General features: G+C 33.8%; 53 protein-coding genes (2 of these 53 running past the window's edge). 33 read left to right on the top strand and 20 right to left on the bottom strand.

From position 1 onward, the window contains the following. Nucleotides 1–3,748, bottom strand: part of the annotated coding region (locus tag ED556_RS13650; RefSeq protein WP_296325057.1) for a PKD-like domain-containing protein (this coding region is incomplete at its 3' end). The annotated region extends 1,173 nt beyond the left edge of the window; 3,748 of its 4,921 annotated nt are in view. A 13-nt stretch (nt 3,749–3,761) separates the two neighbouring features. Further along, the gene (locus tag ED556_RS13645; protein WP_296325054.1) at nt 3,762–4,226 is read right to left on the bottom strand and encodes a hypothetical protein; all 465 of its coding nucleotides are present in this window, start codon (nt 4,224–4,226) and stop codon (nt 3,762–3,764) included. Nucleotides 4,227–4,409: 183 nt separating this feature from the next. On the opposite strand from ED556_RS13645, the gene folE reads away from it, so the two are divergent. The 6 genes from folE to ED556_RS13615 all read left to right on the top strand — a co-directional run bounded on the left by folE (nt 4,410) and on the right by ED556_RS13615 (nt 8,526). Next, nucleotides 4,410–5,084 carry a GTP cyclohydrolase I FolE gene (gene folE / locus ED556_RS13640; RefSeq protein WP_296325051.1) on the top strand — a complete coding sequence of 225 codons (675 nt, stop codon included), beginning with the start codon at nt 4,410–4,412 and terminating at the stop codon, nt 5,082–5,084. Nucleotides 5,085–5,146: 62 nt separating this feature from the next. Continuing rightward, nucleotides 5,147–6,628, top strand: a complete 1,482-nt coding sequence (cysS, locus tag ED556_RS13635; protein ID WP_296325048.1) for a cysteine--tRNA ligase — start codon at nt 5,147–5,149, stop codon at nt 6,626–6,628. Between the two features lie 4 nt (nt 6,629–6,632). Beyond that, on the top strand, nt 6,633–6,866 hold the full coding sequence (gene yidD / locus ED556_RS13630; protein WP_296325062.1) for a membrane protein insertion efficiency factor YidD: 234 nt from the start codon (nt 6,633–6,635) through the stop codon (nt 6,864–6,866). Nucleotides 6,867–6,932: 66 nt separating this feature from the next. Further along, nucleotides 6,933–7,772 carry a prolipoprotein diacylglyceryl transferase gene (gene lgt, locus ED556_RS13625; RefSeq protein WP_296325046.1) on the top strand — a complete coding sequence of 280 codons (840 nt, stop codon included), beginning with the start codon at nt 6,933–6,935 and terminating at the stop codon, nt 7,770–7,772. 12 nt (nt 7,773–7,784) lie between these two features. Then, nucleotides 7,785–8,030: a hypothetical protein gene (locus ED556_RS13620; protein ID WP_296325043.1), complete on the top strand. Its 246-nt coding sequence runs from the start codon at nt 7,785–7,787 to the stop codon at nt 8,028–8,030. Nucleotides 8,031–8,061: 31 nt separating this feature from the next. Then, a complete protein-coding gene (locus tag ED556_RS13615; RefSeq protein ID WP_296325041.1) occupies nt 8,062–8,526 on the top strand; it encodes a DUF192 domain-containing protein in 465 nt (154 codons plus the stop codon). Between the two features lie 49 nt (nt 8,527–8,575). Here the strand turns inward: ED556_RS13615 and secDF are convergent, their stop codons facing one another. The 8 genes from secDF to asnB all read right to left on the bottom strand — a co-directional run bounded on the left by secDF (nt 8,576) and on the right by asnB (nt 21,221). Continuing rightward, nucleotides 8,576–11,593, bottom strand: coding sequence for a protein translocase subunit SecDF (gene secDF / locus ED556_RS13610; protein ID WP_296325038.1), 3,018 nt, complete (start codon nt 11,591–11,593; stop codon nt 8,576–8,578). Between the two features lie 159 nt (nt 11,594–11,752). Beyond that, entirely contained in the window at nt 11,753–12,298 is a 546-nt protein-coding gene (locus ED556_RS13605) for a hypothetical protein (RefSeq protein WP_296325035.1), read from the bottom strand. Nucleotides 12,299–12,407: 109 nt separating this feature from the next. Then, nucleotides 12,408–13,334, bottom strand: a complete 927-nt coding sequence (locus ED556_RS13600; protein WP_296325030.1) for a malate dehydrogenase — start codon at nt 13,332–13,334, stop codon at nt 12,408–12,410. Nucleotides 13,335–13,479: 145 nt separating this feature from the next. Continuing rightward, nucleotides 13,480–15,417 (bottom strand): DNA topoisomerase (ATP-hydrolyzing) subunit B, encoded by a 1,938-nt coding sequence (gyrB, locus tag ED556_RS13595; RefSeq protein ID WP_296325028.1) that lies wholly within the window; start codon nt 15,415–15,417, stop codon nt 13,480–13,482. Nucleotides 15,418–15,712: 295 nt separating this feature from the next. Beyond that, the gene (locus ED556_RS13590; protein WP_296325026.1) at nt 15,713–15,904 is read right to left on the bottom strand and encodes a hypothetical protein; all 192 of its coding nucleotides are present in this window, start codon (nt 15,902–15,904) and stop codon (nt 15,713–15,715) included. A gap of 62 nt (nt 15,905–15,966) precedes the next feature. Further along, the gene (locus ED556_RS13585) at nt 15,967–17,148 is read right to left on the bottom strand and encodes a heparan-alpha-glucosaminide N-acetyltransferase domain-containing protein (protein ID WP_296325023.1); all 1,182 of its coding nucleotides are present in this window, start codon (nt 17,146–17,148) and stop codon (nt 15,967–15,969) included. Nucleotides 17,149–17,157: 9 nt separating this feature from the next. Continuing rightward, nucleotides 17,158–19,446 carry a beta-glucosidase BglX gene (bglX, locus tag ED556_RS13580; protein ID WP_296325020.1) on the bottom strand — a complete coding sequence of 763 codons (2,289 nt, stop codon included), beginning with the start codon at nt 19,444–19,446 and terminating at the stop codon, nt 17,158–17,160. Between the two features lie 113 nt (nt 19,447–19,559). Continuing rightward, nucleotides 19,560–21,221, bottom strand: a complete 1,662-nt coding sequence (gene asnB, locus ED556_RS13575; protein WP_296325015.1) for an asparagine synthase B — start codon at nt 21,219–21,221, stop codon at nt 19,560–19,562. 235 nt (nt 21,222–21,456) lie between these two features. Here asnB and ED556_RS13570 point away from each other — a divergent pair, with 235 nt between their 5' ends. Continuing rightward, the gene (locus tag ED556_RS13570; RefSeq protein WP_296325012.1) at nt 21,457–21,987 is read left to right on the top strand and encodes a DUF2911 domain-containing protein; all 531 of its coding nucleotides are present in this window, start codon (nt 21,457–21,459) and stop codon (nt 21,985–21,987) included. A 49-nt stretch (nt 21,988–22,036) separates the two neighbouring features. Here the strand turns inward: ED556_RS13570 and ED556_RS13565 are convergent, their stop codons facing one another. Both ED556_RS13565 and ED556_RS13560 read right to left on the bottom strand, forming a co-directional pair. Beyond that, nucleotides 22,037–22,669, bottom strand: a complete 633-nt coding sequence (locus ED556_RS13565; protein ID WP_296325010.1) for a 7-carboxy-7-deazaguanine synthase QueE — start codon at nt 22,667–22,669, stop codon at nt 22,037–22,039. 22 nt (nt 22,670–22,691) lie between these two features. Continuing rightward, nucleotides 22,692–23,147, bottom strand: a complete 456-nt coding sequence (locus ED556_RS13560) for a Rid family detoxifying hydrolase (RefSeq protein WP_296325006.1) — start codon at nt 23,145–23,147, stop codon at nt 22,692–22,694. A gap of 137 nt (nt 23,148–23,284) precedes the next feature. On the opposite strand from ED556_RS13560, the gene ED556_RS13555 reads away from it, so the two are divergent. The 10 genes from ED556_RS13555 to ED556_RS13510 all read left to right on the top strand — a co-directional run bounded on the left by ED556_RS13555 (nt 23,285) and on the right by ED556_RS13510 (nt 32,134). Next, nucleotides 23,285–24,823, top strand: coding sequence for a helicase HerA-like domain-containing protein (locus ED556_RS13555; RefSeq protein ID WP_296325003.1), 1,539 nt, complete (start codon nt 23,285–23,287; stop codon nt 24,821–24,823). A 28-nt stretch (nt 24,824–24,851) separates the two neighbouring features. After that, nucleotides 24,852–25,406 (top strand): hypothetical protein, encoded by a 555-nt coding sequence (locus ED556_RS13550; protein ID WP_296324999.1) that lies wholly within the window; start codon nt 24,852–24,854, stop codon nt 25,404–25,406. Nucleotides 25,407–25,409: 3 nt separating this feature from the next. Next, entirely contained in the window at nt 25,410–25,778 is a 369-nt protein-coding gene (locus ED556_RS13545; RefSeq protein WP_296324996.1) for a cupin domain-containing protein, read from the top strand. Nucleotides 25,779–25,780: 2 nt separating this feature from the next. Next, a complete protein-coding gene (locus ED556_RS13540) occupies nt 25,781–26,608 on the top strand; it encodes an alpha/beta hydrolase (protein ID WP_296324994.1) in 828 nt (275 codons plus the stop codon). A 21-nt stretch (nt 26,609–26,629) separates the two neighbouring features. Further along, nucleotides 26,630–27,397, top strand: coding sequence for a pseudouridine synthase (locus ED556_RS13535; RefSeq protein WP_296324992.1), 768 nt, complete (start codon nt 26,630–26,632; stop codon nt 27,395–27,397). A 3-nt stretch (nt 27,398–27,400) separates the two neighbouring features. Then, nucleotides 27,401–28,282, top strand: a complete 882-nt coding sequence (locus ED556_RS13530) for a LytTR family DNA-binding domain-containing protein (protein ID WP_296324990.1) — start codon at nt 27,401–27,403, stop codon at nt 28,280–28,282. 104 nt (nt 28,283–28,386) lie between these two features. Continuing rightward, a complete protein-coding gene (locus ED556_RS13525; RefSeq protein WP_296324987.1) occupies nt 28,387–28,959 on the top strand; it encodes a hypothetical protein in 573 nt (190 codons plus the stop codon). 59 nt (nt 28,960–29,018) lie between these two features. Beyond that, nucleotides 29,019–29,441 (top strand): VOC family protein, encoded by a 423-nt coding sequence (locus tag ED556_RS13520; RefSeq protein ID WP_296324985.1) that lies wholly within the window; start codon nt 29,019–29,021, stop codon nt 29,439–29,441. Nucleotides 29,442–29,498: 57 nt separating this feature from the next. After that, the gene (locus ED556_RS13515) at nt 29,499–30,683 is read left to right on the top strand and encodes a hypothetical protein (protein ID WP_296324982.1); all 1,185 of its coding nucleotides are present in this window, start codon (nt 29,499–29,501) and stop codon (nt 30,681–30,683) included. Beyond that, on the top strand, nt 30,683–32,134 hold the full coding sequence (locus tag ED556_RS13510; protein ID WP_296324979.1) for a hypothetical protein: 1,452 nt from the start codon (nt 30,683–30,685) through the stop codon (nt 32,132–32,134). The genes ED556_RS13515 and ED556_RS13510 overlap by 1 nt, the downstream gene beginning before the upstream one ends. An 82-nt stretch (nt 32,135–32,216) precedes the next feature. On the opposite strand, the gene ED556_RS13505 is transcribed toward ED556_RS13510, so the two are convergent. The 3 genes from ED556_RS13505 to ED556_RS13495 form a co-directional block, all read right to left on the bottom strand. After that, a complete protein-coding gene (locus tag ED556_RS13505) occupies nt 32,217–33,098 on the bottom strand; it encodes a bifunctional 5,10-methylenetetrahydrofolate dehydrogenase/5,10-methenyltetrahydrofolate cyclohydrolase (protein WP_296324976.1) in 882 nt (293 codons plus the stop codon). 22 nt (nt 33,099–33,120) lie between these two features. Next, nucleotides 33,121–34,452 (bottom strand): signal recognition particle protein, encoded by a 1,332-nt coding sequence (ffh, locus tag ED556_RS13500; RefSeq protein ID WP_296324973.1) that lies wholly within the window; start codon nt 34,450–34,452, stop codon nt 33,121–33,123. A gap of 173 nt (nt 34,453–34,625) precedes the next feature. After that, a complete protein-coding gene (locus tag ED556_RS13495) occupies nt 34,626–36,596 on the bottom strand; it encodes a hypothetical protein (protein ID WP_296324970.1) in 1,971 nt (656 codons plus the stop codon). Between the two features lie 99 nt (nt 36,597–36,695). Here ED556_RS13495 and ED556_RS13490 point away from each other — a divergent pair, with 99 nt between their 5' ends. From ED556_RS13490 to ED556_RS13480, 3 genes are read left to right on the top strand one after another with little or no spacing between them, the layout of a single operon-like run. Next, nucleotides 36,696–37,211, top strand: coding sequence for a sigma-70 family RNA polymerase sigma factor (locus tag ED556_RS13490; RefSeq protein WP_296324968.1), 516 nt, complete (start codon nt 36,696–36,698; stop codon nt 37,209–37,211). 46 nt (nt 37,212–37,257) lie between these two features. Then, nucleotides 37,258–38,145: a FecR domain-containing protein gene (locus tag ED556_RS13485; protein ID WP_296324965.1), complete on the top strand. Its 888-nt coding sequence runs from the start codon at nt 37,258–37,260 to the stop codon at nt 38,143–38,145. Continuing rightward, on the top strand, nt 38,138–40,441 hold the full coding sequence (locus ED556_RS13480) for a TonB-dependent receptor plug domain-containing protein (protein ID WP_296324962.1): 2,304 nt from the start codon (nt 38,138–38,140) through the stop codon (nt 40,439–40,441). The genes ED556_RS13485 and ED556_RS13480 overlap by 8 nt, the downstream gene beginning before the upstream one ends. Here ED556_RS13480 and ED556_RS13475 read toward each other — a convergent pair. Continuing rightward, on the bottom strand, nt 40,438–41,241 hold the full coding sequence (locus tag ED556_RS13475) for a Brp/Blh family beta-carotene 15,15'-dioxygenase (RefSeq protein WP_296324959.1): 804 nt from the start codon (nt 41,239–41,241) through the stop codon (nt 40,438–40,440). The genes ED556_RS13480 and ED556_RS13475 overlap by 4 nt on opposite strands. Nucleotides 41,242–41,414: 173 nt before the next feature. On the opposite strand from ED556_RS13475, the gene ED556_RS13470 reads away from it, so the two are divergent. Next, complete coding sequence (locus tag ED556_RS13470; protein WP_296324956.1) at nt 41,415–42,149, top strand: bacteriorhodopsin-like; 735 nt, start codon at nt 41,415–41,417, stop codon at nt 42,147–42,149. A 105-nt stretch (nt 42,150–42,254) separates the two neighbouring features. After that, nucleotides 42,255–42,797, top strand: a complete 543-nt coding sequence (locus ED556_RS13465; RefSeq protein WP_296324953.1) for a YfiT family bacillithiol transferase — start codon at nt 42,255–42,257, stop codon at nt 42,795–42,797. Here the strand turns inward: ED556_RS13465 and argS are convergent, their stop codons facing one another. Further along, nucleotides 42,798–44,570, bottom strand: a complete 1,773-nt coding sequence (argS, locus tag ED556_RS13460; RefSeq protein WP_296324949.1) for an arginine--tRNA ligase — start codon at nt 44,568–44,570, stop codon at nt 42,798–42,800. A gap of 119 nt (nt 44,571–44,689) precedes the next feature. On the opposite strand from argS, the gene ED556_RS13455 reads away from it, so the two are divergent. The 3 genes from ED556_RS13455 (at nt 44,690) to ED556_RS13445 (ending at nt 48,096) form a co-directional block, all read left to right on the top strand. After that, entirely contained in the window at nt 44,690–45,058 is a 369-nt protein-coding gene (locus tag ED556_RS13455; RefSeq protein ID WP_296324946.1) for a VOC family protein, read from the top strand. Nucleotides 45,059–45,370: 312 nt separating this feature from the next. Continuing rightward, complete coding sequence (locus ED556_RS13450) at nt 45,371–47,413, top strand: tetratricopeptide repeat-containing sensor histidine kinase (RefSeq protein WP_296324942.1); 2,043 nt, start codon at nt 45,371–45,373, stop codon at nt 47,411–47,413. Between the two features lie 38 nt (nt 47,414–47,451). Then, nucleotides 47,452–48,096, top strand: coding sequence for a chromophore lyase CpcT/CpeT (locus ED556_RS13445; protein ID WP_296324939.1), 645 nt, complete (start codon nt 47,452–47,454; stop codon nt 48,094–48,096). On the opposite strand, the gene ctlX is transcribed toward ED556_RS13445, so the two are convergent. Then, on the bottom strand, nt 48,093–49,025 hold the full coding sequence (gene ctlX, locus ED556_RS13440; protein ID WP_296324936.1) for a citrulline utilization hydrolase CtlX: 933 nt from the start codon (nt 49,023–49,025) through the stop codon (nt 48,093–48,095). The two genes, ED556_RS13445 and ctlX, sit on opposite strands and share 4 nt — an antisense overlap. Nucleotides 49,026–49,139: 114 nt before the next feature. Between ctlX and ED556_RS13435 the strand changes: the two genes are divergently transcribed. Then, nucleotides 49,140–50,879 (top strand): M14 family metallopeptidase, encoded by a 1,740-nt coding sequence (locus ED556_RS13435; RefSeq protein ID WP_296324933.1) that lies wholly within the window; start codon nt 49,140–49,142, stop codon nt 50,877–50,879. A 3-nt stretch (nt 50,880–50,882) separates the two neighbouring features. Here ED556_RS13435 and ED556_RS13430 read toward each other — a convergent pair whose 3' ends face one another. Next, a complete protein-coding gene (locus ED556_RS13430) occupies nt 50,883–51,464 on the bottom strand; it encodes an NUDIX domain-containing protein (protein ID WP_296324929.1) in 582 nt (193 codons plus the stop codon). Between the two features lie 121 nt (nt 51,465–51,585). Here ED556_RS13430 and pyrE point away from each other — a divergent pair, with 121 nt between their 5' ends. Then, nucleotides 51,586–52,230: an orotate phosphoribosyltransferase gene (pyrE, locus tag ED556_RS13425; RefSeq protein WP_296324926.1), complete on the top strand. Its 645-nt coding sequence runs from the start codon at nt 51,586–51,588 to the stop codon at nt 52,228–52,230. Nucleotides 52,231–52,291: 61 nt separating this feature from the next. Beyond that, on the top strand, nt 52,292–52,687 hold the full coding sequence (locus ED556_RS13420) for an SRPBCC family protein (RefSeq protein WP_296324923.1): 396 nt from the start codon (nt 52,292–52,294) through the stop codon (nt 52,685–52,687). On the opposite strand, the gene ED556_RS13415 is transcribed toward ED556_RS13420, so the two are convergent. Further along, on the bottom strand, nt 52,684–53,418 hold the full coding sequence (locus tag ED556_RS13415; RefSeq protein WP_296324921.1) for a biotin--[acetyl-CoA-carboxylase] ligase: 735 nt from the start codon (nt 53,416–53,418) through the stop codon (nt 52,684–52,686). The genes ED556_RS13420 and ED556_RS13415 overlap by 4 nt on opposite strands. Before the next feature lie 95 nt (nt 53,419–53,513). Here ED556_RS13415 and rsfS point away from each other — a divergent pair, with 95 nt between their 5' ends. The 5 genes from rsfS to ED556_RS13390 form a co-directional block, all read left to right on the top strand. Next, the gene (rsfS, locus tag ED556_RS13410) at nt 53,514–53,885 is read left to right on the top strand and encodes a ribosome silencing factor (protein WP_296324918.1); all 372 of its coding nucleotides are present in this window, start codon (nt 53,514–53,516) and stop codon (nt 53,883–53,885) included. 35 nt (nt 53,886–53,920) lie between these two features. Continuing rightward, a complete protein-coding gene (gene ftsH / locus ED556_RS13405) occupies nt 53,921–55,861 on the top strand; it encodes an ATP-dependent zinc metalloprotease FtsH (RefSeq protein WP_296324915.1) in 1,941 nt (646 codons plus the stop codon). 117 nt (nt 55,862–55,978) lie between these two features. After that, nucleotides 55,979–56,587, top strand: a complete 609-nt coding sequence (locus ED556_RS13400; protein WP_296324910.1) for an LUD domain-containing protein — start codon at nt 55,979–55,981, stop codon at nt 56,585–56,587. After that, a complete protein-coding gene (locus ED556_RS13395; protein WP_296324907.1) occupies nt 56,588–57,412 on the top strand; it encodes a phosphatidate cytidylyltransferase in 825 nt (274 codons plus the stop codon). Beyond that, nucleotides 57,402–57,671 carry the 5' end (the start) of a phosphatidylserine decarboxylase family protein gene (locus tag ED556_RS13390; protein WP_296324904.1) on the top strand. 384 nt of this gene lie beyond the right edge of the window, so the window shows 270 of its 654 coding nt (coding positions 1–270); it begins with the start codon at nt 57,402–57,404; its stop codon lies off the right edge, out of view. The genes ED556_RS13395 and ED556_RS13390 overlap by 11 nt, the downstream gene beginning before the upstream one ends.

The following is a 57,671-nucleotide window of genomic DNA, read 5'->3' as shown; positions in this document are numbered from 1 at the left end:
CGGTAGCATCTAAAGTTGTAGATAATATTGGTTCTGGACTAATAGTGAGATTGACATCAAAAGCATCGCCTTCACAATTATCTGCACTTACTGGCACTATAGTATACGTGACTGGTACTGGAAGATTTGTTGTATTCGTATAAGCATCATCTGCAATTTCGTTGACACCAAATCCATTACCTACTACTGGTGCACCTGCACTAGCTACTAAGCCATTATCATTAATTGCTATAATATTGTAGGTCGCAGCGGCTATGCTTCCTGGCGCTACATCTAAAACAATACCGCTAGCTGTATCAGTACATACTGTAGTATCTAAAGTTGTGGATAAGACTGGTTCTGGATTAATAGTAACATTAACATCAAATGCATCACCTTCACAATTATCTGCACTTACTGGCACTATAGTATATATTACAGGTACTGGAAGATTTGTTGTGTTTGTATAAGCATCATCTGAAATTTCATTAGCTCCAAATCCATTACCTACTGCTGGTGCACCTGCACTGGCTACTAAGCCATTATCATTAATTGCTATAATATTGTAGGTCACAGCGGCTATACTTCCTGGCTCTACATCTAAAACAATACCACTAGCTGTATCACTACATGTAATACCATCTAAAGTTGTAGATAAGACTGGTTCTGGATTAATAGTAAGGTTAACATCTAACGCATTACCAGAACAATTATCCGCATTAACAGGGACTATTGTATATGTCACTACTACAGGTGCATTAGTCATATTGGTATAGGCATCATCTGCGATTTCATTGGCTCCAAATCCATTACCTACTGCTGGTGCACCTGCACTGGCTACTAAGCCATTATCATTAATTGCTATAATATTATAGGTGGCTGCCGCTATACTTCCTGGCCCTACATCTAAGACAATACCACTAACATTATCACTACATACAGTAACATCTAAAGATGCAGATAATATTGGTTCTGGACTAATAGTGACATTGACATCAAATGCATCGCCTTCACAATTATCTGCACTTACTGGTACTATAGTATACGTTACTGGTACTGCAAGATTTGTTGTGTTTGTATAAGCATCATCTGCAATTTCGTTGACACCAAATCCATTACCTACTGCCGGTGCACCTGCACTGGCTACTAAGCCATTATCATTAATTGCTATAATATTGTAGGTGGCTGCTGCTACACTTCCTGGTGCTACATCTAATACAACTCCGATGAGATCATCGCTACAAACTGTAGTATCTAAATTTGCTGAAAGAACAGGTTCGGGATTAACCATCAAGTTAACATCTAAAGCTAATCCTTCGCAATTATCTGCACTTACTGGCACTATAGTATATATTACAGGTACTGGAAGATTTGTTGTGTTTGTATAAGCATCATCTGAAATTTCATTAGCTCCAAATCCATTACCTACTGCTGGTGCGCCTGCACTGGCTACTAAGCCATTGGTATTAATAGCAGTAATATTATAGGTTGAGGCTGCAATACTACCTGCTTCAATATCTAATATAATGCCACTAGCAACATCACTACAGACTGTCGTATCTAAACCAATTGATAACACAGGTACGGGATTGACCATTACAGTAACATCCACAGCATTCCCAAGGCAATTAGCCGCACCACTTACTGGCACTATAGTATATATTACAGGTACTGGAAGAATTGTTGTATTGGTATAGGCATCATCTGCAATTTCATTGGCTCCAAATCCATTACCTACTACTGGTGCTCCTGCACTGGCTACTAAGCCATTAGTATTAATTCCAGTAATGTTAAAAGTTGTAGATGCTAAATCTCCAATATCTAAATCTAGAATTATGCCAATTGCATCGTCACTACAAGCCGATGTGTCTAGTGTAGAAGATAAAACAGGTGTTTCGAAAAAGGTAATAGCAACATCGTCAACGCTAATGCAATTGGTAACATCTTCAGTTACTGTAACTGAATAAACTCCAGAATCTGGCGAACTTACAGTAAGTGTTGGATTTGTTTCGCCTGGTAGGTCTACACCATCTAAAGCCCATTGGTAGGTCACTGACCCAGCGACAGTAGCATCTAATAGAACATCAGGGTCACCAATACATAATTCTTGATCAGGCCCGAGGTCTACAATAAAAGGTATATTCGTTGTAACTGTGACATCATCGGTCACAACAGTAACATCTCCATTACAATTGGTATAGGTTACTTGTGCTGTATAAGTTGTAGACGGATCTGTTGGGCACACTTCGAAACTGGCGTCATTACTAATGACATTTCCCATTGCATCCAACCAGGCAAACTCAACAATTGATGGTCCCGCTGGTGTAAAACGCCATGCTTCATCAGATGTAGTCCATCCGGGCATAGTTAGCGTACCACCTTCATTCGTATTACGGCCAGGTGGTACAAATGCTTGTGTTCCAGCATCATTTTGTATACCAACGGCCTTATTGTTATTAAATTCATCACAAAAAGGTGCATCTTGAATGTATATATCAATAACATTAGTTGTTTCATAAAATACTGCCATGTGGGTTGCAATTGCAGTAGGGCAGTTCCACATTTCTACGTTAAAAAAACTAACTACGAGAACACGATTTGGTGCCACTCCTATAAATTCCCAAGCTATTTCTTCACCTGTAGAAGCTGCAGGATTAATGTCATGAACTGGCGTAAATACATTTCCTTCTCCTAATGCAGGGTTTGTATTGTTAGGAAGCGTGTTGTTTTGTAAATTCCAAGCATTGGTAGCATCTGATGGATCAACATCAAAACGGATTAAACCATTAGAACCCACTTGAAATTGAGTTTCTATTTGGTCAAAAAAGCAAAAATCAAAGGGTAAGCTTTCTACACCTGCCCATGCGTCATCTATATTATTGTTTATTGTGTTAGCTAAACCATCAAACGGGAATGGTGGAACATATGGTATACTGTTTACAGTATAGGTAGACGTATCTCCAATATCTAAAAAACTTGCATTTAGTGTGGTGCAAGTTTCGTCACAGGGTATATCTACATCATCTCCAGCGTTAACCGATGGATTACCAGGACTGGTAACACCAATTTGAGCAGAAAGATTAATATTATTAGTACTTGTGCATCCAGATGTATCTGTAATTGTCAAGGTTACATTATAAATTCCTGCTACCGTATACGCATGTGTTACAGATTGGCCCATTGCGGTATTACCATCACCAAAATCCCACAAATACGTAGCACCGGTACCATCATTAGAAAAGGTACCACTGCCATTAAAACTTATTGTATCATTAACATCCGCACTTATAGCATTTCCGGATCCAACAGCAGGAGTTGTACTATCAACGTTAGCTGTAATTGTCTGACAAGGTGTAAAACAACTAATCTCTGCTACCCAACCTAGGGTATTGCCATTGCCATTAGAAGAAAATGTAATCGTTAAACAGCCCGAAGTATTAGCACTTGTAGCTTCAATTAGACCTGGACTCGAGCTCCCAGAAAACTGACCTAATTGAGACGCACTAGTATCATCTCCATCAAAAATTGTTAAAATGTCTGCACCTGTCTCTGTATTAAAAGATGTAAAATTAAGACTCACGGAGTCTCCCGGTGTATCAGGACAAATCGTTAATGTAAAATTTTCGTTGCTCGAATATATTCCTGATGGTCCTCCCGAATCATAAAACATATCTGTACATTGATTAAATGTACCATTTTGCATATTTATATCTTGTGCCGAAACAAAAACTACACAAAAAAAGACAACCGTTGTAATTATATTTTTCATGAGTAATGGGGATTTACTGGTATTGAGATTTTATAACTATACCATAATTTGTTCCATCAACTTGATAGGTATATGATTTTTTTGAATAAAAACTAAATGTATATTTCAAAGGATTAAAGTTATTTGGATTAAAAACAACGTCCCTTTTTAAAGTTTTATTAAAAGATTTGAATACTGGCACTTCAGATAACTTTGGATAGTTTAAGCTTAAATGTTTTTGAGTCAATTTAACTATCTGAACCCTATTTCTTAAAATCTGTTTTATAAATTTTAACCTGTGTGGTCTAGAATATATTTCCTTGTACGCAGCATCTCCATAGGCTTCATTTATAAATGTTTTTTCTAAAGTCGACAAAGGTAAATTAACGTTATCGTCAAATTTAACTATTATAGATGATGGCATGGATTGCGCTCCTATACTTAAAGAGGTTAGGGATATTAATAACACAATCAACACTTTTGATATTGTTTTTATCATAATTTTTTAGGTAATTTCAGAAGCGGAAATTAATAAAATTTTAAGAAACCGAGCTCCAATTAACATCAGTTCTCGATGAAATTAGTTAATTCATGTATATAACAAGTATAATTAGGAATTTCCTAACAGATGAATGCTATTTTATTTAATTATCTTTGCAGTCTCATTTTACATACCATTTAAATGAAGATAGATAACGATTTTAATATAGATACCATTGGAGATGACCACATAGGCACCTCTAGTGATACGCCTTTAAGAGAAGATGCCTTTGAGCTAAGTGATGCTGAAAAAATAGAAAGCATACGTGAAGATGTTGAACATATTTTAGAAACACTTGGGCTAGATTTAACGGACGACAGTTTAAGTGGCACACCAAAACGTGTTGCTAAAATGTTTGTAAATGAAATATTTAGTGGGCTTCACCCTAATAATAAGCCTAAAGCATCCACATTTGAAAATAAATATAAATACGGTGAAATGCTTGTTGAGAAAAACATAACTGTATACTCTACTTGTGAGCATCATTTATTACCTATAGTTGGGAAGGCTCACGTCGCTTATATTTCTAATGGTAGTGTTGTAGGTTTATCTAAAATGAACCGTATTGTAGATTATTATGCTAAGCGCCCTCAAGTACAGGAGCGACTTACCATCCAAATTGTCAGAGAATTGCAAGATGTATTAGGTACTGATGATGTTGCTTGTGTTATCGATGCTAAGCATCTGTGTGTTAACTCTCGTGGCATTAAAGATGTTGCAAGTAGCACAGTTACTTCTGAGTTTGGAGGCAAATTCAAAACCAAAGAAACACGTCGTGAATTTTTGGATTATATAAAACTAGATACTGAGTTTTAATATACCTTTACAAAAGACATTCTAACTTATTTACTAATTACATACGATTAAGTACTAAACACATGCTTTTCGAAAACCAAGAGATTAAAATCTACAATTCACTTTCTGGTGAAAAAGAAATTTTTCAACCTATTACTAAAGGTTATGTTGGTATGTATGTGTGTGGTCCTACAGTTTATAGCAATGTGCATTTAGGAAATGTTAGAACCTTTATGTCTTTTGACATGATTTTTAGATATTTCAAACATTTGGGTTATAAAGTACGCTATGTCAGGAATATTACGGATGCTGGTCACTTGGAGAATGATGCGGATTTAGGTGAAGATAAAATCACTAAAAAAGCACGCGTTGAGGAGATTGAACCTATGGAAGTTGTACAACGCTATACTGTAGACTTTCATAATGTACTTAATACCTTAAACTTTTTACCACCAAGCATAGAGCCAACAGCTACTGGTCACATCATTGAACAAATCGAATTAATACAAACCATCATCGATAAGGGATTAGCCTATGTGGTTAATGGTTCTGTATATTTTGATGTACATAAATACAATGAAACTAATGAATATGGTATTCTAAGTAAACGTAAACTTGAAGATCTAATTCATAATACGCGCAGTCTAGATGGGCAAAGCGATAAGAGAAATCCACAGGACTTTGCACTTTGGAAAAAAGCTGAACCAACTCACATCATGCGTTGGTCATCACCTTGGAGTGATGGTTTTCCTGGCTGGCATTTAGAGTGTACTGCAATGAGCACCAAATACTTGGGTGACAGATTTGATATTCATGGTGGCGGTATGGATCTAAAATTCCCACATCACGAATGTGAAATTGCACAATGCAAAGCTGCTAAAGGTAATGACCCGGTAAAATATTGGATGCACGCCAATATGCTAGAAATGAATGGTGCTCGTATGAGTAAATCTAGTGGAAATTATGTGAATCCTGCCGAATTATTCTCTGGTGATAACAAGATTATGTCCAAAGGGTTTTCGCCCGGAGTTATTCGTTTTTTTATGATGCAAGCTTCATATAGAAGTATTCTAGATTTAACCAACGATGGATTGCTTGCCGCTGAGAAAGGATTTAATCGTTTAATGGAAGCGATTAATAATTTGGATAAGCTGGTTCCTCAAGCTTCATCATCATTTAATGTTTCTGAATGGAAACAAAAATGCTATGATGCAATGAATGATGATTTTAATACACCAATATTAATTGCGCATTTATTTGAAGCTGTAAAGTTTATAAATCTTGCCACAGATAATAAAGCTACAATTACAGAAGCAGATTTAAGTCTACTTATAAGCACTATCAATTCATTTGTATTCGATATTCTTGGTCTTAAGAAAAATAATAATCAGGATGATTCAGGCGCTAATAAACTAAGTGCCACAATAGAACTTTTAATTAAGCTTAGAAAAGAAGCTAGAATTAATAAAGACTTTGCACTATCTGACCAGATCCGAGATGAGTTGGCAGAGGTTGGTATTACGCTAAAAGATCACCGTGAAGGCACTACTTATTCTATAAAATAATCCTATCAAAAAACTACTGACATACCCATTTTTATTTTTGATTAAGGTCTACCAGACTTTGATTTCTCCATTAACACCAGCAACGTGCAGATACCAACCAACATGTTCGCATTATGCTAAAGAAGCATTGGAAGTGCATGGGTTGTTTAAAGGAAGTCGTTTGGCAATTAAGCGCATTTTTAGTTGCCATCCTTTAGGAGGAAAAGGTTACGACCCAGTGCCGCCAAAGGAGGATTAATATTAGCTCCTATATTAATTAAGAAACCATCAAAAATCTTATATTTACGGCTTTAATACGGTATATATGTATAGCTTACAAGTTGTTTGGGAAACAAAAAAATTTATCGATTTAGGCTTTTTTAAATTGCACTATTATAGTTTAATGTGGATTGTTGCTTTTGTCATAGGGTTTTATATCACTAAACGTATTTATAAAAATGAAAACCAGTCTAATGAATCGCTAGATTCATTATTTATCTATTCGGTTTTAGGGATTATGCTTGGAGCACGTTTAGGTCATGTTTTGTTCTACCAAACCGAGCTAATTACAGAAGATTTTTTTAGTATATTTTTACCTTTCAAATTCAAAGGTGGTTTTGAGTTCACAGGTTTTCAAGGTTTGGCCAGTCATGGCGCAGCGATAGCTATGATAATCTCAATGTACCTCTATAATAAAAAAGTTCTCAAGAAAACAGTTTTGTGGATTTTAGATCGTGTAGTAGTAGCTGTTGCCCTTGGTGCTGCTTTTGTACGTATTGGTAATTTCATTAATTCAGAAATTATAGGAAAACCTACAAATTCAGATTTTGGAGTAATATTCGCGGAGCTTGGCGAATCTTTTCCTAGACATGCTACACAACTTTACGAAGCTGGTTGTTACGTAATCATATTTATCATACTTTATGTATTGTATTGGAAAACTAAAAAAGCTAATAAAGAAGGTTACTTATTTGGCTTGTTTTTAGTTTTATTATGGTCTGTACGCTTTATTATTGAATTCTTTAAAGAGCCTCAAAGTGGTGAGTATCTATCTGATGCCATAGGTAATGTTATTAATAATGGTCAAATATTAAGTATCCCTTTGATACTAGTGGGACTTTATTTTATGTTCTTCTACAAACCTAAAGCTAACTTAGAATCCTAATTATAGTTTAGAATGAAAAAAGTTTATGGTTATCTATGTATTGCAATAGGTGCTTTGCTAATGATGGCTTTTATATATTACTTAAGCCCGGCTTTAATTTCGGTATCAAAGATTACAACTATCTTCAATTCTGGGTTATCTGCCTCTGAAAGACTAATGATTTTTGGCGGCTGTATCTATTGGATAATTCATATAATGACTATTATTATTTCTTTCAAGCTTGGTTTTAAAATAATGAGGCATTATTCAAATCAATAAGTCTTTGAAGCAACTCGGTATTAAATATCTCATGATTCTCATTGTCGTCTTACATGTTTTTTCTTGTAGTGATAAGAAAAAACAACAAAAAGGCTTAGATATAAAATTTAAAAAAGAAGGTTCGCTTCAACTCAAGAAGGCATTTAATGATTCGCTCATTAAGTTATTAGACATTGAAATTGCTGATGATGATTTCCAAATACAAACTGGTTTGATGTATCGCAATAGTATGAAAGACAATCAAGCAATGCTATTTCTTTTCCCTGATGAAAGACAACGGAGCTTCTATATGAAGAATACACGTATACCTCTGGATATCATCTTTATTGCTTCGGATAGTAGTATTGTAAGTTTTCAGAAGAACGCAAAGCCTTTTGATGAGACTTCACTTCCATCTGATGCAGCGGCTAAATATGTTTTAGAAATTAATGCTGGACTTTCGGACTCATGGAATCTTCAGTTGGGAGATAAAATAGAATTCAAGATTTTAAATTAAAAAAGGCTGCAAATTGCAGCCTTTTTTAGTTATATGATTTGAGGTTTTGTTACGCCTCTTCTTCATCTTCTTCTTTAACTTTCTTCTTTAAAGATTCAGCTGCATCACCTTTCTTAGCGGTATCGTACATTATTGGTGTCGCAATAAATAACGACGAATATGTACCAACTAGCACACCAACTATTAAGGCAAATAAGAATCCTTTAAGCGAATCGGCACCTAGGAAGAACATCGCTAATAATACCACCAATGTTGTTAAAGATGTATTTAATGTTCTACTTAATGTACTATTTAAAGATGCATTAATTGTTCTACCAAACTCCCAACTTGTATGTTCGTTTAAGAACTCTCTAATTCTATCGAAAACAACCACAGTATCGTTAAGTGAGTAACCAATTACCGTTAAGATTGCTGCGATAAAGGCTTGGTCTATTTCCATACTAAATGGCATAAACTTCCAAGCTATTGAGAAAATACCTAATACAATTAATACATCGTGGAATACTGCAGCTACAGCTCCAAGTGAGAATTGCCAACGCTTAAATCGTATTAAGATGTATAAGAATACTACAACTAAAGACCCTAAAATTGCCCAGAAAGATGACTTCTTAATATCATCCGCAATTGTAGGACTTACTTTACTTGATAAACGTTTCCCAATGTTAGCATCTCCAGAACCATCTAAGAATTCTTCATAAGTCATTCCATCAGGTAAATATGGAACTAATGCTTCAAATAACGTAGACTGTACTTTCTCGTCAGCTTCGGTAGAATTATCTTCTACTAAATATTTAGTTGATATTTTTAATTCATTATCATTCCCAATCGTTTTTACTTCTGCACTACCAAAAACTGCTGGATCATTTAATGTTTTAGCTACCTCTTCAGTACTTACAGTCTGTGCAAAACGCACTTGGTACGTTCTACCTCCAACAAAATCAATACCTTGATCTAAATTATTTGTGAATAAAGATGCAATACCAGCTGTAATTAATAGTCCTGAAATCACATAAGCAATCTTACGTTTTCCTAAGAAATTGATATTTACATTCTGCAAGAAGCCTTTAGTTAGAGCTGTAGAGAAGTCTAATCTACCACCACGATTTGCATACCAGTCAATCAATAATCTAGTAATAAATATCGCTGTAAATAATGAGGTTAAAATACCAATGATTAATGTTGTTGCAAAACCTTTAATTGGTCCTGTACCAAATACAAATAGTATTAATGCCGTTAAACCTGTAGTGATGTTTGCATCAAGGATAGAAGACAATGCATTAGCAAAACCATCTTTAATCGCCTCTTTTTGACCTTTGCCTTTGGCCAGCTCTTCTCGTATGCGCTCAAAGATAAGTACGTTAGCATCTACCGAAATACCAATAGTTAATACAATACCCGCTATACCTGGTAATGTTAATACTGCACCTAAACCTGAGAGTACACCAAATATTAAAAGAATATTTAATAGTAATGCTACGTCTGCAAATCCACCAGCTTTGCCATAATAGAATATCATCCATAATAATACGAACGCAAGCGCTAAAGCAAAAGATATCATACCAGAGTCTATAGCTTCTTGACCTAATGATGGCCCAACCTCATCTGCTTGAACTATCTCAGCTGAAGCTGGTAATTTACCTGCTCTTAATACATTTGCTAAGTCGGTTGCTTCTTGAAGCGTAAATGAACCTGAAATCTGAGAATTACCACCTGCTATTGGCCCTGTAGTCACGCCTGGTGCAGAGTATACGATGTTGTCTAATACTATGGCTATATTACCTCTTTCATTATATGCCACAGTAGTCATATCTTCCCATATCTTAGCACCTTTGGAATTCATTTGCATGCTTACTGCAGGACGATTACGTGGGTCATAATCTTGGCGTGCATCAGTTATAACTGCACCACTTAATTCTGGCACATTGTCTCTGTTACTTTTAAGTGCATAAAGTTCTACAAACTCAGACTCTTTATCAGCAGGCTTTCCCCATGCAAATCTTACATAACGTTGCTCTGCCGGTAATAAATCTCTATTAGCTTCCAACTTTTTCATTACCTCAGCAGAATCTTTAGCTAGGAACGTACCTATTACTGGACCACCTTGACCAATTCCTTGTATCCCTAATGGATTTACATCTTCTTGAACATTAGTTGAATCTTGTTCAATTTGCCCCGTTATTTCGTCAATAACACTAGATGTAGAATCTTGTTCTTCAGCTGCTTCACCTTCTTCAGTAGTCTCAGTTGAAGTTTCTGTTTTTGCTTGTTGAGCCTCCAATAAACGTTGGTTAACCTGAATTAAATAACTGGCTAAATCCTGAACTTGGTAGGTTTCCCAGAATTGTAGTTGCGCTGTTTTAGTAATGATATCTACAACACGGTCTCTATCTCTAGCGCCAGGTAGTTCTAATAATATACGACCAGAATTTCCTAAACGTTGAATGTTTGGAGATGTTACTCCAAATCCATCAATACGATTACGTAATACTTCAAAAGCCGATACAATAGATTCATCTACTTTACGAGTAATAATACTTTTTACCTCATCATCAGACATGTTAAATGTAACATCATCACTTAAGGTACGGTTAGCAAATATATCTGGAGACGCTAACTTAGTATCTCCTTTTAATTCATCAAAAGCTGTATAAAAAGACTCTAAGTAAGATTCTTGTGCATCTTTTTGAATCTCAGTAGCTCTCTCTAAAGCTTGATTAAAAACTGGATCTTTACTATTATTAGCTAATCCTTTTAAGATGTCCTTTACTGAAATTTCAATAATAGCGTTAATACCACCTTTAAGGTCAAGACCTAAGTTCATAGCATTATCCTTAACGTCACTATACGTAAACTTACTTACACCTAAATTATATACCTCAAGGGTATTTAATGAGTCTAGATAACGTAATTCGGCAGCATTAACGTCTGCGCTTTCTGTGTAATTAGACTGCGCAAATTGTTTTGCTTCTTTTTCAATCTGATTTGCTTTAAACGTAAATGATAATTGATAGATACTTACCAATCCAAATAGTAAAGCAAATAGCTTGACTAATCCTTTATTTTGCATTGTTTTTTGTTTTATACCGAATCAACTCTTCGACTGCGCCCAGTTTGACAATTCGGTAATTGTTATAAAATTTAAAATTGAATGTGAGTTCAAATCGCAATACTTCAAATACTTTTATTTGAATAGTATCTGAACTCTATTAATAGTTTTGAAAGATAATTAAGATGATGGCCCTGCTCTTACTTCAGGAATATTGTGAGATGTATTGTCTGAAACAAATGCTATATGTTTGTTACAATTATAAGCAACCGAAATATCAAAGAATGATACCTGATCATCTTCTATGATTTGAAATTTATATACATCAGGATAGAAAGAGCGATCGCTCTTTAGGTTTAAAGATTGTACTTGTAAACCTTCAAAGTCCCATGTCTTAGAATTGTTTACTCCTAATTTAAAAACGTCGAGATTAAAATCTCCAGAGTTTTCATTAGATGGCTCAGAAGACGTATTAAAATTAATCTCTGCGTTTTCAGAAAGTATTTGCTTTATCTTAGAAACAGATTCATTACTATGATATGCAATTCGATAAAACTGATTGTCATGAGATGAGATTGAAATATCATCAACACCAATAGATCTGAGCGTTTTAGATATGACTTCTAATGAGGTATCTGTTTCTGAATCGGAGAAACTTTCGGAAGTAAATTGAAGTACAATTTCTTGATTAGCTACAGGTTGTTGGAAGTGTTGTATAACACCCAAAACTGTTAAGCTTAAGACAAGGCTAAATATGTACCTTTTTATTTTCACGCGCCAAATATAAAAAAAAGACCGTGTTTAACGGTCCTTTTTAGTTATTTATAAGCTAAAATTACAATTGTAATAATCCATTTGTTTTCTTAACACCTTCTGCACTTTCTGCCATATGTACTTTTTCGGCATCACTTAATGGTACATCAACGATTTTTTCAATACCATTACGCCCTAGCACAACTGGTACACCTATACATAAATCACTTAGTCCATACTCACCATTTAACAATGTTGAACAAGGGAAAATTTTCTTTTGGTCACACGCAATAGCCTGAACCAAACCAGATACAGCAGCACCTGGAGCATACCAAGCTGATGTACCTAATAATTTAGTCAATGTTGCACCACCAACTTTAGTATCTGAAGCTACTTGAGCTAAACGCTCTTCTGATAAAAATTCTGACACTTTAATTGAGTTTCTTGTTGCATGAGACGTTAATGGTACCATACCTTTATCACTATGGCCACCGATAACCATACCATCGACATCGCTAATAGGTGCTTCTAAAGCTTCAGCTAGTCTGTACTTAAAACGTGCAGAATCTAATGCGCCGCCCATACCAATAATTTTATGCTTTGGTAAATCTGTAGTTTTATGAACCAAATACGTCATTGTATCCATTGGGTTACTAACAACAATTAAAATTGTATTTGGAGAATGCTCAACCAAACTCGCCGAAACGGTTTTTACGATACCTGCATTAATGCCTATAAGTTCTTCGCGAGTCATACCCGGTTTTCTAGGAATACCAGAAGTAATCACACAAATATCACTATTTGCAGTTTTAGAGTAATCGCTTGTGCTTCCTGTGATTTTTGTATCAAAACCATTTAAAGAGGCTGTTTGCATAAGATCCATTGCTTTTCCTTCAGCATAACCTTCTTTGATATCTAACAATACAACTTCTGAAGCGAAATTTTTAATAGCAATATATTCTGCACAACTTGCTCCAACGGCACCAGCGCCTACAACTGTAACTTTCATTTTTATGTGATTTTTTGAGTTATTAAATTTTGAAGCACAAATTTAAGGCTTTAGAGGCAGAATTCAATAATAAATATTTAGGTAATCTAAAATAAAAAAGGCAACTGTTTATCGCAGTTGCCTTTCGTTATTTTTTTAGAAAAATTTACGCATCAATATTAGCATAGATAGCATTTTTCTCAATAAATTCTCTACGTGGTGGTACTTCATCACCCATTAGCATAGAAAATATTCTGTCTGCTTCTGTGCCATTATCTATTTGCACTTGACGCATGGTTCTAAATTCAGGATTCATTGTTGTGTCCCAAAGTTGCTCGGCATTCATTTCACCAAGACCTTTATAACGTTGAATTTTTGAACCATCACCAAAGTTTGAAATAATCTCATCACGTTCTTTGTCACTCCATGCATATTGTTTTTTCGCTCCTTTCTTAACCAAATATAAAGGTGGTGTTGCGATGTAAACATGACCTTGCTCAATTAGCTCTTTCATATACCTAAAAAAGAAGGTTAATATTAAAGTAGAAATATGGCTACCATCAATATCGGCATCACACATAATCACTATTTTATGATAGCGTAACTTTGAAAGGTTTAGTGCTCTTGGATCTTCTTCTGTACCAATAGTTACGCCTAGAGCGGTAAAAATGTTTTTGATTTCTTCATTTTCGAACACCTTATGTTGCATTGCTTTTTCAACATTAAGAATCTTACCTCGTAATGGTAATATGGCTTGAAATGCTCTATCTCGCCCTTGTTTAGCAGTACCACCTGCAGAATCACCCTCAACTAAGAACACTTCACATTTTGCTGGATCTTGCTCTGAGCAATCGCTTAATTTACCAGGTAAACCACCTATGCTCATTACGGTTTTACGCTGAACCATTTCGCGAGCTTTTTGAGCTGCATGACGCGCTTGAGCTGCTAATATTACTTTCTGAACAATAGTCTTAGCATCATCTGGGTGTTCTTCTAGGTAATCGGTAAGCATTTCAGAAACTGCTTGCGATACAGAAGCAGATACTTCACGGTTCCCTAATTTAGTTTTGGTTTGTCCTTCAAATTGAGGCTCGGCAACTTTTACAGATACTATAGCGGTTAACCCTTCACGGAAGTCATCTCCAGAAATATCAAACTTCAGTTTGTCTAACATTCCTGAGCTATCTGCATACTTCTTCAAGGTATGCGTTAATCCGCGACGGAATCCTGAAAGGTGTGTTCCACCTTCGTGTGTATTAATATTATTTACATACGAATGTAAATTTTCAGCATAAGATGTATTGTAAACCATTGCTACCTCAACAGGCACACCATTTTTTTCACCTTCAAATGCAATAACATCTTTCATTAATGGCTCACGGTTACCGTCTAAGAACTTCACAAATTCAGGCAGTCCATTTTCCGAATGGAAAGTTTCACCTTCAAAAGACCCATCATCTTTTTTGTGTCTTCTATCTATAAGATGCACGGTTATTCCTTTATTAAGGTAAGCAAGCTCACGCATACGGCTTGCCAACGTATCATAACTATACTCTAAAGTTTGCGTAAATATCTGCGGGTCTGGTTTAAAGGTTACAATTGTACCTGTTTTATCAGAATCTCCAACAGTTTTTACTGGATACATGGTTTTACCACGTTCGTACTCTTGCTCCCAAATTTTCCCATCTCTATGTACTGTGGCTTTTAAGTGCTCAGATAATGCATTAACACAACTTACACCAACACCATGAAGTCCACCCGACACCTTGTAAGAATCCTTATCAAATTTACCACCTGCACCAATTTTGGTCATTACTACCTCAAGTGCAGATACGCCTTCTTTTTTATGAAGTCCTACTGGTATACCACGACCATCATCTTCTGTAGTAATGGAGTTGTCCTCGTTGATAGTAACAGTAATATTATCACAGTGTCCCGCAAGTGCCTCATCTATAGAGTTATCCACAACCTCGTACACCAAATGGTGTAATCCTCTTACACCAACATCGCCAATATACATGGATGGACGCATACGTACGTGCTCCATACCTTCTAATGCCTGAATACTATCTGCGGAATACTGTTTTTTATTTTCTTCGCTCATATTTTTATTGCTTGATTTTATCTATCGTAAAAAAATCGCCCATTCTAAGGGCGATTCATATACAAAGATAACACTTTAATAAGCCATTTTTAAGCGTTTTAAGACATTTATTACTTATTTATTAACAATTTTAATATTTATAAAAATGGCTTAAAAACGCTAAAAAGTAGCTTAAATTAAATTTTAATGAAAATTTTTCTGTTCTAAAAATTGGAAATTAGAAAAGTACGTTAGAACGGATTATTTCACCTCTATTATGTCTTAAATTAGGTATCTAATGGAAGGATTTAAATCTCTATCCTATAACACCATCATTATCTATATCTTGTCCTGAGCGTTCTTCTAAAACACGTAAAGTTCTTAGCAGTAGGTCTTGCGTTTTTTCGAGTTCGTGCTCTAAATCAGCAACACGTTGTTCTAAAGACGCTGCTTTATTTTTTTGGTTTTCTATTTCGCTTTGTTGAATAAGATCCCAGAATAGTCCCATGATATATTAGTTTTAAAGAGTTGATGTCATTACAGTTATATGTGCTTAAACACCCTAAAACGTTACAAGTAACTTAACCACCACTTATCTCTATTGTTAGCTTTGTATCTCATATAAGCTTTACAAACAGGATAAAGCGCTACTACAATTGCTATCCAAACCAAATAAACCGTAAATAATGAATAACCATAACCTTGAAGCATTCCCGTACTTAAAGTCTCATTATCTAAAATCATGAGTTTCCAATCTTTACCTGTAATTAATAATCCAATTATTGCTACGACATGAATTACAAATATGTGTAAGACATAATAGAAGAAAGGCACTCGACCAAAGACTAATAACTTATCTGTGAATTTTGTTTTCACAGTATCTATAGCTCTTAAAAACAATAATGCTGGCCCAAGTGTAATAAGTAAAAAACTTAGTGATGGCGGATATTTACTAACATTGAAAAAAGAAATAATACTTTTCTCTGTAGTTTCATAGGGTAACCAATGATTACCATCACCATATAAATTCCAAGTTCTTAAGATGAAGAATAAAGCAATAGCGGTAAGTCCAATAAAGAGTAACCATTTTTTTCTTAGAGTTGCATCTGCATTGTTTTTATATAATTCACCAAAACAATAGCCTAAAGCCATAACACCTATCCAAGCTAATACCGGATAGGAAAACCACATAAATCTTCCAGCACCAATTTCGAAACCATTATTCTGGTGTAAAAAATACCATATAATAGAGAGTGCACTAGTACCTTGCATAGTGATATCATCCAACAAATTATGTCCTAATATTATCAGCATTCCCAATATCAAAATCACTCGCTTAGGCAAATAAATAAGTACACCAAGTGCAATCATACACACCCCTATTGCCCAGATAACTTGTAGGTTAGTAAATCCGAAAGTAATATCGAACCACCACAAGAAATTATTAATAAATATTTCCACAAAAATGAGCCAAAGGCCTCTAGTTATTAAAAATTTAGACAATTGTCCTTTAGTCTTCTTTTGTCCGTATAAAAATGCTGAAGTGCCAGCCAAAAACACAAATACTGGTGCGCAATAATGCGTTATAAATCGCGTACCAAACAGGATAAGATTTGTGGATTCCATATTCTCTGGGTAGTTACCAGTAAAAGCATTAATATGAAAATAATCACGCACATGGTCTAAAGCCATGAATACCATAACTAAACCTCTTAAAATGTCTATGGATTGAATTCGATTTGATTTAACCATAAGCTGTTATCATTCTGCTAAAAGTTTAAAAGAAGTTTCAAGAGAAGTTATAGAACTTCCACCAATAAATATTTTAAATTCTCCAGGTTCAACCACAAATACACCATTGTTATCATAATATCCTAATTCGGATTTGTCTAAAGTAAACTCAATAGTTTTAGATTCACCTTTTTGTAATGATACCAACTCAAATCCTTTTAACTCTTTTACTGGTCTTACATTTTGAGCGTATAAATCTCTAATATAGAGCTGCACTACTTCTTTACCATCATATTCACCAGTATTTGTTAAATCTACCTTTACCGTAATGCTATTGCCAATTTTGACCTCATTTTTGTCTAGTCTTAGATTACTATACTTAAAAGTTGTATAACTCAATCCATGACCAAATGGATATAAAGGTGTATTTTCTATATCACTATAGTGAGACCAAAAGACATTATCTTCTGTATTGCTTGGTCTACCTGTATTTTTGTAATTGTAATAAATAGGTATTTGACCCACATTCCTAGGGAATGTCATCGGCAACTTACCACTTGGATTATAATCTCCGTAAAGTACTTTAGCAATTGCATTTCCTGCTTGAGACCCTAATTGCCAGGCTTCAACAATTGCTGGTATATGTTTAGCCGCCCAAGGAATTGCAAGTGGTCTTCCGTTATTCAATACCAGCACAATATTTTCGTTAACCTCAAATACCCTTTCAAGTAGCTCTTGCTGTAGCCCAGGTAAATCTATATTTGTTCTACTTCTAGCTTCACCACTCTGAAAACCGTGTTCTCCTAAAACCATGACCACAACATCGCTCTCTTTTGCTAAATCGATGGCCTCATTAATACCAGTTCTATCTGATGTATTAATATTCAATTCTTTTACGAAATGAGTTTTACCAATAGTAAGATCAACACCCTTTTCATATACCAATATGTTTTTGGTATATGCTTGCATACCTTCTAATACTGACACTGAAGAATTGTCATCAGCTGCTAGCCTCCAACTTCCAAGAGGACTATTTTTATCATTAGCTAATGCTCCAATAAGAGCTATTTTTTGACCTTCTTTCTTTAATGGCAGTAACTTAGTTTCATTCTTTAGAAGAACAATCGATTTCTTGGCAATTTCTAATACTGAATCTTGAAATTTAGAATTCAAAGAAATCGTATTCTTTTGATTTTCAATGCTGCAATATTTGTATGGGTTTTCGAAAAGGCCTAATTCAAACTTAACTTTTAAAATCCTGCTTACAGCGTTATCAATAAGTTGTTCTGAAACCACACCATTTTTCACTAATTCTGCTAATTCACTCACATATACGTAGCCTTCCATATCCATGTCTGAACCGGCTTTTGCTGCATACATTGCTGCTTCTTTTTTGTCCTTGGCCAATCCCCAAGAAATTAGCTCATTAATTGACGCCCAATCCGAAACCACAAAACCACCAAAGTTCCATTTCTCTTTCAATATATCTCGCTGTAAAAACTTACTAGCCGTCACAGGTTCTCCATTTAACTCATTAAAGGAATTCATCAATGTTTTGACATCACTCTTTACCGCAGCTCTAAATGGAGGAAAAACAACATTATATAAAGTACTTTGACTGATATCTGCTGAATTGTATTCTTTACCAGCTTCCGCAAAACCATAGGCAGCAAAATGTTTTGCAGTAGCAGCTACGGTATTCGGAGCTGACAAATCGTTGCCTTGAAAACCACGGACTCTTGCAGTAGCTATTTTACTAGCTAAATATGGGTCTTCGCCAGCACCTTCCATAACTCTTCCCCATCTAGGGTCACGGCCCACATCTACCATTGGAGCAAAAGTCCAGTTTATACCAAAAGCAGAAGCCTCAATTGCTGCAATTCGTGCAGACGTTTCTATAACGTCTAAATCCCAACTAGCAGACTCAGCTAAAGGAATTGGACTAATGGTTTTTAAACCATGTATTACATCATATCCAAATATTAAAGGAATACCTAATCTGGTATTTTCTACAGCAATTTTCTGAATTGCTTTTACCTGACGAACACCTCTTACATTCAACATACCACCAACTAACCCTTGTTCTATATGCTTGTATTTTAATTGGGCATTTCCTTCTGATGGTGCGGGTCCAGTCGCGTCCCAAAATCCGCTGTAAAGATTCATCTGACCCACTTTTTCTTCTATGGTCATTATTCCTAGTAATGAATCTACTTGCTTTTGAATTATTTCTCGCGACCCAGATATATCATTTTGAGAATTAATATTAGCTACATATAAAATGCCAAACAGAAAACATGCTACAGTATTTAATCTCATGGTTTATCTTTATTTAATCTGGTGTTTCTGTTACAATGTAATTATAAAAGTCATTAAATAAAAAAAGCACATAAGAGATATGTGCTTTTTATAAGTGTTAATTCTGTATTATACTAATACGCATCGTCATGAACATTTGCTATTGCACGTCCTGAAGGCTCATTCATGTTTTTGAATGCTTCATCCCATTCTAAAGCTGTTGCTGTACTACACGCCACACTTGCTTCTTGTGGTACACTTAATGCCGCAGCATCACTAGGGAAATGATCCTCAAATATAGAACGATAATAATACTCTTCTTTATTTAGAGGCGTGTTTATTGGGAATCTAAATTTAGCATTAGCCAATTGCTCATCTGATACTTCAGTCTCCACAATGTCTTTTAGTGTATCTATCCAACTATAGCCAACACCATCACTAAATTGTTCTTTTTGACGCCAAGCTACACTTTCAGGTAACATATCTTCAAATGCCTTACGCACCACCCATTTTTCCATGCGTTCACCGTTAATCATTTTATCTTTTGGGTTGATGCGCATAGCAACATCTATAAACTCCTTATCTAAAAATGGTACACGACCTTCAATTCCCCAAGCCATTAAACTTTTATTAGCACGTAAGCAATCGTACATATGCAACTTATCTAATTTACGCACTGTTTCTTCATGAAATTCTTGAGCACTTGGAGCCTTATGGAAATATAAATAACCTCCAAAAATCTCATCAGCACCTTCACCTGACAGTACCATTTTGATTCCCATAGATTTAATAACACGCGCCATTAAATACATTGGTGTAGATGAACGAATTGTAGTAATATCGTATGTTTCGATGTTATAAATGACATCCTTAATAGCATCTAAGCCTTCTTGAATAGTGAATTTAATTTCATGATGTACTGTTCCAATATGATCAGCAACTTTTTGCGCCGCAGCTAGGTCTGGTGAACCTTCTAATCCTACAGAAAAACTGTGTAATTGTGGCCACCATGCTTTTTCTTTATCGTCTGCTTCTATTCGTCTTTCAGAATATTTTTTTGCTATAGCAGATGTTACTGAAGAGTCTAATCCTCCTGAAAGTAATACTCCATAAGGTACATCACTCATTAATTGTCTATGGACTGCATCCTCTAAAGCTTGACGTACTTCAGCAATACTAGTTTCATTTTCTTTTACAGCTTCATATTCCATCCAATCTCGCTTATACCATTTTACTAGTTCACCATCTTTACTACTCATATAATGGCCTGGAGGAAATAACTCTATTTTTGTACAAACACCTTCTAATGCTTTTAATTCTGAAGCTACATAGAACGTACCGTGTTTGTCCCAACCCATATATAAAGGAATAATACCCATATGGTCGCGCGCAATGAAATATTCATCCTTTTCAACGTCGTAAATTGCAAATCCGAAAATTCCGTTCATTTGATCAACAAAGTCAACACCTTTTTCTTGGTATAGTGCTAATATTACTTCACAATCACTTTGTGTCTGAAACTTATAATCAGGAAATTGTGCACGCAATTCTCTATGGTTATAGATTTCTCCATTAGCGGCCAATACCAATTTTTTATCTTCAGTAAATAAAGGCTGCTTCCCAGAGGTAGGATCTACAATTGCTAAACGTTCATGGGCTAAAATAGCTTTATCATCACTATATATTCCGCTCCAATCTGGACCACGGTGTCTAATTGCTTTAGACATCTCTAAGACTTGAGGTCTTAATGTTTCTGTTTTTTGCTTTATATCAAATGCACATACAATTCCGCACATAACTTTTTTATTTAAATATTATTATGAAGCAAATATTAGATTAAACTTTCAATATTTAAATATAAATAATCAAATTAATTTCAAATTAAAACAATAAAGTTTAATTAAATACATAATTGAAACTTAATAATTACAAAAACATAACTTTAACTATCAATTTGTAAATTTTAATACTTCTTTACGACTGATGCCCATAATTACACACTAATTTTAATTCCACTAAAAATTAACCCACATGAAAACATCAAGATTATTTTCAATTTTAGCTTTTGCATTGGTATTACTTGTATCATACAACGCTGAAGCTCAAAAATTTAGCAAACTAGACAAAAGCCCTTTAGACGTTGCCTACTATAAAACTTCGAGAAGCGCACCTCCAATTGCAAGAGTTGTATACAGCAGACCTCAACTAAAAGGAAGAACTGTTGAATCTTTAGCTCCAAGCGGAAAAGTTTGGCGTACAGGAGCAAATGAAAATGCTGAAATTACATTTTATAATGATGTAAACTTTGGTGGTGATAAAATAAAGGCAGGAACATATTCTTTGTTTACTATTCCTGGTGATGGTGAATGGACTATTATTTTGAACAGCGATTTACATGCTTGGGGTGCATACTCATATAATGAAGGTAATGACGTTGCAAGAGTAAAAGCAACCGTGAGTGATAGTGATGATTCACTTGAAGCTTTTTCGATTGCTTTTTCTAAAGATAAATTAAATATGGGATGGGGAACAGTTAGAGTTTCTGTGCCTGTTACAAATTAAATTTTAAATTCCTCTTAATTAAAAAAGCCTTGATTAATCAAGGCTTTTTTTATGGTATATTTAAATATTTATGTGTTTGTAAAGACACTTTCCACTTAGGATGTGCCATGACATAATCTACTATTTCAGGCATCATTTTATCACGTTTACTCCATTCTGGCTGAAGGTATAAAATACAATCATCATTCACCTTAGCAGCTTGTTCTTCAGCAAACTTAAAATCACTTTTATTATATACAATACATTTTAGCTCGTGAGCTTCTTTGTAAATTTCATCCGTTGGTAATTTTACTTTTTTTGGTGACAAGCAAATCCAATCCCATTGACCAGTTAATCTATAAGCACCTGATGTTTCTATATGTGTTTGTACGCCTCTTGCCTTGAGTTGTTCGGTTAATGGTCCCATATCCCAAGTCAAAGGTTCGCCGCCAGTTACAACTATGGTATTGCTATACTTAACAGCATTGTCTACTATTTTTTGGGTCTCAGTAGGTGGATGTAATTCGGCCAACCAGCTTTCTTTAACATCGCACCAATGACAACCAACGTCACAACCACCAATTCGTACAAAATACGCGGCCGTACCTTTGTGATAACCTTCACCTTGAATGGTATAAAACTCTTCCATTAAAGGCAAGAGCAATCCTTTATCTATAAGTTCTTGTCGTTCTCTTCTCGTCATAGTTGGCAAATATACTCCAAAGTTATTTTGCTGCAATAACATCAATCTCAATACTTGCTCCACCTGCCAAGCCAGCAGCAGCGAATGTTGTACGCGCAGGTTTTTTGGTAAAATACGCTGTGTATACTGAGTTGAAGTCTTTAAAATCATTAATATCCTTTAATATTACGGTGCACTTAACCACATTGTCTAATGATAGATTATGGTGCTTTAACACGTCACTAATATTCTCAATAACCTGCTTAGTTTCGGCTTTAATTCCGCCTTTAACTAACTTACCTTCTTTGTGGTCTTTACCTATTTGTCCTGTTAAAAAGAGTAAATTCCCCGTTTCAACAGCATCACTAAAAGGTACATTGGCTCTACTAGCTTCATGAGATTTATGGAATTTAATTTTAGACGTTGATCTAGTACAAGATTGAATCATTACACCTGATAAAAGGACGATAATTATAAGATATCTGGACATAAATTTCATTTTTACTTGGATTCGATAATCGAGATCTAAATATAGTGAACTCGTATCAAATCCTATGTTTTAAACCACATAAACCGTTACCGTTTTACCTGTGGTAGTTTATCAAAATTACACTATTTTTATACAAATTTTAAGTGATGACGAATAAGGAGACTTTCTTTAAACATATAGCAGACGGAAATACATTTAAGGGTGATTTTTTAACATTAGGAGCAGCCATGCTTGATGGCGAAACTATAACAGATGCCTATGTCAATGTGCCTCTAAAAACCATGAACCGCCATGGCTTAATTGCAGGTGCTACAGGTACTGGAAAAACAAAAACATTACAGGTTTTAGCAGAAAACCTTTCAGAAAAAGGCATCCCAGTATTACTAATGGATATTAAAGGTGATTTAAGTGGGTTGGCACAACCTAGCCCTGGACACCCTAAAATTGATGAGCGTCACGAAAAAATTGGGTTACCATTTGATGCCAAATCGTTTCCTGTAGAAGTCATGACCTTGTCTGAGCAAGATGGTGTTAGATTAAGAGCAACTATAAGCGAATTTGGACCTGTTCTAATCTCAAGAATCTTAGATGTCACAGAAACTCAGGCTGGTATTATATCAGTGATTTTTAAATATTGTGATGATAACAAACTTCCACTTCTAGATATAAAGGATTTTAAGAAGATTCTTCAGTATGCTACTGGTGAAGGTAAAAAAGAATTTGAAGCATCTTATGGACGTATCTCAACTGCTTCTACTGGGGCTATTTTAAGAAAATTAATCGAAATTGAGCAACAAGGCGGAGACCTGTTTTTTGGCGAAACGTCTTTCGACACTCAAGATTTATTGCGAATAGATGAAAATGGTCGTGGTTATATTAATATCATAAGACTTACAGATATACAAGATAAGCCTAAGCTGTTTTCAACCTTTATGCTAAGTTTATTGGCTGAGATCTATTCTACATTTCCAGAGCAAGGTGATAGTGGACGACCAGAGTTAATTATGTTTATTGACGAAGCACATTTAATCTTTAATGAAGCTTCTGATGCCTTACATGATCAAATAGAAAGTATTGTAAAATTGATTCGTAGTAAAGGCGTTGGTTTATATTTTGTAACACAAAACCCAACTGACGTACCTGAAGCCGTATTAAGTCAATTAGGTCTTAAAGTGCAACATGCCTTAAGAGCATTTACAGCAAAAGACAGAAAAGCTATAAAACTGACTGCACAAAACTATCCGGATACTGATTATTACGATACCGCAGAAGTTTTAACCTCATTAGGTATCGGAGAGGCATTAGTTTCTGCTCTTGATGAAAAAGGAAGACCAACACCATTAGCCGCAACTATGATGCGTGCACCTATGAGTCGTATGGATATATTAACAGAGTCAGAGCTAAATTCGCTGTTATCACAATCGAAACTTGCTAAAAAGTACAACAAAGAGATTGATAGAGAAAGTGCCTACGAAATGCTTAATGAAAAAATTAAACAAGCTGAAGCCGAAGAAGCTAAAGCTAAGGCAAAAGCAGAAAAAGAAGCACTAAAAAAAGCAGAATCAAAGAAAAAAGCATCTTCTAGACGACGAAAAAGTTCTCGACAAAATCCATTGATTAAAGTACTTTCAAGTCCAACAGTTATTAGAAGTGTTCTAGGCATACTTACTAAAATGATGCGCTAGTCCTTACCAAACAATAAAATAATATTACATGAAAAAATATATTGCTCCAATCATAATCTTATTCATAGCTTTTTCAAGTTGTAAGGAAGATAAAATAGACCTTTTCGCTGTCTCAAAACACAAGGTCGGAATGCTTAACGATTCTACTCAAGTTAAAGAAATAAAAGCACTTTTTGCAAATGATTCTATTGTTAACTTTAAAGAAGATGATAGTTTTGTTAATGGTATAAATACTATAGATATCTATGAAAAAAATGGAAATCAATTATTGAGTATTACACCTAATGAAGCTTTAGATTCTACTTCTACGATAAGCTCAATTCAATTAATTGACCCGCGTTACAAGACCGAAAAAGGCATTACTAGCATTAGTACCTTTAAAGATGTAAAAGATAATTACAAGATTTCGAATATCTCAAATCTTATCAATTCTGTAATGATTACCGTTAACGAAATTGACGCAACATTTACTATCGATAAAAAAGAATTACCAACTAATATGCGTTTTGATATGGAAATGAAAATAGACCCTATTCAGATTCCAGATAATGCTAAGGTGAAATTCTTTATCGTTTATTTTTAATTCATGAGTAAAAAGTATAACATCCAAAGCTCACCATTTGTTGTCCCAACTGATGATGGTAAAATCATTAAAGAACATTTTGGAAGAGCAACAGATGGAAATTCTGAAATAAGCATTGCGCATATGGTAGCACCACCTGGTTGGTCTGAGCCATTTCAAACTCCTGAGTTCGATGAGTACACTTTTATTATAAAAGGCAAAAAACAATTCATTATTGAAGGAGAAACTATTGTTTTAAAGGCTGGTCAATCAATAAAAATTGAAAAGCACACACGTATTCAATATTCAAATCCGTTTACTGAACCCTGCGAATATTTGGCCATTTGTCTACCGGCATTCTCAATAGAATCTGTAAATAGAGAAAGCGAATAAGTATGAGTAATTTTATTATAAAATCTATAGGTGGTCTGCTTAATACAGCTAGTTATTTCTCTGCATCTTACGCATCAAACAAAGCACTGCAACTATTTGCTACACCCAGAAAAGGCAGGTATGATGAGGCACAAACAGCAATTGTTGCTCCAGCAGAAAAATTGACCTACACGTACGATAACCTTAATATTACAGTATACAATTGGAAAGGCAGTGGCAAAACTGTTTTTTTGGCTCACGGTTGGGAAAGTAACGCTTCTAGATGGAGTTATCTATTAGATACGCTAAAGGAAAAAGATTATAATATCTATGCTATTGATGCTCCAGTTCATGGTATGTCTGACGGAAAAGAGTTTAATGCTTTATTATATTCCGAATGTATAAATAGCGTTGCTAAAATTATTCAACCAGAAGTAATTATTGGACATTCGGTTGGTGGAATGGCAACGACCTTTTGTTTGCATAATCATGATTTACCTAGCGTGAAAAAAATTGCCTTACTTGGTGCTCCTGCTCATTTTACAGGTGTTTTTTCCAGATATAAATCTATGATGGGTTACAATAAACGCATATCGGAAGGTTTAGATACTATTGTTGTAAATCGTTTTGGAAAAACTGTAGATTATTTTTCAGCAGCTAATTTTACAAAAGAATTTAACATGCAAGGACTTATCATTCATGATAAAAATGATAAGATAATACCTTATGAAGATGCGCTATTGTACAAAGAAAATTTCAAAAACTCTGAACTAATCACCACTGAGGGTTTTGGACATGGCTTGAAGGACCAATCATTATCTCCAAAGATTATTGAATTTATAGACAGTTAATCTTTATTGTACTTTTGTTATATGTCTGATAATCTCACGCGTCTTAATAAATATCTTAGTGAAGCTGGTTTTTGCTCTCGCCGAGAAGCAGACCGGCTTATTGATGCTGGGCGTGTTACAATAAACGATAACATCCCAGAAATGGGTACTAAAGTTGCACCAGATGATGTGGTTAAAGTAGATGGCGAAATTGTTGGACAGCATAAAAAAGAGTTTACCTATTTAGCATTTAATAAACCTGTTGGTATTGTTTGCACTACAGATACTAGAGTAGAAAAAAACAATATTATTGATTACATCAACTACCATAAACGTATCTTTCCAATTGGTAGGTTAGATAAGCCAAGCGAAGGTCTTATTCTACTCACGGATGATGGTGATATCGTTAACAAAATTCTTCGTGCAAGTAATAACCATGAAAAGGAGTATATTGTAACTGTAGATAAGCCAATATCGCAAACATTTATTGAGCGTATGTCTAATGGTATTTATATCGAAGAGCTAAAGCAACGCACCAAAAAATGTAAGGTTAGAAAGATAGATAAGTTTACATTTAGCATTGTTCTTACACAAGGTCTAAATCGACAAATACGACGCATGTGCAGTTACTTAAATTACGAAGTGCAGACACTTAAGCGCATTCGCATCATGAATATTAAACTAGATGTTGCTGTCGGAACATATAGAAAACTTTCTAATACTGAGCTTGAAACACTTTCAAAATTAATATCGGATTCTAAGAAAACCTTTCAGCCCAATATTCAAAGACCAAGAAAAAACAGACGATAACAAATGTCCTTCTTAAATTACATAACATCCAATAAGCGCATAATACTTCTTATCATTTCTGTTTTATTACTAACTATTACTTTTGAAACATCTCAACAACTCTATTACCTAAGAAGATTTAATCTCGGTGGTGGTGACGCAACTTTTCTTATTCTGTTAAAAAGCCAAGCTTACAGGTGGTTTATATGGATGTCATTATCACTAGTGATTGTTTTTTATGCAAGGTCGAGCAAAATTGAGAGTACTTTATCTGTTTCGGATATTTTAAAATACTGTGGCCTAATATTAAGCCTCGTTACATTAAACATAGTAATAATATCTATTAGCCAAGTACTTACCTATGGCGACCCATTAACGTTAGAGCGTTTATTTAATGAATACTTGCCGTTTTTTATGTTTCAAAAAGCGCCAATGTATACTCTTGGTTACATCGCAATTACCATAATTACACATCTCTATTTTTCAAACGAAAGGTTACAAATCAAGATTCAAAATTTATCTGAATTAAAACTAACTAATGCTCGTTTGTATGCTCAGTTAAAAGATAAGGTTGACGATAAAACTTCTGTATTAAATATTAAAATAGGAAATAAACGAAAAATAATTCCTGTAGATGAAGTCTTATGGATTGAAGCAGATGATTATTGCGTTAAGGTGCATACTATAGACAAAGGTTGCTATACCATGAGAAGTAGCCTTAAAGCGTTACTACCTAAATTAGACACAAATTTTTTACGTGTACACAGAAAGGCCATTGCTAATATGAGAATGATAAAAGAGTTAAGTATGTCTAACTCTCCAAACCTTATTCTGTCAGACAATACCGAAATACCTGTATCGAAAACGCATTTAAAGACAGTGAAGCATTTTCTTTCTAATCATTAAGAGTTTTTTAACTCGCTTTACTGCAAATAATAGTCGCTTCTCTGCAAAACCCAATTGACTTTAGTTTTTTTCATGTTGATTTGAAAACAATTAAATCTTATATCATGAAAAAAGCCTTACTTCTTTTTACACTAATTATGTCATCAAGTTTAGCATTTGGACAATATCAAAATGAACCTTCAAAAGAGTTTCCGTATGGAAAAGCTCATCCTGATGCTCCAGAGCAAATTAAAGACTTCCAACCTCTAATTGGTAAATGCAAGTGCAAATCCACAGCCCGAAAACAAGATGGTAGCTGGAACGAGACCATAGATATGAATTGGGTGTTTAAGTATATTATGAATGGAAAAGCAGTACAAGATGAAACTCTAAAGACAGACGGCGGTCATTCTGGCAGTATTAGACAATTTATTGCTGATAGTAGTAAATGGTATGTACATTATTACTCATCAGTTGGACCAACAACTGTATTACCCGCTTGGGAAGGTAATAAAACCGAAGACGGTAAAATTATTCTTTACAGAGATCAAACAGCACCAAATGGCATGGAAGGTTTTTATAGAATAACGTTTTACGACATCACTGATAAAGGTTACAATTGGATTGGCGAATGGGTTGATAAAACCGAAAAAATAGTTTATCCGACTTGGAAAATAGAATGCCTTAAAGAAGATTAAATTATTTAAATCTTTTGAGCAAATAAATACTTAATTTTGGGCATATTATATTTTCCGATATGTCCAAAATTTCTCCTTTTCACTTAGCAATTCCGGTTCATAATTTAGCTGAATGCCGAAACTTTTATACTAATATCCTAAATTTTGAAGAAGGTCGCAGTAGTGATCATTGGGTAGATTATAATTTTTTTGGGCATCAACTGGTCATACATTACAAACCTAAAACGGAAGACGATTCACATACCAATAGCGTAGATGGCAAAGATGTACCTGTTCCGCATTTTGGCGTTGTTCTTGATTGGACTATTTTCCAAGAGTTTGCGGATCTCCTAAAATCAAAAGGAATCACTTTTATTATTGAACCTTATATCCGTTTTGAAGGGCAAGTTGGTGAGCAAGCCACTATGTTCTTTAAAGATCCTTCTGGTAATGCATTAGAATTCAAAGCATTTAAGGATATGGATCAGTTGTTTGCTAAATAATTATATTGGTATGATATTTGTCCCTCTAAACCGAAATAAATAATCTACTACTTTTTTATGAAAAAAATACTACTACTCTTGTCCCTTGCTTTATGTACTTCAATATATGCTCAAAGGATAGTTGATGAATCTGTTAGTTTTTATGACATCATAAAACCACTACAACCTTTAGATGCGTCCGTCAAAACTTATAAAGTTGTACTTAACATTCCGTATACGTTAACAGTAGAAGATGTTAAAGCGCAATCATTAAAAGATTTTGAAGCAGAAAAAGCCAATCACGATAATGTTATTGCTCAAAGTAAAGCTGATTATGAAGAGAAATTAGCTAACTATGATATAGAAGTAAAGCAAGCCAAAGAAAATTATGAAACCGAGATGAAAGACTTTAAAGAGCTTTCATTATTAGAACGTTTAGCTTTAACTGAACAAGGAAAAAAACCAAAACTCAAAACTCCAGCTAGACCTACTTATGTAGAACCTGCTGAACCTATTTATCAAGAACCTAGACTAGCTGATTATTTAATCTTTGATAAAGAGGCATTGGCCCATAACATGGCACTAAATGGATATGAAAAAGGCGAAGATGTGATATTTATAATAGATATGAGTAAAATGGAATTTCAAGAAAATGGTGGACAGACATTTTACAAACAACCAACAAAACTTACGGTTTTAGTAAATGGCGAAACTATAAGTGAAGAGCTTTTTGGTGATAAATCAAAATTCTTAACCTCATCTTCAAGCAATACAATTAATCTTAACCGATACGAAAAAGACAATGTAAATAAAACGCTTAAATCTATAGAAAAACATATCAATGAAAATTATGGGTATACTCCAGTATCTAAAAAAATAACCATTGAGTTTCCTAAGAATAAAAAACGTGAATATGATGATTTAGAGCAAGCTAAGATTAAGGCTATTTCTGCTTTCAGAAAAATGACAAAAGAGGCTCCAAAAGAGAGAAGAGAAGCTGCTATGAGCGACATTGATAATGTTAAAGATATTTGGGTTAGTACTCTTGATAAAGTAAATTATTCTGATAAGAAAGCCACTTATAATGCCAATATTGCAAAATCTATATTCTTTAATTTACTTAGTGTACAAACTACTTTAGGACTTAAAGATGATGCTGAAGAAACACTAGAGTTATTACAAGAAAAGCGAATAGATTTAGATTTTAACTATACTGAAAAACAACGTATAACAAAACTTGAAGATTTAGTATATAAGTTATAATGAAAAAGATTACCTCAACTATAATAGCGCTTGTAGTTACTTCAGTCTTATCTGCTCAAGTATTTGATATTGAATCTAGTATAGCGTACAAGAAACCTCATAAAAATAGTACCTCAGAAGTTGTACTTGCATCACCATATGGTTGTTTTACGTACAGTTACTTAAAAAATGTATTCTTAGATAATCAAAAAGAAATTACAATAACTAAGTACGATCAAACACTTAGTGCTTTTGAAACCAAACGTTTCACCTTACCCAAATTAGATTTAAGAGCTGCTGACTTGGATAAAGTCATTGAATTAGACAATAAGCTTGTTTTTATTTCTAACTCAATGAGTAAGAAAAAAGGAATTCGTAATATATATGCTCAAGTTTTTGATGGCGAAACAAGTACAGTTTCTGACACTAAAATTATTGCGTCTTACACTATAGAATCTTACTCCAAATCAGGGCAAATTGAAGTCAATGTATCAGAGAATAAACAACAAATCGTTGTCTTAGCTAATATGCCCTTTGTGAAAAAGACCAAACAAAAAATTAAAGTTTGGACTTTTGACACAAACCTGGAAAAGATATGGGAAGCTAGTTATGATCTAAGTTTAGATAGTGAACGTGCACATAATCAAGATTTACATATATCTAACGATGGAGCAGTATATTTAGTAAAACGCTACAAATACAATTCAAAAAAAGCTGTATCACTTTTAATAACCATTAGTAAGGACACTATTGCCGAAACTGTGCTGTCTCAAGCAAATTTCTTTGTTAGAAATACAGCATTTACAAATCTTGGTCTAGAGCATCTAATTACAGGATTCTATTACACCGGAAAGGTTCCTAATGTAGATAATAATTCTGATAAAGGAAATGAAACCTCTGGTGTTTTCATGTATAACATTTCTTCCGAGAAGCTAATAGGAAAGCATGATTTCCGGGTGGACAATAAACCAGTTAAGGGTTTAAATAGTGTAGCACCAATTTTTACTCACGTTTTTGGAGAAGATATATATATCGTTGGTGAAAAACAGACATCCAGTAGTAAATTTAAGCCTGGAAACTCAGCAGAGGTAGATTATCTATATAACCATGGTCCTACCATAGCTATTAATATGGATATAAATGGTACCCTTAAAGATATGCAGTTACTTAATAACAAGAACACCTATAAAAATGAATTAAGTGAGCGTGCATCGGTTTCTGTTTTACCTTTTGATAATGGGCTAAGGTTGTTCTATAATAATAGCACATTAAGAATTGCTAGTTTTTATAAAAGAGAAGAAGAAATGACCACTTGGAAAACACCTGAAAAAGAGTTTGATGACGATGAAATTAGAGCTACTCCTGTTATGACTTTATTACCAAAATCCTTAAGACGTGTAAACAATTATAATTTAATCTATTTTGTCTCTACCAATGCTGATCTATTTTGGATCAATAAAATGACTTGGTAGTTTACACTTTGAATTACATTAAAAGAAAACACCCCAATATTTGTACTAAATATTGGGGTGTTTTTTATGTGTAAAAATTGAATTATCCATTCGACCTGTGTTGTTCTCTTGCTAGTAATGTATTTTTCAACAACATCGCAATAGTCATAGGACCAACACCTCCAGGTACTGGAGTTATATAACTTGCTTTTTTACTTACATTTTCAAAATCTACATCACCAGTTATATAGTATCCTTTTTCAGAATCGTCTGCTACACGTGTAATACCAACATCAATAATAACCACATCATCTTTTACCATTTCTGCTTTTAAAAACTTTGGCACACCCAAAGCAGAAATAATAATGTCCGCTTGTGATGTAATTTGAGTAATGTTTTTAGTGCGACTATGTGTAAGTGTTACTGTTGAATTTCCTGGAAATCCTTTTCTTCCCATTAATATACTCATTGGACGACCAACGATATGAGAACGACCGATTACTACGGTATGTTTACCTTGAGTCTCAACACCGTATCTATCAATAAGTTCTAAAATACCAAATGGTGTTGCAGGAATAAAAGTTGACATGTCTAAAGCCATCTTCCCAAAGTTTGTTGGATGGAACCCATCTACATCTTTATCTGGATGTACAGCCATTAGTACTTTTTGAGTATTAATTTGAGGTGGCAATGGCAACTGAATAATGAAGCCATCAATATCATCATTATTATTAAGTTCGTCTATTTTGTCTAAGAGTTCAATCTCACTGGTTGTGTTAGACATACGAACCATAGTTGACTCAAAGCCTACCCGTTCACATGCTCTAACTTTACTTCCAACATACGTAAGACTGGCGCCATCGTTGCCAACGATTACAGCAGCTAAATGTGGTACTTTTTCCCCATTAGCCTTCATCTTATCGACTTCAGCCTTAATCTCATTCTTTATATCGTTACTGATTTTTTTTCCGTCTAGTATTGTCATGTTGGTTGTATAATTTATATAATTATCGAGGCATATTTTTCATCATTTGCATCATGCGTTTTCCACCGCCACCTTGCATCATCTTCATCATTTTACTCATTTGCGAGAATTGTTTCAATAGCTGATTGACTTCTTGTACGGATGTCCCTGAACCTTTAGCGATTCTCTTTTTGCGGCTTGCATTCATTAATGATGGGTTAGTACGCTCTTTTGGTGTCATTGAATGGATTATAGCTTCAATACCTTTAAACGCATCATCATCTATATCTACACCTTTCATCATTTTTCCTGCTCCAGGTATCATGCCTATTAAATCCTTCATGTTACCCATCTTTTTAATCTGCTGAATTTGTTTTAAAAAGTCATCAAATCCAAACTGATTTTTGGCAATTTTCTTCTGAAGTTTTCTTGCTTCTTGCTCATCAAATTGTTCTTGAGCGCGCTCCACAAGAGACACCACATCACCCATTCCTAAAATACGATCAGCCATACGAGAAGGATAGAAAACATCTATAGCTTCCATCTTTTCGCCAGTACCAATAAACTTAATAGGTTTATTTACAACAGATTTAATAGAAATAGCAGCACCACCACGTGTATCACCATCTAATTTAGTTAGGATAACACCATCAAAATTTAAGATATCATTAAAGGCTTTTGCTGTATTTACAGCATCTTGACCCGTCATAGAATCCACCACAAATAGCGTTTCCTGTGGTTCAATGGCTTTATGAATATTAGAGATTTCAGTCATCATAGCTTCATCAACTGCTAAACGACCTGCGGTATCTATAATTACCACATTATGACCATTAGCCTTTGCATGAGCTATACCTGCTTTTGAAATTGCTACAGGATCAGTATTTCCTCTATCACTAAATACGTCAACACCTATTTGATCTCCAACAACATGAAGCTGATCTATCGCTGCAGGACGATATACATCACAAGCAACTAATAAAGGTTTTTTTGTTTTTTTGTTTTTAAGGTAATTGGCGAGTTTACCAGAGAATGTGGTTTTACCAGAACCCTGTAAACCGGACATTAAAATAACACTAGGTTGACCGGAAAGGTTAATACCTTCAGCATCACCACCCATAAGTTCGGTTAATTCATCTTTAACGATTTTAACCATTAACTGACCTGGTTGTAATGTTGTTAATACATTTTGTCCAAGTGCTTTTTCTTTAACCTTATTTGTAAACTCTTTTGCAATTTTAAAGTTAACATCGGCATCTAAAAGCGCACGTCTCACCTCTTTTAAAGTCTCAGCAACATTTACTTCAGTAATGCTTCCATGACCTTTTAATACGTGTAGCGCTTTATCTAACTTATCACTTAAATTATTAAACATAATTCCTATTCTTATTTAACAAGTTGCAAATTTAAGAATTTACACGCTAAACACGAGTAGATAATTGTATTTATAGTAGTAATACAAAAAGAAAAGAGCTGCTCGGCACTGAACAGCTCTTTTTCAACCAACTAAACTTACTAATGTACTAACTTTAATAAGCGGTTCTATGATTAATCACAATCTTTATCTAGTGTCATTTGATCATCACCTTGATGGAAAATTAATTGAGTATCTGTACATTCAACCACAGTCCAAACTCCAATAATAGCTTGGATATCTGGAGCATTTAAACCTTCAAAAGTTACATCAACTCCACCATCGTTATTGGTATATGTAGTCCAAACACCTATAATTGTTTCGTTGTTTACAGTATTAGTTACAACCAATTCCTGTTCATCATTAAAACTTAAACGATACGTTATTAAGTTATCATCTCCATTTAATTCTGTAACTATCCATTCACAATTCATTAAGATACCATCAACATCTTGCTCTGTACAATTACCGTTGTTACAATCCACTACTTTTAATAGGATTTCAAAAACTTCATGGTTATCACCAATTTCAACTCTTACATAAATAGTTTGTGGTGAACTTGTATTCACATATGATTGCGGATTGGATATAGCATTTACGTTGTTATCTGCATCTGCTATAGATGTGTGATAGGTCACAACATCTGCTGCTGGCGTGCAATTGGCATATGCAATGGTTAAATCAAATGTTTCGAAACCATCATTATCTTCATCACATAGTTCTAATACTGCATCAAAACTTCCAAAGCAATCAAAAGGATTTGGGTTTACAAAACAATCTTGTTCTAAGTGCAGGATATTGTCGCCTTGCATAAGACCATAGAAGCCTTCATCACATTCAACAACTTCCCAATTTCCTGAAAGCGGCGCATAATCTCCAGTAAGATCTAATACTAAAATGAGCACATTAGCATCTAAACTAATATTCCAACCTCCTATTTCAACAAATCCATTAGGCGTATGTACTTTAACTGCTCCATCTTCAGTGAATACTAATTTATTATCCTGGGTATTGATAATGTTTGTACCTGCAAACCAATAGCATTCTACTAAATTTTCTGCTAAATCCTCAGCTGAGCAATCGCTTGGATTATTATCACAATAGCGGTCGAGTTCTAATTCAAAATCACCTCTAACAAGATTAAACTCATCTTCATCACAATCTGTAATTAGCCACTCACCTCCTAAATCGTTTTGTAAACCTGATAGTTCAGACAACACCAAATATGTTCCGTTATCATCTTCGATAACTGTCCAGTTACCTGTTATTGGTTCTTGTAAATTTTGACCTGTAATTTCAAGGGTAAAATCATCATTAAATGTTACAGTTAAACCATCAAAATCATCGAATTCGTCATCAAGTTTCCAAACACATTCTTTTAATGATGCTTTAACGTCGTCCACATCACAATCTTCAAAATCATCATCACAAGCCTCGCTTGCAGCTTCTATTACATCAGATAATTCCTCATTAGAATTTACAGTTACAGTATCACCATTGGCATAAACAAGGCTTACTGGGAAATTTAATGCAACAAAATCAAAATCATTATCATCATCTAAACTTTCTAAAAACTCATATAAGGCTTCATTGCTTTCAATTGTAATTGTATCAATAATTACAAATTGAGAGTTTAATAATGAGAACGAAATAGGGTACACAAAATCAATACACTCTATGACATCATCGTTATCAACACAATTTTCTAATAGATTATTTAACTGTTCTTGATTTTCTATGACTTGTTCAGTGTAATCGGCAGAAATAATAGTTATAGGAAATACAAATTCTGGGATTTCATCTTGAAAATTCTCTAAAAGTTCCTCTAATTCTTCAAGACCTTCTTCATTTTCAATCGTAATAGTAATATTACCAACAACAACTGTTACAGGTAATTCTACAGAAAAACAACTGCTATTATCCAAAACATTATCTTCTGCTACTGCATTAGAAGATGTTCTAAGCATAAGGGTAGATAATTGTGAATTAGCAGTTATAGTTTGTTGTTCATCTGGATTAATGATTTCAACCGATTCATCTTGACATGAGGCAAAAAAGAGCGCTACAATAAGTAGTAAAAGGATTGATTTGGTGTAGGTTTTCATAATAATTGTTTTTTTGCGATTTATTATAAAACAATCAAAGCATTAATATTCCTACCCCGAATTTCATTTTTTTTTAAATTTACATCTATATAAGAGTATATGGCCCAACCTCTACATGATAATAGTTGTGATGAACATGTGTTTTCATCACTTTTTAAAAAGCATTCAAAAAACCTTCACGACTTCTTATATTATAAATTTGGATCACAGTTAAACCCTAAGGATAAAGTACAAGATGCTTTTATAAAACTCTGGGACAATTGTAAAAAAGTACCTCCAGAAAAAGCAAAGAGTTTTTTATTTACCACAGCTAATAATTTAATGCTTAATGCTGTAGCTCATCAAAAAGTGGTTTTAAAACATCAAAAAAAACCTCAAAAGCATAGTACAAATGAGTCGCCTGAGTTTTTACTTGAAGAAAAACAATACAATGAAAAATTACAAAAAGCATTAGAAAACCTAACCGAAGCACAGCGTGTTGCATTTTTATTAAATAGAGTTGAAGGCAAACGCTTTAAAGAAATTGCACAGCTACTAGACATATCGGTTAAAGCTGTTGAAAAGCGAATTTATGGTGCCTTAAAAAAATTACGAGAAGACATTGAAGAACTATAGGTAGGGAAAATTAAAACATAGCTGTTATATAGATAGTATAAAGACAATGGAAAGAGAAGATTTAATACAAAAGTGGTTAGACCATAATCTTAATTCGGAGGAGCAAAAAGCTTTTGAAAAATTAGAAGATTATGATGTACTTACAAAACTATCTAATGCTACGAAAGGGTATAAAGCTCCAGCATATGATAGCGATAGTGAATACAGTATTATTGCTGAAAAGATTAAATCTAAAACCGCCAAAAATTGGTTAAAACCATTGATTAGAGTTGCTGCTGTATTGCTAATAGGTTTTAGTATATTTTACTACACCTCAACCTTAGATACTACTATAAATACAACCATAGCAGAAGCGACCATAACAAATTTACCAGATGCTTCAACAGTAGAACTTAACTCCAAATCTACCATTATTTATAATAAAAAATCATGGAGTAATAACCGTACAGTCCGTTTAGAAGGAGAAGCATTTTTTGATGTTGAAAAAGGTTCAAAATTTGACGTTATTACAAGTGAAGGAAAAATTAGTGTTTTAGGAACCCGATTTAATGTAAAGCAAAGGCAAAATTATTTTGAAGTTACTTGCTATGAAGGCCTAGTCGCTGTAACATATAATGAACAATACATGGAGTTAAGGCCTGGAAATCGTTTTACTGTAATTGATGGGATAATTACAAATGAAAAAGAAAAAAGAACCAAGCCAAGTTGGATGTCTAATGAGACTACATTTACTAGTACGCCCCTAAAATATGTTCTGGCAGAATTACAACGCCATTACAATGTTAGTATAGATGCTAGTCAATTAGACACCCAACGTTTATTCACTGGAAGTTTTACTCATAAGAATCTAGATTTGGCATTACAATCAATAACCTTACCTTTAGATATTACTTTTTCTAAAAACAACGGTGTTATTGTTCTGCAAAGTGAATAGTTTTAAAACCTATTTTTTAATTCTAATATTTGGAATATCCTTTCATTGCTTATCACAAACTAACAATGAACCCAAACCACTTACTGAAATTTTAAAAGCGCTTGAAGCGAAATTTGACGTTAAGTTTTCGTATGCCGATGATGTTATAAAATCAATTTCGATTGAATTTCCTGAAAGTTTAATTACGCTCAATGCGGCCTTAGAATATCTTGAACTCAAAACACAATTAAAGTTTAATCAGCTTAACTCAAGGTTTATAGCTGTAAAAAAATTATCCTCAGAAAATAAGGTTCAAGAAGTTCAATTACAGAAGTTAGACGAGGTATTTATTGAAAATTACCTAACCAGAGGTTTGGCAAAAAAAATTGATGGTACGGTAGAAATATCACCACAAGATTTTGGCATACTACCAGGTTTAACTGAGCCCGATGTATTACAAACCATTCAAACGCTACCAGGTATTACTAGTATTGATGAGCGTATTTCTAACATAAACATTAGAGGCGGCACTAATGACCAAAACCTTTTTCTTTATGATGGAATTAGAATGTACCAAACAGGTCATTTTTTTGGCCTTATCTCTGCGTTTAACCCATATCTTACCGAGCAGGTCAATATTAGTGTAAATGGCACAAAAGCCAAATATGGTAATGGCATTTCAGGTGTGATAAATATACTAAACTCGGACACCATTAGTGAAGACTCAACATCTGGTGCCGGATTTAACTTAATAAGTGTAGATGGGTTTTCTAAATTTCAATTGTCAAAAAATATGGAGCTTCAGGTATCTGCAAGAAGGTCTTATACGGATGCACTTTTAACACCTACTTACGATAGTTATTTTGAACGGATATTTAATAATTCTGAACTAGGAAATAATCAAACATCTACATCTCAACTTCAGCAAAATGAACGCTTCTTTTTTTATGATGCTAATATTAAACTTCTCTACGATATAAATGATAAATCAAAAATTATAGCAAATGCTATTACGATTTTTAATCAGTTAGATTATGATGTAAACCCTACTAATACTAGTACTGAACTTGCTACTGAAAGTGAGTTAAACCAGAAAAGTTATGCTGCAAGTTTAGGCTACCAGTACAATTGGTCAAAGTCAGTAAATATGTCTGCTCAGCTTTATTATTCTAACTACCAATTGTTTGGTAATAATCTTATACCATCTACAACTCAAGAATTGATTCAAAAAAATGAAGTTATAGATATTGGTGCAAGGATAGATTTTATAAAAGCATTAGACAAAAACTTAAATCTCAACTTTGGATATCAGTTTAATGAGATAGGCGTTTCAAACCTTGAAGATGTTTCTATACCCAGATTTAGAAGCTTTGTAAAAGAGGTTATTAAAACCCATAATATATATACAGAAGCAGAATTTACATCAAACTCTAAAAATACTTATGGCAGAATTGGTCTTAGAGGTAATTACATAGATAAATTTGATGAGCTATTATTTGAACCGCGACTAGCTTTCTCTCAGAAGTTTCTCAATAATTTTAGGTTAGAAATTTTAGGAGAAACAAGAAGTCAAACTATAACACAGATTATAGATTTACAACAAGATTTTTTCGGTATCGAAAAACGCAGGTGGCGTTTAGCTGATAACTCTAATGTACCTATAGTGAAGAGTAATCAATTTTCAGTTGGTCTTAATTATAAAAAAAATGGATGGTTAGTTAGTGTAGAAGGTTTTGTAAAGAATGTCTCTGGTATAAGCTCAAGAAGTCAAAGTTTTCAAAATCAATTTCAGTTTGTAAACGAAATTGGAGATTATGACATTAAAGGCATTGATTTTTTACTAAATAAGCGCATTAAGAATTTTAACTCTTGGTTAAGTTACTCTTATAGTACAAATGATTTTACGTTTGAAAATTTGAATAACACATTCCCAAGTAATATAGACATAAGGCATCTCGTTAGTTTTTCTAATACTTATGAGTTTGACAACTTAAAGCTCTCTGCAGGCATTAATTGGCACTCTGGTCGTCCGTATACGCAACCACTTCCAGGACAAATAAATCCTAAAATTATAGCATTTGATACACCCAATGGTGAACGGTTACCAAACTATGCCAGGATAGATATATCTGCTATATATGATTTTCAGTTTGCTGAAAATGTCCATGCAGAAGTAGGCGCTTCCATCTGGAATGTATTAGATAAAGAAAATATTATCAATCGATTTTTCACTCTGGATGCTAATGACAACATCGTACAAAATGATGAATTAGCTTTAGGTTTAACACCTAATTTTAGTCTGCGCTTAAAGTTCTAATGCTTAAAAATTTTGGACATCACCAAAACATGCGGAAATGTAATTGCAGCTAAAAACGAAAAGAATACCGCATAAAACATATCCGATTGTCTTATTAAAAAACTAAAAAACACAAATAAACCGACTATTGATATTAGCCAATACACCAAGGAGGACTTTATATAGTTAAGTATTGTTTTCTTATTCACTTCGTTTGACAGAAATGAAATTTGGTCCACCAATGATGGTAAGGAATGCCATAACACAAAATAGATTGCAAATGCCCAAATCAATGATGCAGTTTTAAATACAATAAAAAACACAATTAAGTAAAATAACTCCCGTAAAGGACTAGGAATAGCTTTAATAAGTAATGAAAAGCTTATAACAAAAAGTCCTAAGCTTCCGATTAAATTATAAAAAAAGAATGATTCATTAATTGTAATCCTTGCAATTTGATTAATTACAACCGCACTTTCTTCCCAATTAGTATAAAACAAAAGGCTCAATATGGTATATCCATAACTTAAGTACAGTAAGTATTTTAATGGTCTATAATCAGTTTTGATATCATGAAAATGTTGTTCACCAAAGTGATAGCCACTTACTATAATAAATAATAATAAAGTTATTTGAGGCATAAAATAGAACATCAATGTACCTATTAGTATAATGAGAACATAAAGAAAAAGAGTCTTGTTAAGGTTTAAGGATTGATTTTTATAGACCGTATTGATGATTTTTATATCATTTGCTCCATGTATAAGGCCAATTGACAAAATAAAAAAACAAGCAACATACTCTTCAATATTCGAAGTCATATATACTGCCAACCATAGACATAGAAAGGTAGAAACGATATTAAAATTTTGAATATTTCTCAAAATATAAGCCTTAAATTATGTTTTGTTTATTTTTTTTCACAAAATTTTAAACATTTATTGTTTAACTTTTCGTAAATTTACTTAAACAAAATAACTAATTAACAAAAATTATGAACATTTTTTCAATTGCAATCGCTGATGTAGCCAAAATCGCTACAGACGATTACGTAGGTTTTACATTCTTCGTAGGATGTATGGCTATGATGGCGGCTTCGGCCTTTTTCTTTTTATCAATGAATAGTTTTGATAAAAAATGGAGAACCTCAATTCTTGTTTCTGGTTTGATTACGTTCATTGCTGCAGTACATTATTGGTACATGCGCGATTATTGGGCGGCTCATGCAGAATCCCCTACATTTTTTAGATACGTAGATTGGATATTAACTGTTCCGCTGATGTGCGTAGAGTTTTATCTTATCTTAAAAGTAGCTGGTGCTAAAAAATCCCTTATGTGGAGACTGATTTTCTTATCAGTAATAATGTTAGTAACAGGTTACTTCGGTGAAGCTGTTTATAGAGATCAAGCTCAAATCTGGGGATTAATCTCTGGTATTGCCTATTTCGTTATCGTTTACGATATCTGGATGGGACAAGCCAAAAAACTGGCCGTACAAGCTGGTGGTGCAGTTCTCAAAGCACACAAAACTTTATGTTGGTTTGTACTAGTAGGTTGGGCAATATACCCTATAGGTTATATGGCAGGAACACCAGGTTGGTACGACGGAATATTTGGTGGATTAGCAATGGATGTTATATACAACATTGGTGATGCCGTAAACAAAATAGGTTTCGGTTTAGTAGTATATGGAGCTGCAGTAGCTGCTTCTTCTTCAGCCGACGCTTAAGTTAGATTTTATTAGTTAGTAAATCGTAAAAGGTTGCCATATGGCAGCCTTTTATTTTTTGTTGCTTTAAATAATGTCCTAATTTTATGGCATAACTTATATACTATGAATGCTGAAGAATTAGAACAACTAAAATACCCAATTGGCGAATTTACGAAACCAGATCACATCTCAAAAAAGCAACTAGATGATTGGATTTTTGATATAGAAAATTTCCCAAAGGCTGTAGAATCTATTACTAATAATTTATCTGAGTCCGAATTAAACTATAAATACAGACCTGATGGTTGGACTATAAGACAAGTTGTGCATCATTGTGCAGATAGCCACATTAACAGCATTACAAGGTTTAAGTTAGCACTGACAGAAGATACGCCAACTATTCGACCTTATTTTGAAGACCGTTGGGCAAAACTTAATGACTATTCAGAACCACTGGAAGCGCCAATACACATCTTAAAAGGTGTACATCAAAAACTTGGAATACTCCTTAGAGGATTAAATGACGAGGAATTAAAAAAAGAGTTTGTTCATCCAGAACATGGCAAACATTTTTCTTTAGAAGAAACTATTGGTACATATGCTTGGCATAGCAATCATCATTTAGCCCATATAAAACAAGCATTGAAACATAAAGGTGAGTTTTAACTACATCCTTTCAGGCACATCTATACCTAAAACACTAAACGCATTTTTTATGGTTTGCCCCACAGTTTCAGATAATTGTACTCTAAAATGTTTTTCATCCTCAGAATCTGCACCCAAAATGGAAATATTTTGAAAGAATGAATTATATAACTTCACCAAATCATAGGTGTAATTAGCAATCAAAGCAGGACTATATTGACTTGCAGCATTTTGAATTACTGAAGGAAATAATTCAAGTTGTTTTAAAAGTTGTCTCTCTTTATCATGCATTTCTATGTCAGAAAAAGTAGCACCGTCATGCCCTGCTTTTCTAAGTATAGATTGAATTCTAGCGTAAGTGTATTGAATAAATGGTCCTGTGTTACCCTGAAAATCTATAGATTCTTTTGGGTCAAAAAGGATTCGCTTTTTAGGGTCAACTTTTAGTATGTAGTATTTTAGAGCACCTAAACCAATAGTTCTGTAAAGTGCTTTCTTTTCTGCTTCATTATAATCATCAAGCTTACCAAGCTCTTTAGAAATATCTTCAGCTGTAGTTGCCATCTCAGTAATTAAATCATCGGCATCGACTACAGTACCTTCTCTACTCTTCATTTTACCGCTTGGTAAATCTACCATACCATAACTTAAATGGTATAGATTTTCTGCCCATTCAAAGCCTAATTTCTTAATAATTAAGAATAAAACTTTAAAGTGGTAATCTTGCTCATTACCTACAGTATATACCATGCCACCAACATCTGGATAGTCTTTAATACGTTGTATTGCTGTACCAATATCTTGAGTCATATATACTGCTGTACCATCAGCTCTTAACACAATCTTTCTATCAAGACCATCTTCAGTTAAATCGCACCAAACAGAGCCATCAGGGTCTTTTTCAAAAACACCAGTTTTAAGACCTTCAGCAATAAATTCTTTACCTAAAAGATAGGTCTGACTCTCATAATAATAAGCATCAAAATCAACACCAATAGCTTTGTATGTTTCTTCAAAGCCATCGTAAACCCATTGGTTCATTGTTTCCCAAAGTTCTACTACTTTTTTGTCTCCCGCTTCCCATTTACGAAGCATGTCTTGAGCTTCTAATAATATTGGGGCTTCTTTTTTAGCATCTTCTTCCGATTTACCATTGGCAACCAAATCTGAGATTTCTGCTTTATACGCTTTATCAAATTCTACGTAATAATTTCCAACAAGTTTATCGCCTTTTAAACCAGTAGACTCAGGGGTTTCACCATTTCCAAAACGTTGCCAAGCCAACATACTTTTACAAATATGAATGCCTCTATCATTAATAATTTGAGTCTTATAAACGGTTTTTCCAGATGCTTTTAAAATCTCAGCTACAGAATAACCTAAAAGCACATTTCTTACATGACCCAAGTGTAATGGCTTATTCGTATTTGGTGAAGAGTATTCAACCATAACGGCCTTATCAGATTTAATATTTGAAAATCCATAATGCACATCATCTTTGATCCCATTAAAAAATGATAAGTAATAAGCATCGCTAATCTCAATATTTAAAAAGCCTTTAACGACATTAAACCCTTTAACAAGAGACACATTGCCCTCTAAATATTTACCTATTTGCTCACCAATAACCACAGGATTTCCTTTGACTACACGTAACATCGGAAAAACAACTACAGTAATATCTCCAGCAAACTCTCTACGGGTTGCTTGAAATTCAACCGATTCTAACTCTGAGTCAAATAGGGCTTTGACAGCCGCTTTTACATGAAATTCTAATGTGTCTTGTAGCTTCATAATTATGCTAAGCTTTGGCGTTTAAAACGCTTGCAAAGATAGAAGTTTTATTGTTTTATTAAGATTTTAAATAGGCATTATTACCTAATTTTAAAGACGTATACTTATGAGAGTAGAAAATGGAAAGAAAAAGACATTTGCTTAAAGGAATTCCGGTTTTGGCTTCCTTAGATATCAAGAAAACTGTTCAGTTTTACAAAACCAAACTTGGTTTTGATAGAGTTGGATATTTGGATGACAACTATGCCGTAATTGCACGTGACAATTTTGTTGTACATTTTTGGAAATGTGATGATAAAATCCATCCAGAAAATACAAGTTGTTACGTAGATGTTGAAGATATTGACATACTTTGCGAAGAGTTAAAATCTTTTGGCGTTATACATCCAAATGGGACCTTAAAAAATCATCCTTATGGTATGCGTGAGTTCGCCATTTTGGATGAAGATGGAAACCTGATAAAATTTGGTCAAGAAATTACCGAGTAAACAGATTTACACTTTAACTTACTGATTAACAGCAAATTAAAAATAGTGTGCATTTCATCGATAAAAGTGTAGTTCTGCTGATATTTTTGCCTTTAATCGATTGGTCTATTTTTTTTAAAATTTCAACGTTCATTTTGTCTGATTTTTTGGTCGTAAAACCTAAAAATTAGTAATTCCAGTTGCAATTAACCATTTTTGGTCTGCTATTAATTAAAATCTGAAGTATTAATTATTGCGTCAGAATATTCTTTCCTATCCCTCTCAGAAAGTTAGCAAAATACAAGGTATATTATGCCCTTACGTGAATGCGTTATGAAGCAATCTTTGATAACATTCGCTATTTGCCTATTTGCTACACTTAGCTTTGCACAAAACGCAAAGATAGATAGCTTAACAGTGCGCTTAGCTTATCAAAACCAAGACTCTACAAAAGTGGAGACTTCTCTATTGCTTATAAACGAACTTTACGATATACAAGAATACAACAAAGCCTTATTATTCATTGCGCAAACTTCAGAACTCTCAAAGACACTTAATTACGATAAAGGTCTTGCAGAGACTAGTTACAAAAAAGCATTAATCTTTAATAACCAAAACAAGACTTCGGATGCGGTTGATAATTTTGAAGCTGCTCGAAGTTATTATTCTTCATTACGAGATACACTAGGTGTTGCAAAAGTAAATAACAACCTTGGTGTTATAGAAATCCAAAGAGGTAACTATAAAAAAGGTCTTGAAAATTCACTTTCAGCTATTTCAATTTTTGAAGAAAAAGAATTAAAAGATGATTTAAGTAAAGCTTACAACAATCTTGCTGAAGCATATTACAACACTAATATGTTTGACAAAGCATTACAATACAACAAAAAGGCCTTAAGTGTTAGAGAAGAATTAGATGACTTAGATGGTATGAAGCTTTCACTAAAAAACTTAGGATTGCTTTACGCACTTAAAGATGACAACCGTAGATCTATTGATAGTTATGAGCGTATGCTTACACTTTTAAGTGCAGACGATACAGATATACGTGGTGAAATTATGCCTAGTCTGGGTCGATCTTATCTTGCCATTGATGAATTAGAAAAAGCATCTGATTACTTAAGAGAAGGATTAGCATATAGTAGAAGACAAAAAAATGATTTAGGTATTTTAAAATCTCTTAATGCTTTTGGTGAATTAAACATTAACAATAGAAGATATAGACTTGCAGAAAATCAACTTCTAGAAGCTTTAAAGATTGCTAGGCGACTTAATAATGATGAAGAATTACTTTATAATCTAAGACTCAATAGAGATTTAGATCAAAAAAGAGGTTTTTACGAAGATGCTTTTAATTGGCAAAACCAATACTACGAACTAAAAGAACGCCTTGACCAAGAAAAGTTGGCAAAACTAAATATCGAACCACGAATTGAAGATGAAATTGCGAATACGGTTCCGCTAATCGATACTATTAAAAATGACAATACAGCAACAGCAAATCCTATAACAGATAAACCAAGTAAAAAAGACACACTTTTAATTTATGGTCTAATTGCTGGTCTTGTTTTCATAACAGCACTGTTGATTTTTAGTTATTTGAAAGGTTCAAAAGACGGTAAAACTGTAAAGACCTTATCTAAATCAAATAAAGAATTAACAACAAAAAATCTTCAGCTTGAAGAAGTAAATCAAGTAAAGGACAAGCTATTTTCTATCGTATCCCACGATTTAAAAGACTCTATTTCTTCTATAAAAGCCTTTTTAGATTTACTAAAAGATGGAGGAATTAGTAAAGAAGAATTTAATGACCTAATACCTGAACTTAGTGAGAATGCTAACAATGCATCTTCACTCCTTTTTAATTTATTGAATTGGTCAAAATCACAAATGCAAAATCTGCAGCCTAAGCCAGAGCTATTCAATATTCAGGAGGTTTTTCATATCAAAATGTCTCTTATCGAGAAAAAAGTTAGTGACAAAGGCATTATCCTGATCGATGAGTCAAGACGCGAGTTTGTATATGCTGACCGCAGCATGTTAGAAATTGTAATTCAAAACCTTATCACTAATGCTGTAAAGTTTACAGGTAAAGGTGATGTCATTACTGTCTCTAACCAAGATTACAACGGTAAAGTTCTTATCTGCGTTGAAGATACTGGGATAGGTATCTCCGAGGAGAATATCAAAAAACTCTTTAATGCAAAGAAAAACTTTACGACTACTGGAACTGGTAATGAAAAAGGTACAGGATTAGGTCTTACCATTTGTAAAGATTTAGTTGAACTTAACAAAGGTCGTATTTGGGTTGAAAGTACACCAAACATAGGGAGTAAGTTCTTTATAGAATTACCAAAAGCCGAGCTCTCTGAATAATTATTTTTCTATATTTAGACCACTAAATACAATCTAAAGTGAAAAATATCTACCTCTTATTAGTAGTCTTGGTATTAAGTGTATCATGCAAAAACGAAAAAAGAACAAAAGACTCGACTGCTGAAAACATTAATTCAGAACAAAAACTAGATGAACTCTATGCATTAATGCAAGGGTCTTTTAACTCTGAAGTACAATCGCAAGTAGATTCTTCGTATTACAATATCTCTTTACACATGTATCCTATTTGGCAAGGTAATGGCCATTACTTATATGTTGAGCAAGCTTTGAATAGCATGCAAGACAGGCCATACAGACAACGTGTATACAAACTAAACCAATTGACAGATAGTACGTTTACTTCTGAAATTTACACACTTGAAAATGACTCTATTTGGATAGGTAAGTGGAAAAATTTAAGCGCTTTCGATTCTATTTCTCCAAAAGACATTACGTTAAAGTCTGGATGTGAAGTTGTATTAAAACGATTGGACGACAAACACTTTCAAGGAAAAACTGGTGACACCACGTGTTCTAGTAATTTAAGAGGTGCGTCTTTTGCACGAAGCGAAGTCGAGATTTTAGAAGACAAAATTATCTCTTGGGATAGAGGTTTTGACGCTGAAGGTAATTATGTTTGGGGTGCAGAAAAAGGTGGTTATATCTTTAATAAGCTCGATTAAGCTTTAGGTAAAAACACCTCAGCCATCATACAACGTGCGCTTCCACCGCCACAAGTTTCTATAGTAGTTAAAGAACTCGATAATATTGAGCAATGCTTTTCTATAGCTTTTATTTGAGCATTAGTTAAACTCTTATGAGCAGCAGCACTCATTACTAAATAGCGCTTCTTATCTGTGCCATGTACTTGGAGCATATTTCCAGCAAATTGATGCATTTGAGCTTCAGTAATTTCAATAACTTCCTTTCCATCTTGTTTTAGGTGCTTAACCACATTTTTTCGTTCTTTTTTATCATCAATACTATCAAGACAAATCACAGAGAAATTTTCAGCTAAACACATCATAACATTGGTGTGATAAATTGGTAAACGCTTACCATCAACAGTTTGGTTAGCCGTAAAAATTACAGGTGTATACTCAAAATCTTCACAAAATTCAATAAATAAAGATTCATCTGCTCTTGGAGATAATGCGCAATACGCTTTTCTATTAACTCGGTCTAGTGCTACACTTCCTGTACCTTCTAAAAACACACCTTCGTCTTCAGCAGAAGTATAATCAATGATATGCTCAATGTATAGACCTTCTTCTTCTAGCTTATCAAAAATTTCGTCTCGACGTTCCTTACGTCTGTTCTCTGCAAACATAGGATAAATAGCTACATCACCATTGGCATGAAAACTCACCCAATTGTTAGGAAACACAGAATCAGGAGTATCATGCAATTCATCATCGCTAACCACAACAACTTTTATACCTACAGCTTGTAATTTTAAAACAAAAGCATCAAATTCTTCCTGAGCTTTAGCATTAATATCTTCATTTTTAATTGTTAATTCTTCCTGAAAATAGTTGTTTACAGCCGTTTGTTCGTTCATTCTAAAACTGACTGGCCGAATCATTAAAATAGTATCTGTAGTTTGGTGCATTGATGCTTTTTTTTGAGAGTCAGGCAAAATTAATGTTTTTTGTATTCTGAAATTTATACTTCTCAAAGTTTTTATCATCTAAAATCTTTAAGTTTGAATACAATTTTAGTTACCATGAAAAAATTTCTTGTTCTACTCTTATTTATTGCGATTTCATGTAATAAAAAATCTAATAATCCTGAAAACGATTTTACAACTGTTTTTGAAATCAGTAAAGGCAAAGAAACAGCGACTTATGAGCAAACGATTCAGTTTTATAAAGACTTAGCAGATAGTTATAATCAAATATCAATTCAAGAAATTGGAGAGACCGATTCAGGAAAGCCATTACATTTAGTAACATACGTTGCAAGTGGTAAGAAGGCAAATTTTGATAAGCGCAGAGAAAACAACCGCATTGTACTTATTAACAATGGAATTCACCCAGGTGAATCTGATGGTATAGATGCCACTATGATGCTGTTTAGAGATTTGGCAAATGAGAAAATTGAAACCCCAAAACATACTGTTATAGCAACTATACCTATTTATAATGTTGGTGGAAGTCTTAATCGTAACTCTACTTCACGTACTAATCAAAACGGACCAAAAGCTTACGGGTTTAGAGGCAATGCACGCAATTATGACCTCAACCGTGATTTTATAAAATCTGACACCAAAAATGCTCGTGCTTTTGCTGAAATTTTTCATCAGGTACAACCAGATGTTTTTATCGACAACCATGTTAGTAATGGTGCTGATTACCAATATACATTAACGCATCTATTTACGCAACATAATAAGCTAGGTGGACCTTTAGGTAATTTTTTGCATACCGAAATGATGCCACAGTTAGAAGAAAAGCTACAAGACAAATCATGGGATATTACGCCTTACGTTAATGTATTTAATAGAAGACCAGAAAATGGATTTTCTCAGTTTATGGATTCACCACGCTATTCCACTGGATATACAACTTTATATAATACACTTGGTATGATGGTAGAAACTCATATGCTAAAACCTTATAAGCAGCGTGTTGAAGGTACTTACGAGTTAATGAAAAGTATGTTGCAAATTGTTGAAGCTAAAGGTGACACAATTAAATCACTTCGTACAGAACAAAATCAATTCTGGTCACCTGGTGAAAGCTATCCACTTACTTGGGAGATCGATACTACAAAATCTTCTACCATACAATTTAAAGGTTATGAAGGTAATACTATAAAAAGTGACCTTACAGGTGCTGACCGTCTAAAATTTGACAGAAGCAAACCATTTACAAAACCTGTGACATACCAAAATTATTTCAAGCCTACTAGTGAGGTTAACATACCTAAAGCCTATATCATTCCTCAAGGTTGGCATAATGTTATTGAGTTGCTAAAACTAAATAAGGTTGAATTAAAACAATTTGAAAATGATACTATTTTAACTGTTCAATCTTATAAAATTGAAGACTATAAAACACGTCAAAGTCCGTATGAAGGTCATTATCTGCATTACAATACTAGTATAAAAACTTCTGAAGAAGCCATTGACTTTAAAGCAGGTGACTACATGGTAAGCACTGACCAAAATGCTATTAGATATTTGTTAGAAACTTTAGAACCAACAGCACCAGATTCTTTTTTCAATTGGAATTTTTTCGATACCATTTTACAGCAAAAAGAAGGGTTTTCACCTTATGTTTGGGAAGACAAAGTAAAATTAATCCTTAGAGCAAATCCTAAACTACAGATTAAGTACAACGTTAAAAAAAGTTATGACAAAGATTTTGCGAATAATTGGTATGCACAACTAGATTGGTTACACAAACAAACGCCATATTACGAAAAAGCACATTTGCAATATCCTGTTTATAGATTAAATTAATCCTTAAACTAATAGCTTAATATTCGCATAGCTATTTTCCATTGCCTTGGCTATTTTCTTATTATTTAGCCACTTGACTTTAGTAATGCCTTCGTTTTCTTGAGGTAGAAGTTCGCCAGTGTATTTTGTTTTCATCTCAAACCAATAGGTGATTTTTATGCGATAACGTCCTCGACGTTTAAAAATATGATACGTAGTAGGTAATGGTTTGGTGATTTTTAAGCCCTGAACACCCGTTTCTTCTTCAACTTCTCTAATGGCAGTTTCTTCTATAGATTCTTTAGATTCAGCTTTGCCTTTTGGTAAGTCCCATTTATCATTTCGGTATATAAAAAGGACTTCGCCAGCCTTATTATAGACCTTACCACCACCTGCAATTACGTTGGGAAGTTTCTTTAAAAACTGCTTAAGGAGTTTGTCTTCTTTTTTACCAACTAAATAAACTGCTTGAAGTTTAGTTCTATTCAATTTACGAATCACTCTTGCCAAATCTGCGGACTTCAGCAAGTACACTTTAAAATCAGTCTCTTTATCTACCTGAGTAGTCAAATAAATAGGTTTATCTCCAACAAAAATGGTGTACATTAGTTAATTTGGTTGGTTTTATAGAAACGTAAAAATATTCTTTTTTCTCATACCAATCTGCTGTTGATATTTATTTTAATTTTAAATGTTATCAACTCTAAAAAAGATTAATTTTGAGGCTATGATTTTTAATAAAGATACCGCTAAAAAAACCGCAGAATTACTGCTTCAGATTAATGCTATAAAATTGAGTCCAGAAGAACCATTTACATGGGCTTCTGGGTGGAAGTCTCCTATATATTGCGATAACAGAATTGTGCTATCGTTTCCTCAAATTAGAAATTTTGTTCGTGAAAGTTTAGCTAAGCATATCGAAGAACTCTACGGTAAACCAGATGTTATTGCTGGTGTGGCTACAGGTGCAATTGGTATTGGCGCTTTAGTTGCTGCACATCTTAATTTACCTTTTGTATATGTGCGTCCTGAAGCTAAAAAACATGGACGTCAAAATCAGATTGAAGGTTATATCGAAAAAGGCCAAAATGTTGTAGTGGTCGAAGATTTGATTAGCACTGGAAAAAGTAGTCTTAATGCTGTAAAAGCACTTAAGGACGCTGAAGTAAATATTAAAGGTATGGTAGCAATTTTTTCTTATGGGTTTGAAGTTGCCAACGACAATTTTAAGACTGCAAAAGTAGAATTGCATACACTTGGAAATTATGAAACCCTTTTAGAACAAGCTCTAGACACAAACTATATTACCAAAAGCCAACAAGACATTTTAGCTAATTGGAACGCGAATCCTAGCGAATGGAATAATAATTGATATCTTGTCATGGATTTATTAATAATCTATTAACCATTTAATACGCTATAATACTTAAATAATGAATTTAGATTCTCCAACAATTACCATAGACAAATCTGCAGAGGAAGCATTTAACTTTCTTTCTGATGTGAAAAATTTTGAAAAGCTAATGCCTGAAACTATCAATAAGTTTGAAGTTTTAGGAGAAGACAAATTTTTATTTGCCTTAAAAGGAATGCCAGAAATTGTGCTCAAAAAGAAAGATGAAACTCCGCATTCACAGGTTGTTCTTGGTGCCGCCGGTGGCGCGCTAGATTTTGCTCTCGTTGCAAATATTGAAGAAATTGATGATACCCAAAGTGAAGTTTCATTAAACTTTAATGGTAAATTTAATACCATGATGTCAATGATGATAAAGAGTCCAATAAAAAAGTTTTTGCAAACTTTAGCTTCAAATATGCCAGAAGCCATTTAGTAGAGTAACTTAACTTCTTTTAGGTCAAAAGTTTTCTCAACTTCATCTTCTAAAAGTAACTTTAATTTGCCATTGGTGGTAACACCTTCAATAAAGCCCGAAAATGTTTTGTTATTGGCACAAGTTACAAATGTCGAAGGCTTTTTTAGTCTGAATAATTGAAGTTCGTATTCAGCTTTTAATCCCAAAATACATTCAGGTTTCAACTTTGACAGCATGTTTTTTATATGCCTAAGAATAACGTTAAGCACTTCATTTTTATCGTAAATAATTCCTGTTAGCAATGTCATGGATGATGCCTGTGGTAAATCATTAAAAAACTTCTGGTTTACATTAAGTCCAACACCTATAATAGTAGCATCCAATGTATTGTTCTTTATAACATTTTCTATAAGAACACCCGCAATTTTTTTGTTTTCTGACAAAATGTCGTTAGGCCATTTTACTTTAAGTTTTGGTATTTGTAATTCCTTTAAAGCATCAACCAGTGCCAGAGAAACTGCCATACTTATACAAAACGTATGCTCCATAGACAAACTAGAAACATCTTTAAAGACACTGAACGTAAGGTTTTTAGAGGATTCTGATTGCCATTCAGCACCCATTTGACCTCTACCATTTGTTTGATAATTGGCTACTACAACTGTGTAATCATCTAAGGTTTTATCAATACTTAAGCGCTTTAGATAAGTACTGGTTGAGTCAATGGCATTAAGTTTGATTATATTCATTAAAACAGGGCAAGGATTTTTATAGTTTTCTTATGAGTATTTCAACTTACAAGAACTAAAAAAATAATAACTTTGTATAAATTTAAAACATTTTAATGACCGAAAGAAATAGCAATGCTGATCAACTCATAACTACAATAATTAGTGGTATTGAGGATGTGAAAGGAAAAGATATTACACTTTTAGATTTAAGAGAAATAGAAAATACCGTTTGTGACTATTTTATTGTTTGTGAAGGCACATCTAATACTCAAGTTAACGCCATAGTCAACTCCATACAAAAACAAGTCAGTAAAAATACCAAAGACAAACCTTGGCATATTGAGGGAACCGATAATGCGGAGTGGGTTTTAATGGATTATGTTAATGTAGTGGTACACGTTTTTCAAAAACACATTAGAGCGTATTACGATATTGAAAGTTTGTGGGGCGATGCAATAACGACACAAATAGAAACGAGTTTATAATAATAGATTAAGATTTCCGCATTAGCGGCAACAATATGGCAAAAGAAACTAAAAATCAAAATAAGAAACCTAAAGTTAGTCCTTATTGGATATACGGAATTATTATAGCTGTATTTCTTGGAATTCAACTATTTGGAGGCAGCGCTTTTCAGGCTTCAAAAGAGATAAAAACTTCCGAATTCATCAAGTACTTAGAACAAGGTGATGTAAAAGAAGTTGTTATTATAAGTAATACTAAAACCGCGAGAGTTTATCTGACAGATGAAGCTCTAAAAAAAGATGTTCATAAGAATGCAAAATCTAAAGGGTTTTTACCTTCGGGTAACATTCCTAACTATACAGTAAAGTTTGGTGATTTAGGTAATTTTGAAGATAGAATAGATGAAATTATCACAAAAAACAATCTACCTACTTCTAGAAATGCTGATATAGAAAACAACGCATTTGGAGATTTTCTGATATCATTATTACCATTCATCTTAATTATAGGTGTTTGGATTTTTATAATGCGACGTATGTCTGCTGGTGGAAGCGGCGGTGCTGGTGGTCAGATTTTTAATATAGGTAAATCTAAAGCCAAACTATTTGATGAAAAAACTGATACAAAAACCTCTTTTAAAGATGTAGCCGGCCTTGAAGGAGCAAAAGAAGAAGTTCAAGAAATTGTAGATTTTCTAAAGTTTCCAGAAAAATATACGTCTCTTGGAGGTAAAATACCTAAAGGTGCTTTATTAGTTGGACCTCCAGGAACAGGAAAAACCTTATTAGCAAAAGCAGTAGCAGGTGAAGCTAAAGTACCGTTCTTTTCGTTATCTGGCTCTGATTTTGTCGAAATGTTTGTTGGTGTTGGTGCATCTCGAGTTAGAGACTTATTTAAACAGGCCAAAGAAAAATCTCCTTCCATTATTTTTATTGATGAAATTGACGCTATTGGGCGCGCCAGAGGTAAAAGTAATTTTTCTGGCTCTAACGATGAGCGCGAAAATACTTTGAACCAGTTGTTAACAGAAATGGATGGTTTTGGTACTAATACCAATGTTATTGTATTAGCTGCTACAAACCGAGCAGACGTATTGGATGGTGCATTAATGCGTGCTGGACGTTTTGACAGACAGATATATGTAGATTTACCAGATGTAAGAGAACGTAAAGAAATTTTTGAAGTACATCTTCGTCCTTTGAAGAAGGAAGAAACACTAGATATCGATTTTCTGGCAAAGCAAACACCAGGATTTTCGGGTGCCGATATTGCTAATGTTTGTAATGAAGCCGCACTAATTGCAGCAAGAAATGGCAAAAAGGCTGTAGGGAAACAGGATTTCCTTGACGCTGTAGATAGAATTATAGGTGGCCTCGAAAAGAAAAATAAAATTGTTACAAAAGAAGAAAAACGCGCTATTGCTTTTCATGAAGCAGGTCATGCAACGGTTAGCTGGATGCTTGAGCACGCTGCACCTCTTGTAAAAGTAACAATTGTTCCTCGTGGTCGCTCCTTAGGTGCTGCATGGTATCTGCCTGAAGAAAGATTGATTGTTAGACCAGAACAAATGCTAGACGAAATGTGCGCCACTATGGGTGGACGCGCAGCAGAAAAAGTGATATTTGATAAAATCTCTACTGGTGCTCTCAGCGATTTAGAAAAAGTAACAAAACAAGCAAGAGCTATGGTTACTATTTACGGTTTAAGTGATAAAATTGGTAACCTTACGTATTATGATTCTTCTGGACAACAAGATTATGGTTTTTCAAAACCTTATAGTGAAGAAACAGCAGTTTTAATTGATAAAGAAATCTCTGAAATTATTGAAGAACAATATCAACGCGCTATAAAAATATTAGAAGAAAATAAAGATAAACTTACTGAACTAGCTGAAGTATTGCTAGATAAGGAAGTTATTTTTAAAGATAATTTAGAAAAGATATTTGGCAAACGTCCATTTGAAAAAGACAAAAGCGCTCTGGACGAAGAAGAATGATTCCTAAAATTTAATTAGTGCTTTTATCGAAAAAACTTAAATTAATCAAGAGTTAATTTAAGTTTTTTTATCTTTGGGAAATTCGTAAAAATTCCTAGCAATAGTAGTACTTAATTAATGAGTTTATTCAGAAAAATCTTTGGGGGAAAATCTAAAAATTCCGAAGAAAATGTTCCAAATGATGAACGCAGCAAGTACATGCCAGATATTAAACTCCCTGTTGATGAGCAATTTACAATAAACTTTAAAGCCAATGGCGGTAAATTTTTGTATTGCGAGTCTATAGAAGAAATATATAATAGCTTAGAAAACATTATTGAAGAAAATCATTGGGGTGATAAAAAGGTATTTATCCTAAATGATAATCTTAAAGACTTATTTAAGGGTTTTGACTTGAGTATCAGTAAAAAAACATCCGAATCTTCATATTTTTTTACTACCTGTGAATATTTAATTTCTGATGATGGTTCTTTATTAATTTCTTCTAATCAAATTGCTGAAAAAAAGTTGCAAGAACTACCTCCAAATTTCGTAGTATATGCTACGACTAGTCAATTGGTAGAAAATATTGGTGATGGTCTCAAAGGAATAAAAAACAAGAACAGAAATAACATACCTACGAACATAACTACGATAAAGCATTTTAAAACTGATGAAGATAGTAACTTCATGAATTATGGTAGTAGTGCAAAAAACTTATATTTATTGCTCTTAGAAGACTTATAAATGAAAGAACTTTTAACTAGAGCTGTTTCTGGAATCCTCTATATTGCATTACTTATATCTGCTATGTTTTGGCAAAGGGCCTTATTGGTCGTGCTTTTTGTTTTTGGAGTTATTTCTCTATTAGAGTTTATTAAGCTTATAAAGCTCAAGTCAATTATTCTACCAATATCAATATTTAGTTTTCTATATTTTGGGTTTTGGTATTGGTGTACAATATACAAAGCTACCGAAGGTACAAATGAAGCTATACAGATATTATTAGTGATTACGATTTTTGTAAATCTATTCTTAATTAAAGATCTATTTGCTGAAACTAAGATTCCATTGTTTGAATCCAAACGTTATATAGCCACAACGTTTTATTTATCAAGCGGTTTCATTTTTATGCTTCTTATAGCAAATTACCTCAATACATTTCAACCATTTTTACTGCTAGGTAGTTTTATTTTAATTTGGGTTAATGACAGCTTTGCGTATCTTGTAGGTAAGAATTTTGGCCGTCAGAAACTATTTTCAAGCATATCACCGAAAAAGACAGTTGAAGGATTTTTAGGAGGTCTTTTCTTTGCATGTATATCCAGTTATTTCATTGCAAAGTATACCGATACGTTAGAGTTTACTAACTGGTTAATTTTGGCAATAATAGTTAGTGTTTTTGGAACGTTTGGAGATCTCATAGAATCAAAATTTAAACGCCAGGCAAATGTAAAAGACAGCGGTGTTATTATGCCGGGTCATGGTGGCCTATTAGACAGGCTAGATAGTATTATCTTTGCTTCACCATTTATATATTTGTATTTAAGAATTTTAACTTATGTTTCATAAAGAAGGCCATAAAATCATACTCATTTCGCTTTTCATTGTTGTTGGAGCAATATTTGCCTTAGACGCATTTATAACTATTGAGTGGTTGCGCAAAGCTTTAATGCTAGTTGTACTCGTATTTTTTGTATTGATTTTACAATTCTTTAGAAACCCAAAAAGACATACACATGCTAACGATAAACATGCACTCTCACCCGTAGATGGCAAGGTCGTAGTTATCGAAGAAGTATTTGAAAAAGAAGTTTTTAAAGACAAACGC

It is taken from the genome of Winogradskyella sp. (assembly GCF_003712105.1).
GTDB lineage: Bacteria > Bacteroidota > Bacteroidia > Flavobacteriales > Flavobacteriaceae > Winogradskyella.
Note: the sequence above shows the minus strand (reverse complement) of the source record. Positions and strands in the feature narration are given on the sequence as shown.

What these genes read in the sequence shown, in the direction of transcription:
- ED556_RS13400 (WP_296324910.1), top strand. Translation starts at nt 55,979, where the DNA reads ATGAGTTTATTCAGAAAAATCTTTGGGGGAAAATCTAAAAATTCCGAA.
- ED556_RS13475 (WP_296324959.1), bottom strand. Translation starts at nt 41,241, where the DNA reads ATGACTTCGAATATTGAAGAGTATGTTGCTTGTTTTTTTATTTTGTCA.
- folE (WP_296325051.1), top strand. Translation starts at nt 4,410, where the DNA reads ATGAAGATAGATAACGATTTTAATATAGATACCATTGGAGATGACCAC.
- ED556_RS13510 (WP_296324979.1), top strand. Translation starts at nt 30,683, where the DNA reads ATGAAAAAGATTACCTCAACTATAATAGCGCTTGTAGTTACTTCAGTC.
- ED556_RS13515 (WP_296324982.1), top strand. Translation starts at nt 29,499, where the DNA reads ATGAAAAAAATACTACTACTCTTGTCCCTTGCTTTATGTACTTCAATA.
- ED556_RS13645 (WP_296325054.1), bottom strand. Translation starts at nt 4,226, where the DNA reads ATGATAAAAACAATATCAAAAGTGTTGATTGTGTTATTAATATCCCTA.
- secDF (WP_296325038.1), bottom strand. Translation starts at nt 11,593, where the DNA reads ATGCAAAATAAAGGATTAGTCAAGCTATTTGCTTTACTATTTGGATTG.
- ED556_RS13540 (WP_296324994.1), top strand. Translation starts at nt 25,781, where the DNA reads ATGAGTAATTTTATTATAAAATCTATAGGTGGTCTGCTTAATACAGCT.
- ED556_RS13545 (WP_296324996.1), top strand. Translation starts at nt 25,410, where the DNA reads ATGAGTAAAAAGTATAACATCCAAAGCTCACCATTTGTTGTCCCAACT.
- ctlX (WP_296324936.1), bottom strand. Translation starts at nt 49,025, where the DNA reads ATGCACCAAACTACAGATACTATTTTAATGATTCGGCCAGTCAGTTTT.
- ED556_RS13585 (WP_296325023.1), bottom strand. Translation starts at nt 17,148, where the DNA reads ATGGTTAAATCAAATCGAATTCAATCCATAGACATTTTAAGAGGTTTA.
- ED556_RS13395 (WP_296324907.1), top strand. Translation starts at nt 56,588, where the DNA reads ATGAAAGAACTTTTAACTAGAGCTGTTTCTGGAATCCTCTATATTGCA.
- ED556_RS13570 (WP_296325012.1), top strand. Translation starts at nt 21,457, where the DNA reads ATGAAAACATCAAGATTATTTTCAATTTTAGCTTTTGCATTGGTATTA.
- ED556_RS13465 (WP_296324953.1), top strand. Translation starts at nt 42,255, where the DNA reads ATGAATGCTGAAGAATTAGAACAACTAAAATACCCAATTGGCGAATTT.
- gyrB (WP_296325028.1), bottom strand. Translation starts at nt 15,417, where the DNA reads ATGAGCGAAGAAAATAAAAAACAGTATTCCGCAGATAGTATTCAGGCA.
- ED556_RS13550 (WP_296324999.1), top strand. Translation starts at nt 24,852, where the DNA reads ATGAAAAAATATATTGCTCCAATCATAATCTTATTCATAGCTTTTTCA.
- ED556_RS13620 (WP_296325043.1), top strand. Translation starts at nt 7,785, where the DNA reads ATGAAAAAAGTTTATGGTTATCTATGTATTGCAATAGGTGCTTTGCTA.
- ED556_RS13450 (WP_296324942.1), top strand. Translation starts at nt 45,371, where the DNA reads ATGAAGCAATCTTTGATAACATTCGCTATTTGCCTATTTGCTACACTT.
- ffh (WP_296324973.1), bottom strand. Translation starts at nt 34,452, where the DNA reads ATGTTTAATAATTTAAGTGATAAGTTAGATAAAGCGCTACACGTATTA.
- ED556_RS13470 (WP_296324956.1), top strand. Translation starts at nt 41,415, where the DNA reads ATGAACATTTTTTCAATTGCAATCGCTGATGTAGCCAAAATCGCTACA.
- ED556_RS13600 (WP_296325030.1), bottom strand. Translation starts at nt 13,334, where the DNA reads ATGAAAGTTACAGTTGTAGGCGCTGGTGCCGTTGGAGCAAGTTGTGCA.
- ED556_RS13415 (WP_296324921.1), bottom strand. Translation starts at nt 53,418, where the DNA reads ATGAATATAATCAAACTTAATGCCATTGACTCAACCAGTACTTATCTA.
- pyrE (WP_296324926.1), top strand. Translation starts at nt 51,586, where the DNA reads ATGATTTTTAATAAAGATACCGCTAAAAAAACCGCAGAATTACTGCTT.
- ED556_RS13430 (WP_296324929.1), bottom strand. Translation starts at nt 51,464, where the DNA reads ATGTACACCATTTTTGTTGGAGATAAACCTATTTATTTGACTACTCAG.
- ED556_RS13565 (WP_296325010.1), bottom strand. Translation starts at nt 22,669, where the DNA reads ATGACGAGAAGAGAACGACAAGAACTTATAGATAAAGGATTGCTCTTG.
- bglX (WP_296325020.1), bottom strand. Translation starts at nt 19,446, where the DNA reads ATGAGATTAAATACTGTAGCATGTTTTCTGTTTGGCATTTTATATGTA.
- ED556_RS13505 (WP_296324976.1), bottom strand. Translation starts at nt 33,098, where the DNA reads ATGACAATACTAGACGGAAAAAAAATCAGTAACGATATAAAGAATGAG.
- ED556_RS13485 (WP_296324965.1), top strand. Translation starts at nt 37,258, where the DNA reads ATGGAAAGAGAAGATTTAATACAAAAGTGGTTAGACCATAATCTTAAT.
- ED556_RS13530 (WP_296324990.1), top strand. Translation starts at nt 27,401, where the DNA reads ATGTCCTTCTTAAATTACATAACATCCAATAAGCGCATAATACTTCTT.
- ED556_RS13520 (WP_296324985.1), top strand. Translation starts at nt 29,019, where the DNA reads ATGTCCAAAATTTCTCCTTTTCACTTAGCAATTCCGGTTCATAATTTA.
- ED556_RS13590 (WP_296325026.1), bottom strand. Translation starts at nt 15,904, where the DNA reads ATGGGACTATTCTGGGATCTTATTCAACAAAGCGAAATAGAAAACCAA.
- ED556_RS13420 (WP_296324923.1), top strand. Translation starts at nt 52,292, where the DNA reads ATGAATTTAGATTCTCCAACAATTACCATAGACAAATCTGCAGAGGAA.
- ED556_RS13525 (WP_296324987.1), top strand. Translation starts at nt 28,387, where the DNA reads ATGAAAAAAGCCTTACTTCTTTTTACACTAATTATGTCATCAAGTTTA.
- ED556_RS13495 (WP_296324970.1), bottom strand. Translation starts at nt 36,596, where the DNA reads ATGAAAACCTACACCAAATCAATCCTTTTACTACTTATTGTAGCGCTC.
- ED556_RS13535 (WP_296324992.1), top strand. Translation starts at nt 26,630, where the DNA reads ATGTCTGATAATCTCACGCGTCTTAATAAATATCTTAGTGAAGCTGGT.
- argS (WP_296324949.1), bottom strand. Translation starts at nt 44,570, where the DNA reads ATGAAGCTACAAGACACATTAGAATTTCATGTAAAAGCGGCTGTCAAA.
- ED556_RS13615 (WP_296325041.1), top strand. Translation starts at nt 8,062, where the DNA reads ATGATTCTCATTGTCGTCTTACATGTTTTTTCTTGTAGTGATAAGAAA.
- ED556_RS13555 (WP_296325003.1), top strand. Translation starts at nt 23,285, where the DNA reads ATGACGAATAAGGAGACTTTCTTTAAACATATAGCAGACGGAAATACA.
- cysS (WP_296325048.1), top strand. Translation starts at nt 5,147, where the DNA reads ATGCTTTTCGAAAACCAAGAGATTAAAATCTACAATTCACTTTCTGGT.
- rsfS (WP_296324918.1), top strand. Translation starts at nt 53,514, where the DNA reads ATGACCGAAAGAAATAGCAATGCTGATCAACTCATAACTACAATAATT.
- ED556_RS13455 (WP_296324946.1), top strand. Translation starts at nt 44,690, where the DNA reads ATGGAAAGAAAAAGACATTTGCTTAAAGGAATTCCGGTTTTGGCTTCC.
- ED556_RS13560 (WP_296325006.1), bottom strand. Translation starts at nt 23,147, where the DNA reads ATGAAATTTATGTCCAGATATCTTATAATTATCGTCCTTTTATCAGGT.
- ftsH (WP_296324915.1), top strand. Translation starts at nt 53,921, where the DNA reads ATGGCAAAAGAAACTAAAAATCAAAATAAGAAACCTAAAGTTAGTCCT.
- asnB (WP_296325015.1), bottom strand. Translation starts at nt 21,221, where the DNA reads ATGTGCGGAATTGTATGTGCATTTGATATAAAGCAAAAAACAGAAACA.
- ED556_RS13435 (WP_296324933.1), top strand. Translation starts at nt 49,140, where the DNA reads ATGAAAAAATTTCTTGTTCTACTCTTATTTATTGCGATTTCATGTAAT.
- ED556_RS13490 (WP_296324968.1), top strand. Translation starts at nt 36,696, where the DNA reads ATGGCCCAACCTCTACATGATAATAGTTGTGATGAACATGTGTTTTCA.
- lgt (WP_296325046.1), top strand. Translation starts at nt 6,933, where the DNA reads ATGTATAGCTTACAAGTTGTTTGGGAAACAAAAAAATTTATCGATTTA.